The following is a 57,671-nucleotide window of genomic DNA, read 5'->3' on the forward strand; positions in this document are numbered from 1 at the left end:
CACACTGGTGTGGAGGCTCGGGTAGAGGTAAAGGCACCTACAGCTCTTGGTGCTGTAAGGCCCTTACGCATTGTAAGAATCAATGGCAATAATCGTCTCTTTGTCTTGGTTGAAGCCATTGATTTCAGTAGCCAAGTGCTACATGTTACAACTTCGGTGCTTCGCTTTGGGGCCAATGGAAGTCTAGAAGCCATCTTCCCGCTACCGACAGATAAGGTGGAATCTGTGCCTTCGGAATTCGTTGCTGTCGACTTCCAAGGAGATGTATATTTTATGGGTACCAATCCCAGTGAGAGCATTATTTGGCAAGTAGGACACTACATGGTAGACACGACGGGCAATCCTACTTTGCTGAATCCTTCTCAAGGAATGGACATTAGCCAGATGGAGAAATCTAAGGAAGAAAATGGGTCGAACACGTTGCGCGAGGTGGCTAAACAACAAACGAAACCGGCATTGTCTCCTCTTCGCCGAGGTATAATTCTTCAAACTGCGGAAAAATACGAAAATATGAAATGGACTTTACAGCAAGGAAATTTAAGCTTTAAAGGACGATCAAACACTCGCAGTCAATGCGTTAACAAAGGAGGCAAGGCTCATCAAGCATATGCCCATTTTTTAAACCCTGCAATGATAGGCAAAGAAGTTAGTGGAACACCTTACGCATGGGGGCAAAACATTGACGTGGAAAAATCAAAGAGTCGATTAAACGATAAGAAAAATCCGGCAGCTGCAGGAAATGTGTGTACCTGTCGCAATTGCAATATTAGCGGACCGGTGGGAGTCGATTGTTCTGGTTTTATTAGCCTGGTTTGGGATATTGGGCACAAACGATCAACTTTGGATTTGGATCCTCTTCTTCTCGAAGGGTCAAACCATCCCAAAGGGCAGGTTGCCTCGCGCGTGACTTGGGCCGATTTACTTCCAGGTGATATTCTCAACTATCGAAAAGGAAGCTCTGGCCATGTGAGACTCTTTGTCCGATTTGTCGGTGACCGAGTCGAAGTAAGCGAGGCCTCGACTGGGGAACAATGCAAAGGTAGTGTTTGTCGTTCTTCATATAGCCTTACAGAAATGAAGGATGCCTATGTACCATTACGTCGATTGAACATACAAGAATAAGCCGCTTCCGCAGATTTAAAAACAACATATGCGGTTGGGGCGTGTTACTTGAACACAAAAAATAGATGAAATGCTGCTTATTACTTACATGCTACTGAGATTCCGCAAGATCAACAATAACCAATAAAGGATAAAACTTATGCATAGAGTAAAATCCCTAAAAATCATTTTTTTTTATATTAATATTGACAATGTCAGGTTGCATGTCAATTAAGGATACCGCAGGAATAAAATTATACCTCGAAGACCAAGGCAAGGCTGAAATACGAGCACTTAATCTAAAATCAAGCATTACTGATAAAGATTCGACTAGTTATAAAATTGCCAAGGATCTATTCGATGAGGCCGCAGGTACTGGAAATGGTTGGGCGAATGGAATAGTTTTCGATGCCAAAACAAAACGGGAAGTAAATGTGTCAGTGGATGACTATGAAAAGAGCAGGGTCAGTAAGGCTATCAAGAGCTTTCTTAACTTCGATCCTGGAATTAGCTCTAAATCGGAACGTGAAGTTTTTGACCCTGTTTCTGCGATAGCAGTAGTAACATTTGCAGTGAACACGGTTAAAACAATTGAGGATTTGCATAATGGGTATGTAGAGCGATCAATCAAAACACTAGAGCAGGAATTAAACAAAGCCCGTTGGACAAGTTTTGAAAGTATTACACCCCAATCGATTGCTGAGAAGTACAATAAATGAACCTGATTACCCATAAGCCTCAGCCAATTTGAGCAAACGCGCTGGCATGGGGGGTGTATTGGCCGCCGCGACGAGAAACCTGGGCATCATGGCTTGCAGATCGAACCGGCGGTTGAAGCGATAACAAAACTCAGCCAGATAACGTGGCAAGTGTTTGGGATTGATGGCATGGTACGTACCGTTAATCGAGCGCTTCACATTGCCGATCAGGGTGTTGACCCAAGCGAACTCTTCTTTGGTCACGCTGTCCGGTCCGCCGCCGGTCACAATGCTGTAGTGGTGGCAACCCCGATCAAGCACGGCGGAAAAACAGGCCAGACCGTCGGAGTAAACCAGGCTACCCGGCTCAAGATGTTTACCGGCCCAGCGTTTGATTTCGCTGGAACGAAAGCCTTTGACGACGTTCAAGTTCATGGCGATGGGATGATGTGCTTCGTTCAGTGCTACCGCCGCCACAAACGGCGTCTTGTTTTCCGAGCCTCGCCCGCGCTTTCCGCCGCGATGTTCACCACCCCAATAGACGTCATCCAGTTGAATGATGCCGGTCAGCGGTTTGCGGTCATCCCGTTCTTTCATGGCTTGCATGATCTTGTGCTTGATGCTCCAAGCGGTGTTGTAGCTCACGCCGATTTGGCGCATCAAGGCCAAGGCCGACACGGCGGTTTTGGCTTGTGTCAGCAAGTGGATCGCCAGAAACCACACCGTCAGCGGCAGTTTGGTGTGTTCGAACAGTGTCCCGCTGGTCAGCGATGTTTGATGATGACAGGTCGTACATTGATAGAGATGACGGGTCTTGACCACGCTATAACGACGGCCAGCGCAACTTGGGCATTGAAAACCGGATGGCCATCGCGCCTGAAATAGGGCTTCGGCGCATTGGGCTTCGGTACCGTAGCGCTTCATGAGCGCCATCAAACTGAAGCCTTTTTGAAATTGGATCGGATTCTTTTTCATGGCACGATCTCCAGTCAGGTTAGGGCTTTCATCGAAACAACTGCCGCGCAACAGCAATATATCTGACCTTTTGATAGTTCCGCGCTCCAGGCAAGCCTGGTAATCCAAACCTATAGCGCGGGATGCGGCCTCAAACGCCGTCGGGTAATTTCGACTCCATCATTTGCCGCCGGTCCAGTTTGACGCCATCGGCAACGAAGGTGCCGTCGCCTATGGCGTGCAGGGTGCGGCGTTCTTCGCGTTCGTCGTCGAGGTAGGCTGCCAGCCCTTGCAGCACGACAATGTTGTGCTGCTCGACGATGTCCACCACCCGGCATTCGATGTTTGCCAGGCATTCCCGGATCAGCGGCGCCGCGACCTGTTTCCCGCGGATTGCGGTCAATCCGAACTTGGCGAATTTGTCGGTAACGGCGCCGGAGCAGGTGCCTATGCCAACCGTCTGGTCGATCAAGTCCAGCGCCGGGATCGCTATCACGCATTCGTTGAATTCGCACAGCGCTTGGTAGGAGTGGTTCCACGGCCCGGTCGTGATCGCAAAACGGGGCGTGAAATCCATCACCATAGTCCAGGAGAGGGTCATGATGTTGTCGCGTTGGCCGTCGTTGGTCGTCACCAGTACCACCGGTCCGGGTTCGATCAGCGTAAAGGCTTGGTTAAGTGGCATGGGCTTCATATCTGTGCGCTCCGAATGTTAATGCCGATTGCACCACCTTGAAGGGCTGCGATGGTTCGAGTCAGGCTGTCGGGCAAGATGGCGCCGCGCTAACGCAACACTACCAGATACCGGGTCAACGGCACGATCTTTAGGCCCGGCACCGCAGAACCGAGGCCGGCGACCGCCTGGTCGAGGGCATCGAGCCGAAACAGGCCGCTGATCCGTTTATCCGCCCAAGCCGAGTTTAGCAGCACTACCTTACCGGGGCGGTAGGCGTTGATGCGTTCGACGGCCTCGGCCAGCGGCACGCCGTCGAGTTGCAGATAGCCGTCGCGCCACACGACCATGTTTTCCGGCCGGCCGGGCCGGACCAAAATCCGGCCGCCCGCAATTGCTGCGGTCTGCCCGGCGGCCAGCGAATTATTCAACTCCCCGACGCGAATTTCGACCCGGCCTTCGACCAGTTCGACCTGGGTCTGCGCACCGGCGCGGCGCACGCCGAAGGCGGTGCCGATCGCCCTTACTTCGCCGGCCTCGGTGGCGGCCAAGAGCGGCCGCTGTGCATCCTTTGCCACTTCGAAAAAGGCTTCGCCGCGCAACAACTCGACCCGACGCTGAAGGTTATCGAAACGAATCGCCAGCGCGCTGTCGGCGTTCAAAATAACCCGCGAACCGTCGGCCAGCACGACCCGGCGCTGCTCGGCTTTACCGGTCAGGTAGTCGGCCTGCCATAACAGCGGCGGATAAAACGCAGCCAAAGTCAACGCCAACAACGCACAAGCGGCAACCGCCAATCCAAACCGTTGCCTGCCAGCCCGGTTTGGACGCGGCGACACCGATCGAGCGATAGCGCCCGCCCCAGCACCGGCCGGCTGCCGGCCGCGCTCCTGCAACAAGGGTTCGGCGCCGGGAATCGGCCGGCCGCGCAATGACTCCAGCCCTTGCCAAACCGCCTGCGCCCGTTGCCAGGCCTGGTAGTGGGCCGGATTAGCGTCGCGCCAAGCGGCCAAATCATGGCGGTCCACGGCGGAAAATTCACCGAACTGCAGTTTCGCCAACCAAGCGCAAGCCTGCTCCAGCAAACGCGGGTCGTCTTCCGGCAGCGGTGCGGTGGTCATGGCGTATTCCTGAGTCGCCGGTGGAGGCGATATATCATAGACGAGGCGCTTAGCCCGAACCAGATCGCGGCTAGGATTGGCCCAGCGTTTTGGCGCAATGCAGTAACGCGCGCTTGACGTTGTCCTCCACGGTGCGCACCGAGACATCGAGTTGCTCGGCAATCTCGCGCTGTTTCAGACCTTCGAAGCGGTTCAAGTAAAAAATGCGCCGGCACAACGGCGACAACTCGGCCAGAGCGCCGATCAGGCTGTCCAGGGCTTGTTCGCCCAAGGCCACGGTTTCGACGCAACGCAAATCGGGCGCATCGGGCAAGGTCGGTTCTGGCCAGTCGGCGATGGCGGCGTTACGCACGCTCTGGCTGCGGTAGTGGTCGAACAGCAAATTCTGCGCGGTACGAAACAGGTAGGCCTGCAGGTTGCCGACCTGGCTCAGGTCTTCGCTGCGGCACAAGCGGACGAAAGCTTCCTGACTCAGATCGGCCGCGGTTTCCCGGCAACGCAATCGGGCGAATAGCAGCGCTTCCAGCTCGCTGCGGCAGTCGAGATAGAGCTCTTGCAAGGATTGGCTGGTTGGAAATGGCATGGCTTGCTGGCTGGTCGGCTTCGGCTGCTGAATGGTGTCAGACACATTGGACAGCAAAATTAACGCCGCCCACCGGAAACCGGTTGTAATCAGCAAGCTAAGCCGGCATCTACCGTTGGCGGCCGTAGCGAAAGCGAACGAGCGATGTTAAATGGCGCAAGCGAAACGGGCGATATCGCCCAACTGCGGCAGACTGACTCAGCCGGCCGGGGCGTGCTTGGCGGCCGCTTCCGCCAATAATTCGTCGATGAAGTAGCGGCAATAATTCGGCACGTAGAGTTGTTTCAGATAGGCAATCTTGGTGGTGGAACTGGGTATCAGTCCGGCCAAATCTCTGGCGAGCAGGTCGCTGTCCTTGCCGGGTTCGTAGGAAGTGCCGGCGATGATGCCAACGCCCATGCCCAGCCGCACGTAAGTCTTGATCACGTCGGAATCGGCCGCGGCCAACGTGATATCGAGCGGCAAATGCGCATTCTGAAAGGCTTTTTCGATCGCGCTGCGGCCGGTAAAACCGGACGAATAGGTCAAAATCGGTTCGGCAGACAAACGCTGCAAGTTGATTTCGCCGTCGGCCAGCCGGTGTCCGGCCGGCATGATGGCGACGTGGTGCCATTCATAACACGGCTTGACCACCAGTTTATCGTCGTCGGCCAGCTTTTCGGTACAAATGGCGATATCGGCCTGGTGCCGGTGCAACAAATTGACCAGATTATCCGGCGAGGACTGCACCATATAAATTTTGATGCCGGGATATTTGCGCCGGAATCGGGCGATCGGCCCTGGCAGCAAGTACTTGGCCTGGGTGTGCGTGGTGGCGATACGGAAGGTACCATGGCTGTTGTCGAGAAAGTCGTCGGCAATCAGTTGAATGTTTTTCTTCGCCTGATTGATCAAATCGACCTCTTCCATGATTTTTTCGCCGAGCGGCGTCAGGCCGGTCAGTTTTTTACCCTGGCGGATAAACAGCGGCGAACCCAATTCGGCCTCGAACAATTGCAGTTGCCGGCTCACCGCCGACTGCACCACATGCATTTTTTCCGCGGCCTTACTCAGGTTGTAATCGGTTTCCTGCAGGTTACGCAGGAGTTCGAGCTGGTTTAAATTCATCCGCTACCTCAAAAAATCGCCGCCGTCCTGGCATGTTTCGATTACTAACCTATACTGTTAGTCGACGCTGCCAAGAAATCTAATCACAAGATATACGCATCTAATTATATCGTTTTATTGTAGAGGATTAGCTCGCTAGCATAACAACCGGCTAGTCAGACGACAGCGGTTGTTATTTGTGGCTAACCTCCTCCTAGCTACAGGGAAGTTGTTTATGGCGGGCTTAATGGCCCGCCATTTTTTTGTCCAGTGCCTGCTGCCGCAAATCCACGCCGCCCGGACCGGCCGGCAGGCCCGGTCAAACGCCCCGTTTCTCGGCCAATTCCTGCAAGATTTGCTCGAGCAAGCCGGCGAGTTCCGTTGCCAGTACCGCCGCGCCGGCATTGCCGTCTTTGGCCGCCGATTCGGTTTGCTGCGCCAGTTGCAACAAGCCCTGTGCCTGGAAAATACCGGCAAAGGCCTTCAGGTTATGGGCGGCAAACTTGATCGCCGCCAGATCGTCCTGAGCCGCGGCCAGCCGCAATTTTTCCAGCATCTGCTGCTGGCTGCCGTCCAAAGCGTTGACGATGATCTTGTCGACAAACGCCTGGCGGCCGTCGAAACGTTCCAGCATCGCTTGCCAATCGATCAGGCTGGAACTCGGCGGCGACTTGTCGCCGGTTTGTATAGGCGGCAGCGCCGGTACGGCCGCCGCCGGTACCGCAGCGGGTGGCGCAACCCGGATCGGTACTGCCTTCAGAATAGCTTTGACCAAGGCATTTTCGTCGACCGGTTTGGTCACCCGGTCTTTCATGCCAGCCTCCAGGCAGCGTTTGCGTTCGTCTTCCATGGCATGGGCCGTCAGCCCGATCACCGGCAAATCCGGCGCGATTTCCGCCAACCGGCGCGCAGCCTGGTAACCGTCCATGACCGGCATCTGAATATCCATCAACACTAGATCGAAGGCTGCAACGCCCTGTTGCTGCAGCAAGTCCAGCGCCTGTTGACCGTTCTCGGCGAAAACCACTTCGGCGCCTTCGCTGTTCAAAATGTCGGCCAGCACCAAACGGTTCAATTCCACGTCTTCGGCAGCCAGAATCCGCATGCCGTGCAAGCGCAGGCCGCTCGCCGCCATTACCGCGTTGTCGCCGGCGTCGGGCTCGGCAGCCGGTAACGGCAGCGTCAATACGAAGGTGCTGCCGGCACCGTAGGCGCTCTGGACGTCGATGTCGCCGCCCATCAAGCGCGCCAGATTGCGGCTGATCGCCAAGCCCAGGCCGCTGCCGCCGAATTTGCGCGTGGTCGAGGTGTCGGCTTGTTCGAACGCGGTAAACAGACGCTGTACCTGTTCCTCGGTCATGCCGATACCGCTATCCATCACGGCAAAGCGCACATCGTCGCCGCGGCGGCCGATCTTGACTGCGACGTAACCGCGCTCGGTGAATTTGACGGCATTGGACAATAAATTCAGCAATATCTGTCGTAGGCGCAAGCCATCGCCAAGCACCCACTCCGGCAGTTCGCCTTCGAACTGCACCACCAGCGTCAACTGTTTTTCCCGCACCCGCAACTCCAGTAAATCGCGGACTTCACCGATCAAATCCGCCAGCTTGAACGGATGCGGGTCCAACTGCATCTTGCCGGATTCGATTTTGGAAAAATCCAGAATATCGTTCACCACGTTAAGCAAATGCTGGCCGGCCTCAAAGATTTTTGCCATGTTGGAGTTTTCGCTGCCGGCTTCGCGCAGGTTGATCTTGGCCAGACCGAGGATTGCATTCAACGGCGTCCGAATTTCGTGGCTCATATTGGCCAGAAAATCGCTCTTGACCTGAGCCAAATGCTCGGCTTGCAAGCGCGCCTGCTCTTGAGCGGCCTGCACCGCCTTCTGCTCGCTGATGTCGCGGATCACGCCGATAAAGGTGCTGCCCTGGTCATCGATCAGCTCGCTGACCGTCAATTCCAGCGGAAAGGTGCTGCCGTCGATTCTGGCCCCTTCGAACTCGACGCACCGGTTCAATATCGTGTGGGTGCGATTAGCCATGTAATTGGCCAGATAACCGTCGTGGCGCGAGTGGTAGGGTTCCGGCATCAACCGTCTGACGTTGTTTCCTAACAACTCGTGCTCCTCGTAACCGAACAATTCGCAAACCGCATCGTTGACCAGCAGAATGCTACCGACACTGTCGATCAACACCACGCCGTCGGCCATGGTGCGCAATATCGCCCGGTTGCGGGCCTCGCTCGCCACCAGTTCCAGTTTGGCCCGTTTGCGCTCGCTGATGTCGCGCACGGTAGCCTGCACCAAATTTTCGCGGCCGGCGGCAATGCAGCTTAATTGCACTTCGGCAAAAAACAGTTCGCCGCCTACCCGCTGGTGCTGCCACTCGAAATGATGGGCGCCGTCGCGCAACGCCGCCTCGATATGGCGGGCCGCCGCCTCGGCCGACGATTCGCCGTTCGGCTGGTACTCCGGCGACAGCAAAACCGGCGACAAACTCAGCAAGTGCGCGAGGTCGCGGCAGCCGAACAATTTGACCGCGGCCGGATTGGCCGATAAAAAGCCGCGTTCCGGGCTCAGGGTCATGATGGCGTCCAACGAAAATTCAAACAAGGCGCGGAAGCGTTGCTCGCTGTCCCGCAACGTGGCGGCGGACTGTTTCTCCAGCGAAATATCGCGGATGAAGGCATTGAACTCGGTGGTATCCGCCAATTTAATCGGGGTGATCGCCAATTCCACCGGAAATTCTTCGCCGCTACGGCGCACGGCGGCGACTTCGATACGGCGGTTCAACGCCTTGCCCTCACCGCTTTCCAGAAAGATTTGCAAGCCTTGCAAGTGGGCGCCGCGCAACCGCTGCGGGATAATCGTTTCGTGCAGCATGCGGCCCAACACCTCGTCGGCCCGCCAACCAAATATGGCCTCGGCCTGGCGGTTCCAGCCACTGATTTCGCCGCGGCCGTTCATTTGCACGACGGCATCCAGCGCGGTATTGACGATGCTGCGCAAACGGATTTCATCCTGTTTGCGTCCGGCCAGCAGCGCGGCAAAGCCGTCGGCCATGCGGTTGAAATAGGCTGCCACCCGGCCGATTTCGTCGCCGGAATCCTGCGCCAGCCGCTGCTGCAAATCGCCCTCGGCAAAGGCCTTGGCCGCTTTCGCCAAACCGGCGATGCTGGCGCTGAGCGACAAATGGGCGCCAATCGAGAAATAGGCGATCAACACCAACAGAAAGCCCGGAATGCCGACGCTGACACCCAGCGTAGTCCGCATCTCGCCAATCCGGTTGCGGATCAAACGCTCGGCTTCGGGCAAAAACCCGGTGTAAATCCGCTCGAACACGCTATCCATCGCCAACGTCGTAGCGGAAAAAAAATATTCGGGATCGACCGTAAACCGTTCCTGCAGCAGGTCGTCTATCACCTGACCGGTCAGCAGATCGGCAGCGTCGCGTATGTGCGCCAGTGCCGCCGCCATCAACGGGTGGGAGTCCGGGTTGTAGCGTAAAAAGTCTTTCGCGATATGATCCAGCTTGACGATATCATCTGTGATCCGGCTTTTCAGCACCGCCAATTCCAGCTTCTGCGCGGGGTCTATGCGTTTTGCTGCCAATATGCCGACGCCCATGCCGCGTAAGCGGCCGACGTCCTCCAGGACTTTGGGGAGTTGCTCCACCACCACCACGTTTAAATGGTAGGAATCCAGGTTCGATTCGGTGACCAAGCGACTTTCGTCGCTGATAACACCCGCCAGATCCAACAAGCCTGCCGTTAACCCGCTGTGCAATTCGTAGGTGCGTTGCCAGCCAAGCTCGGTCTGTTGCTGCAACAACTGCGACCAGTCGGCTTGCAGGCTGTGGACGATAGACGCGGGCAGCGAGCCGGCAGACATAGCGGTCGCCAATTCGCCGATCGCGACCGTTACCTGTGCCCTTACCGAGTCGCGGCGCGCCCGCAACGCTTCCGAGCCGCCGACCAATCCGGCCGACAGGCCGCGATGCTGCTGGACCAACTGGAATACCCTTGTCACCCGGGCAATCTGGCCAAGACCGACCAGTTCCCGTTGCGAATTGGTCAGCGAACGGTTCAGCTCTTGGTACAGATTAAAAAATACCGCCAGTACCGCCAACAGCGACAATATTCCGATCACGGCGAATTTCTTGCTGAAACTCAAGCGGTTCATCAGCGCCACGGCCGGCATAAACAAGGCTTTCATCGCGCGCTCCCAGACATTGCCGGTGCCGCGGTCATGTCGGTCCGGCATCTTCGCCGCCGGCCAACAGCGCATGCTGCTTTTCCAGAATCTGGTGCAGACGTAGCGCCAACTGGTTGTCCTTGTCGAACAACTGATCCAACTGCGTGGTCAACTCGTCGACGTAACCATGGAGTAAAAACTCTTGGCTGTCGGTCAAGCCCAAATGCACGAACGCATTCTCCATATTGCTGCGGTGCTGTTCGGACAAGTTGACCAATTGCACGTGATTGGCCTGCTGGTTGCGTTCGATTTCGCTCAATAAGGCATTCAGTTCGCGAATACTCTCCAGCCTGACCTTGGTCTGCAATTGGCGCTGCTGCTCGCTGACCATCGCTTCCATCCGGGCGCTGGCGCCTTCCACCAGAATCGCCAGATGGTCGCGCAAACGGCCTATCGCATCCGGGTCGTTGACATCCAGGCCGGTCACCAACAACGTGACATGCGGAAAATTCAAAACCAAGCGGTCTCCGGCCTGGTAAATCCGGCCCAGTTTCGTCACGTAGGTCAGAATCGACCGCTCCAACGCAGAACAAACCGGCTCCGGGCCGAAGTCGTGTTCGCCGAAAGCGTCGGCCAATTTGACCAGGCCGCTAGCGCCGTATTGCGGCAGCGTGTCAATGATCAAACTGCCCAATTGTTCCGGCGTCCGACACTGAAACGACGTGCGCAGAAAATGCAGGATCGCACCGGTCTCGCCCAAGCTGGACATGGCCGTGAACGCCGTTTGCCGGGCGTAATCGAGCTGGCTGCGCAAATTACGTTTTTGTTGTTCGGTCTCGATCGCCAATTCGACCTTGCGCAGCAAGACTTCCTTTTTGGCGTTTTTCGGAATGAAATCGTTGCCGCCGGCGTCGAATGCGGTCAACAGTATTTCCAGGTCATCGTGGGCCGACACGAACATGACCTGGACCTCGTCGTTGCCCGCGGCGCGAATCTGCCGGCAAACTTCGATACCGCTCTGCCCCGGCATTTCGATATCCAACAGGATCAGATTCGGTTGTAAATCCAATGCGGCCAGACAGTCGGCGCCGTTGGCAAACTCGTGAATCTGGTAATTATGGCCCTGCAACTGATCGACGATAACCAGCCGCAACAAGGCATCGTCATCCACTACAAAAATACAGAAGGGTTTTTCGGACATGCTAATTCCTTGGCTAGCGTAGAAAAGTGGCGTATTTGCCAACAAGCTTAGCGAATTTCGGCAAACTCACTAGGCCCCCGGCCGGCCGGCGAGCCGGGCGCGGCGCGCGACTATAACCGCTAGGGGCAGGCGCCACCTGCCAGGATTCGGAAAATGTGATCGTGCCGGCCGACAACGGCCTAAATTTGCCGCCACCGCCGCAGACCCGTCGGTTGTGCCCCGTTCCGCTTTACGCCTGAACCAGTGCACGGCCGAGATCGGAATCGAATCGGACGAAGGCAAATTCGGCCCCGAACCAATGCCGCCAATAAATCCGAACGCACGCTCGCCAGCTCCGGCCTTTTCTGCTTCAATAACCGTTTTTCCTAATATGCTGAATTCATGGACTACCCATCCGCTCTGGCCGCCATCGTCGGCGGCAGCCTGATCGGCGCTTCCGCCGCACTACTGCTATTCAGTTACAAACACACCGCCGGCATTTCCGGAATCGCCGCCGGCCTGTTGCCGCCTTGGCCGGCAGGCAACGCCTGGCGCGTCTGGTTTCTGGCGGGACTGATCGCCAGCGCCCCGCTAGCGAAGCTGGCCGGCGCCGATCCGGTACCTGAACTACAGGCTTCGCCGGCGCTACTGGCACTGGCCGGTTTGCTGGTCGGCTACGGTTCCCGCCTCGGCGGCGGATGCACCAGCGGCCACGGCGTTTGCGGAATCGCCCGGCTGTCGCCGCGCTCTCTCGTCGCCACACTGACTTTCATGCTCAGCGCCGGCATCACGGTATTTCTGATCCGCCATTGGCTTTGATCGAGAGGACAAACATCATGAAACACGGATTGATTATCTTCTGCTACGGCCTGCTGTTCGGCCTCGGCCTGGTGATTGCCGGTATGAGTAACCCGGCCAAAGTGGTGGCCTTTCTGGACGTGGCCGGCGCCTGGGACCCGAGCCTGGCTCTGGTCATGGCCAGCGCACTGGCGACCTTGGGCGGCGCCCGGCATTGGCTGCACCGCAATACCGATGCCGCCGACCGCGAACAAGATAGCTGCCCGACGCCAGCTAATATCGACGCCCGGCTGATTGGCGGCGCGGCGATCTTCGGCGTCGGCTGGGGAATCTCCGGCTTTTGCCCGGGCCCGGCGCTGGTGGGTTTGAGCGCCGGGCTGGCCGGAAATTATGCGTTTGTCGGCGCGATGCTTGCCGGCTTCTACCTGTTCAAACGCCTACACCGCAATCTTTGACCCCAACCTACCGGCCGGTGCAAAAGGCTCCGGTCCAGCCAAGTTTTTTGTTGGCTTTGCCACAAAATCCAAGGCCCATCCGCGTAGTGCTTTTTTAGGGAAAACCGCCACCACTGTTACCCAGCCTGGTTATTCCGGGCTGGCATAGAATCTTCCCGTATTTATCCGGTAATTGCCACTTCCTGGAACCAAACTTGCTAGTTGCTTAGTTAACCCCCTTTTTCCGGGAGAGCTTGGCTGAGCCATCCCGCTATTCTCCGGAGAAGGATGCGCTTCGATTTTTACGACAAGTTCCAGGAGAAATGAGATGAGTATATTGATTGCCTCGATGACGCCGGATCGGGCATTGGAGGACAGTGCGATCAGCCGCGCTATTACCAAAACAGCAATCGCATTGGCCGGCTATCGGCAACTGCCGGTGCAACAACGCCTGCCGTTAGTCGATATCGTGTTCATGCTGCCCGGCAGCCAGGAACGGGCGCAGTTTACCGGTTTGCGTATCCGCGGCTTCGATCCGACGGCGCAAAGCCTGCAGTTCGAAGCGGCGGTGCCGGACAAGATGATAGGCTCGGCCCATGCCGAGCGTTACCTGATTGCTGTGATGCAGGACGCGATCGATGCCGGAGCGGAATTCTTCCGCGATCGGCAAATCTTGTTCGATCATGCAGAACATATGGCCTTGAGCGAAGCGCTGGCCGAAAAGCCGCGTTACGCCGTCAACTGAAAACTAGGTCCGGCAGTCCGACGGCGGTGCAGGACGCAACGGATCGGGGACGGCCATAGCCGCCCCCGCCGAATACAAAGGCCTTACCAGGAAAAGCTGCCGCTAACCGAGCCGCTGCCATCGTAGAGATAGCCGGTTTTGAAGGCGCTGCTGACGCTGAAAGCGCAGCTACCCTTGGCTGTGCTGGCAAACAGCGGACTGGTGATGGTCGCCAGGCCGGTGGTGCCGGTAAAGCCGATTGCCGAAGTAGCAAGCTGGGTTTTGCTGGCGCCAGCCGTCAAATCGCCGCTCCAATAGCCGTAGATCGCGGCACCGGATACCGTCGCCTTCAGATACTTCAACGTCACGCTCGCCACGCACTGGGCCTTGCCGCCGGCCAACGTCCGCCGCTGAATCCGGGTGGAAGCCACTTTCATGCTGGTGGTCACCGGGCTCTGTTGAGCCTGTAGATTGACGCTGGCGCTATTTTTCAAACCGCTGTTATCGGTCACGGTCAACGTCGCCGTGTAACTTCCCGGCGTGTTGTAACTGTGGCTGGCCGTTGCCGACCTGCTGACACCGCTACCGTCGCCAAAATTCCATTCGTAACCGACAATAGATCCGTCACGGTCGCTGGAACCGGAGCCGTTCAATTCCACGTTCAACGGTGCGTAGCCTTGGGTCGGCAACGCACTGACCACGGCGGTCGGCGCTTGCGCCTCGACGGCTTTCGGATAACTGCCGCTAATCTGGTAACGGCCCAGGCTGCCGTAATCGCTGTAACCGCTGGCCAAATCGCCGAATCCGACGCCTTCGATCTGCAGGTAGTATTGGCCGGGATTCAACACCGCGCTGACGCTGGCCGCCAGGCTATCGGCCGGGCTGGCTTGCTGCACCGTCGCCCCTTTGCCGTCCAACAGTTTCAGTTGAATATCAAGATTTTGCGAGACCGGGTCCGGTGCGGCATTGAATTGCACCCCGCCACCGCCGGTATTGAAGGCGAACACGTCGACATCGCTGCTACGCTCGATGATGCCGCTCTGATTAACGGCACTGGAGTCGCCGGCAATCGGCCCGGCGCCGGCCGTGTTATTGGCGTAATCGTCGACCCTCAATGGCGTGCCGGCGGCATGAATGACCGAGATGTCGTCCTGCAGATTGTTGGCTCCGGGGTATTCGCCCTTGCTCCATTGTGTGACCGGTTTGTAATAGCCGACGCCCATGATCGGTCCCCAACCCGTAATTCCGCTGCCGTGCCCCGAGTAGTAGGAGGTCGAGGCATTGCCGTCGTGGTTAAGGTTCAAATTATGTCCCACTTCATGCGATATCGCTTCCGCGACGTATTTCGGAAAGCCGTTACCCAATTTATCCAGAAATACCCAGGCCGGCTGGTAACGATCCGGCTTACTGGCCGAATAGTAGGAATAAACGTTGACGTAAGCCACACCGCCGCAGGACTGGTTACACAGTTGCGGCATCGACCGGGTAATCACGGCCCGCGTACCGTAAAGTGCATCGTCGGCAGCAGTTCGGAACAACCGGTCCGAACTGGGTTCTTCAGTAGTCACGTCGACGTCGAACGGCGCGTAGTCTTCCGCCACCCGTTGCCAAATCAATTTTATGTTATTCAACTCGGTGCTGCTGAAGGCGGCCGGATTGCCGTCGATATCGTAGGCCGGCGCCGTCAAAGTCCCCGAGTTCCAGGCCGTAGCGCTCGCCACATGGCCGTTGAAATCCAGATAGATCACGCGATTGGCGCCGGCTTTGCTGTGCAACGCAAACGCGTCGGTACTGGATGCGACGCTCATGCCGCCGCTGGCGGCATCGGCCGGCGCGGTGGCGGTGGCCTCCTGGCCGCCGGTGTCGCCTTGCGGTAACGAATCGATGTAGAGCAAACGGCCGCTCTCGTCGATCCAGGCGGTCGAATCGGTGGCTAAAATCTCGGCCAAGCGTTCGGCCGACATGTCGTAGGCTCGCGCAACCGCTTCCAGCTTGTCGCCCAGCGCGTCGATCGCCGCTCTACCGTTTTTCTTTTCGGAAAGGCTGATTTGCGGAAACGGGCTCTCATCGCCCTCGCCGGCTGCCGCCGAATCAGGCGTTGCCGCCAAGGCGGATTGCGCCAGCGTAATTGGGTTATCGGCGCCGGAATCGATCAAACCGGAGACGTAAGCCTGCACCCGGCCATCCGGTAAAGCCTTCAGCACGTAGTTGTATCCGCCCAAGGCTTTTTCGGCGTCCTCCCTGGACGGGAAATACAGCGGCTCGCCAGCCATGCCTGCCGCCGGACTGGGCATGGCCGTACTAAGATCGTCGCCGACGGCGAGTTTAGGTTCGGGTTCCGTCGCGCATCCGGCCAGCAAAGCCGTCAGCGCAAACGAGGTGAGGAATGGTTGCTTGTTCATATGCCGCTCCCGAGTTTGGATGAGTAGACCCCGACATTATAACTCCGTCAACCGAGCTCTAGCGTTGGAATCGATAAATTCTGACGAATTGTAGGTGAATAAAACCGGATCGGAAGCGCAGCAGCCGAGAACAGGGGACGCAGAACCTTAGCCGGAAGGCCTTGACGGAAACCAAGTCGAGCGCCTGATGCGCTGTGTGCGGGCCTCCTGCGCCGCATAGCCGGCGGCAAACCTGATTGCGGTGGCGTTTTCGCCGGTATTTTCCGGATCAGGCTCCGGTCGATTTTCTGTGCGGGAAACGGGAATTGCCGCAAGCACGCCGGCCAGGAACGGCCGACCCCGACCTGACTTATAGCCAGCGCCCCTCCCCCGACCGCTCTTATTAACCGGGTCCTTATGATGATCCTTGCTATACCGTTCGGGCTCAGCCCTTGGACTAGTTCGGCGTCCAAAGCGCTTTAAGGCGAACGGCTTGTCAAACACCGAATTAATAGCAATCGGTCCGAACTGCGAACGAAACCAGACGCGGCTGCACAACCCCCATCAATAGCCGAAGGCGTCGATAAAGCGCGCCAGATGCGGCATCACTTCGACGAAGTATTCTTGGTAAGGCCGCCAGCGCGCCAACGCCGAGTTATACAAGGGTTGCGACACCGCGGCGAAGCTGGGCGTCGCCACGTAGCGGCCGGCCGCGCGCTCGTGAAAGCGAGCGACTTCGGGCCGCCAATTGACGCCAAGCAAGTCGAATACGCGGCGGAAACTGGCTTCGAAATCGTTGACCACGTCTTCGTAGCGCAGCTCCAACCAGGCCGGCGCGATCCTGTCGCGCAGGCTCAGCCACAAATCCATCACCGCCGCATACTGTTCGGCCACGCCTTGCCAGGACAACAGATTGACCGTGGCCGGCGACGCGGCGAAGGATTGCATCGCGCAACTCAGGCAAACGTCGCGCGGGTCGCGCAACGCAAACAGAATCTTAGCGTCCGGAAACAGGCAACTGATCAAGCCGGTTTCGATACTGTTCAACGCCACCTTGTTGACGAAGCATTTGCGCAAGGCCTCCGGCCCGAACTCCTCGGCCACCCGCTGCCAATAGTAAGCGCGTAGTTGCCTGGCTTGTGCTATGCCGATCCGCGCCAGCGCCGCCGGCGTGTCGTCGCTGATGCCGGCAATGGCCGCCAGTTCGGCGGACAGTTCTTCGAGCAGATGGTTTTCGTCGGAGGTCAACACCTGCGGATGGGCGGCAAGCACCTGTTCGGTCAACGTGGTGCCGGAGCGTAGAAAACCGATCAGGAATACCGGCGCCGGCAAGCCGTCGGCCAGTTGTTCCGGCGTCCAGCGTTTCAGCAAAGCGTCGCTGTAGCCCTGTTTGAACAAGGCGATTTTTTTAAAAATGTAACCGGCATCGAGCGCAAGGTTCTCCGGCAATTGCCGCTGCAACTCTCCGGCCCTGGCAAACATCGCAAACGCTTCGGCGTAGCGCTTCTGCTTATCGTAAACCTTGGACAGTTCCAGGCAGGCCCGCGCCAATTGCTTAGGCTCGGTTTCGGCGGCAACCACCCGCTCCAGCCGCTGGCTTGCCGCATCGTACTGTTTGTTGTCGAACTCCAATATCGCCAGCAGAATATGAGAACCGGAATCGTGCGGCACCAGTTTCAACACCCTCTCCAGCGCGGCGATCGCCGCGTCGGTCCGCTGCAAACGCTGCAGGCAAACCGCCACCCCGTAATGGGCCGAAGCATTGTCCGGCATGGCTTTGGCCGCCGCCCGCGCCAGTTGCAACGCCAATTCCATGTCGCCCCAGATTTGCATTTGCTCGGCGAAGCCCAGCAACGCCCGGCCGTCGGTTTTATCGGCCTGCCGCAGCAAGGCTTTCGCCGCCCGAGCCAGATAGCGTTTGCCTTCCGCCAAGCGTTGGCGCCAGCACAAGCCCTGGCCGACGCCGGCCAAGGCCTCGGCATGGTTGGGCTTGAGCGCCAGCACTTCGCGGTAGCATTGTTCGGCGGCGGCGAAATCGCGGCGTTGGTAGGCGTGGTAGCGCGCCGTTTCCAGCAGTTGCTGCAAGCCGGCTTCTCCGGCCGGTGCCGCCGCCGGCTCCGCGCAGCAGTGTTTATATTTACGGCCGCTGCCGCACGGGCAGGCTTCGTTACGGCCCGGTTTGGCCAAAGGCTTCGAATTCATGGGTCGGTATTAGGGTTTAACAGCCCGCATCATAACGGGAAAACGCAAGAACGCGAGCACCGCAGCCGGTTCCCCCGCTCGGTCGATCATGGTAGGGCCGGTTCAGGCGGTCGCGGCTTTACGCCGCGCGCTCAGGCTCCAACCGGCGACAACGCTGCCGAACAACCAGACCGTGCCGGGTAGCGGTACTTGCGATACGGTAATGGTATTCCCGCTAAGGGCGAAATTCAGCGTATCGGAACTGAAGGTGATCCGGTAATCGGCGTAGTCCAAAATCGGATTGGCGTAACCGCCCGGTGCCGAGAAGCTGTCGCCGCTGTTGATGCCTGCGGCGGCTTCGGCGTCGGTCAGCCGGTAGTCGGCGATCACGTACCGGTAAGCGCCGGCAGCCAAAGCGATGTCGAAGGCCGGATCGCGGCGAAAATGGATGGAGCCGTCGGCCGCGCCCTGCTCTTGGCTCCGGGTCGTCAGACTGATCGTGCCGGTGCTGACCGTCGCGCAGTTATTGGCGATGTCGTCGCAGCGGGCCAAGTGGTTGGCTGCGCTCAAGCCCGCAGAACCGTCGTCCTGATACCAGTGGGTGTCCGGGTCCAACCAGGTCAGTTCGCCGTCGCCGTTCAAATCGGCCGTCGCGTAGCCGGCGGTCGCGACATTGTTTTGCGAGGCCTCGTAAGCAACCAGATCCACGCTAAAACTGCCGGCGGTTTGCATAGCGATGTTCCAAACGTCGAACGTGGTTCCGGCCGCTTGGCGGAACAGAGTACCGTCGACCACCAGGGTATTGGCTTGCGCCGGCGCGGGCGCCGACAAAACCGCCGCCAATGCGGCGGAAAAAGCGTATTTCATCATTTCAGTCTCCGAATGGCCTTTAAGTTGCGCCCGAATCGACACCGGCGGCGCCGGTGTTCAGGCCTAAGGCCGGGCATACAGAATCGGGTGGGAGTTTGTGGCCTGGCCGCCAACCCCGGCGTCCTTGCCGGGGCCGGACCGTCCTGGTCCGAAGCCGAGTTTCCCTGGGCGGTCTGACCGTTAACGTTAATGGACTGCAGGATTACGCCGATAGAGCTTGGCGCCGTTTAAGGCCCAACATGCCGAGCAATGCGCTGCCGAACAGCCAAACCGCGCCCGGAACCGGAACCGCATTGATTTGCACGTTATAGGACCCGGCCAGCCAGCCGCCGGAACCGTTGGAGGTACCGCAATTGGTCTGGGTATAGCAACTGCCGCCGACAGCCATGATGTAGTAGCCCGGCGCCAAATTCGCCAGTTCCAAGGCCGCCCAGTCCAAACCGCCGCTGGTACCGCGGCTGGAGCCGGCGCTGCCGCTGCCGACCGCATAACCGGCGCCGTTGCTAAAGCTGCTGTCAGCCGGATTGCTGTTGCCGTTCGAATAGCCGACGAAACCGGTGACGTGGGTCGAAGTAGCCGGCGGCGTGCCGGCACCCAGACCGTTCATCCATTGGTTTTTATGGGCGCCGCCGCTCGCTTCCGGGCCGCTGACCTGACTGTAACGGTGAGCGCCGCTGGAATGGTCGACCGGGCCGTTGACCGACCAGATCGAAAAACCGGGGTGCAACAAGGCATTGGCGTTATTGGCGCTGACGACGATTCTGACGTCGGTCGCGCTGGTAACCTGAAATTGGTACCAGTCGGAGGTATGGCCCCAACCGGAACCGGCCGGACCGCCGCCGTCGGCCCAGGCTTTAGCGGCCACAGTATCGTTATGGCTGTAAGCAGATCCGGGAGTCACGGTGGCGACTTGGCCGTTGGTCGTCATCGCCGTCAAGCTGAACGCGCTGGCGTGGCTGGCGGTTAACGCCAAGGCCGCACCGGTCAGTAGTTTGGCAACCGATTTTTTTGCGAATTTCATTTGATTCCTCGTAGTTTTTGTAATGGCGGCGCGCGAACTCCCCGGTTTCGCGAAACCGCGCTTTTGCATCTTCCGATAGGTTCGACATAGGCGGCGGTCGCCGCATCCCTGAACGGCGCCCAAGCTGCCCATGCCTTAACCGGCTCAACAACGAGCCGACAAGCGTGATGCAAATCACAGACCAAAATTAAAACTTGAAGATTTACCGAGGGCTACATGCAAGTTGGCCGGACAAAAACCGGGCAACTAATGGGTGATATGACTTGAGTACTATGGCATTTGCCGCAGTTTTCGTCTTCAGGCCAAGCGCCGGTTCGGCCAGACTGATGTGCGCTCGCCGCCGGTTGGCGGCGACATTCGATCTAAACCCGGCTGGCGCCGTTTAAGCGGCCGCCGCGGCGCGATAGCGCAAATCCAAACAACGCGCCGGAAAACAAGAACACCGAAGCCGGCAGGGGCACCGGCGCCGCGGCCAGCGGCTCCATCCGCCAGGCCAACGCATAATCCCAGACGAAATCGCCGGCCGTGGCCGCAACCACCCGCAGCTCGTAAGCGTGGCCGGCGCTCAAGGCCAGCCACAGGTTTTCGCTGTTGTCGGACCGGCTGTCGGATAAAGCGACCGTACGCTGCAGCGTGGTGTCGAACAACTCCAGATCCAGATCGTACAAGACCGTGGCCAAGCTGCTGTCGTCGGCGACGCCGATATTCCAGACCAAAGCCGCCGACAATTGCAGGTCCTTTAACGCGGTGATTTTGTAATTGGCGGCCCTATTCGAGTTCAACCCGCCGAATGCGTCGTCGAAATCGAACCCGGCCGGCCTCAGCTCGGCATTGCCGCCGTCCTCAATGCTGTCTTGTTCGCCGCCGGCGATGATCCGGTAACTATTGAACACATCGAGCTGGCCGGCACCGAAGCGGTCGTCCAAACCGTTGGCGGTCTGGTGGCCGGCACTGCGGTAATCGGCGATATTGGCGGCGGTCGAGGTATTGTCGGTCGCCCGTTCGGCCCCGGCCATCAGCACCGCCTTAACCGTCTCGGCGCGTTCGGCGTTATAAACCCGGCCGATGCCGTGAATCGTTTGCGCCGCGTTGGACAAATTGCCTGCGCCGCTATGGCCGGTTTCGACCAGCAAGGCCGCGGCGGCGGCGACCATAGGCGTCGCGCCGCTGGTGGTGGCGCGCGGCGCGACCAAATCGGGCCGGGTGCGGCCGGCGCCGTAAACGCTGTCGACCGGGTCCGAACCCCGGTCGTGACCGCCGTCGCTGCGGCCGACCGCAATCGTGTTGTAAGCGCTGCCGAGCAACGGCGAGTCGCTCGACCCATTGTCCATGCCGACCACCTGAATGAATTCGTAGCGCTGCACGATGCGGTCCGCCAAACGCAGGTAGGCGCCAATGTCGGTTTCGCCGTCGGCCCTGCCGATCCAACTATGGTTGGCGATCCGGGCGCCGGCAAGCGGAGCTTCGGCGCTAGCGGCGACCAATCCGCTCAACCAGTCGTCGGCGTTGTACACAGCAATATTGGCGATGCCGGAGGCGATGGAGTCGTTACCGAAAAACATGGCGGCAACGCCGGTGGCATGGTCGGAGACGCCGGTACTGGCCAGCGGCCCCGGATAACTGAAGGTTTTGCCGGCAAACCGGATTTGCCCTGTGTCGGGGGCAAACACCGGATAGCGCAGCTTGTCGGACTGTGGAACCGTGGAGGCTTCGGCAAGAACGACATTGACGCCGGCGCCGGTCGGCACGGCACTGCCCAGCAATTGCTGCAATTGCCGATAGCCTATATCGTCCCGGTAATCGGCTTGCGCCAATCCGCACCACAGGCTTGCCAGCCCCAAACCCAGCCGTTTCGTCGCACGCATCGCTAACTCCCGTTCCAAGTGACCGCAGCCGGCGGGCGGCGCTTGCCTCGGTTCGGCGACTCTAACGCACCAACCGCATCCGCTTGCCGGTCAGGCTACTATAGTCCAGAAACGGCGCGACGCCAGCCGCGGCCGGCGAACCGGGCTACAACCAACCGGAGCGCTTGAGGCGCCAGTACAAACCCAGGCTGCCCACCGCCACGCCGGCCAATACCAGCGGATAACTGAAGGCCCACTCCAGTTCCGGCATGTGGCGGAAATTCATGCCGTACCAACTGAACACCATGGTCGGAATCGCCAGAATCGCGCCCCAGCCTGCCAGACGCTTGACCACTTCGTTTTGCCGCACCGTTTCGAAGGTCAGATGCACTTGCATCGCCGCCAGCAGCATTTCGCGCATGCCCTGAATCGCCCGGTCCACGCGCTTGATATGGTCGGCGACATCGCGAAAATAAAAGCGTACGTCTTTGTGGATCATGCCGCCGTGAAACCGCATCAATTCGTTGCAGATGTCGATCACCGGATTGATCGCGCCTTCCAGCAACAGCAACTCGCGCTTCAATTCGTACAAGCCCTCCATGGTCTGCCGGCTGGGCCGGTTCTGAAAGATGGCCGATTCCAACACATCGAAGCGTTCCTGCAAGCCGTTGATGACCGGCATGTAGTTGTCGACGATGAAATCCATCACCGAATACAACGCAAACCCGGAACCTTTGGCCAGCAATTGCGGCATGGCCTGACAGCGTTCCCGCACCCGGGCCAGGCTGTGCGAAGCGCCGTGGCGCACCGTCACCAAAAAGCGCGGCCCGACGAACAAGTGGGTCTCGCCGAAGGCGACGCTGTCGTCGACCAACTGCGCGGTCTGCAATACGATGAACAGCGAATCGCCGTATTCCTCGATTTTCGGCCGCTGATGCGCGGAACAGGCATCCTCGATCGCCAAATCGTGCAAGCCGAACTCGATTTGGATCGCCCGCAAAATCCCGCTATCGGCCTCGCGCAGCCCCAGCCAGACGAAGGTATCCTCCTTCAGCAGCACTTCGCTGATATCCTCGATGGTAACATCGCCGATACCGACCCCTTTCTGGTAGGCCACGCAACGCATGACTTTGGAATTATCGATGGCCTGGTTCAAGAGTTTCTCCGCTTATTTGGCAATGGTGATGGCCGGAGCGCCTTGCTGGTTCAAATTGGCGACCGTCATCTGAAAGATCTGGCACAGCAAGCGGAAACCCTCGCGGTTCCACTGGTAGCCGGTTTCCGGCGGCAGTCCATAATTCCGGCCGCCGAATTCGACGCTGAGGTCGCCGCCGTCCGCGCCGACCTGCAAGGCCAAAGTCTGCACCGGATTCTCGCGCACCGCCGGCGTCGCCGGGTGTTTGTCCACCGCAAACTCCGGTTCGTCGCCGAGGCCTTGGCCGATGAAATTCAACACATTATGAAAGCTGCGCAAGCGGAACACGCCGTGCAACGGCCATTCGCCGCCCGGATAACCGGCGCGGATATCGACGCCAACATCGTTATCGGCGCCCTGCCCGGCCTCTTCATGCAGCCGCCGCCGCTCGTCGTTGCTCAGTAGCGCCGGATCGTAATTGGTCAGCACGATGCGCCCCACCACCCGTTTCTTCAGCCGCACTTGTCCCGATTGCGGCAGAAATTCGACGGCGTAGTCTTTTTCCAGCTCGGCTAGATGTTCCGCCGCCACGGCGCCGGCCGGCAACAGCCACTCGCGCTCGAACATCAGCGGTTCGGCAAACAGTTGGTGCCGGTCCTGAACCGACGACAGATGCAGCACCGCCTGGCGAAACACGCGGTAGCCTTCGGCATCCGCCGGCCGATTCGAATAGATGCCGTTTTGCGCGCCGCCGGCCAGACGCAGTTCGCCTGCCAGCAAACGCAGCAATAAATCCACGTCGACGCCCTGGCGCAACAGCATCGTCAGTTTGCTCTCCGGAAACGGCGTAAGCATGCGCTTGGTGAATTCCTCGCCTTCGATCGGCACGATGCTGATGGTCGGATTTTCCGATACGGTGCCGCCGAATACCGGCGTCAATAACGACCCGTTTTCGCCGGTGACCGCCGGCGTCGCCCCGGCATTCAATTGAAAATTAAAGGTCGCGGCGATATTGGACACTCCGGTGAAATGCAGCGGCTGATGCTGGTGGGCGCGGGCAATGTTCAGCAACAACTGCCGCGACAGCGTATCGGCCGTGGCTTTGTCGTATTCAACCACCGCGCGGTCCAACGCCAGCGGCGACAGGCAGGCGGACAAAAGCAGCGGAGCGACCAGACCGAAAATGGCCGGCAAACTCGGCAGCGGCAGTTGGTAATGAAACAGAGTGGACATCGTGGCAAATACGCAAAAAAACCGGTTAAGTTTGCACGCGCAGCTATCGAAAACACAATCGCATTTTTTCGCCGCCGTATTCTCCGCGTCCGCCGGCCTGCGCCGCGGCCGGAGAAATTTGGGTTTACACTGTCGCCATCCGCCACTTCGCTAGCGTGCCGAACCATGAAAATCCACCACTTGACCGCTGCGGAAGCTCTGGAAAGCTTGGGCTCCAGCCTGAACGGCCTGGACGATGCCGTAATCGAAGGCCGGCTGCGCGAATTCGGCTTCAATCGCCTCGAAGAAACTCGAAAAACCTCGGCGCTATTGCTGTTCGCCCGGGAATTTCTGCATTTTTTTGCGCTGATCTTGTGGCTGGCGGCCGGTCTGGCGTTCTTCGCCGAAGCGCAGCAACCCGGCGAAGGCATGCAGACTCTGGGTTATGCCATTCTCGGCGTGATCGCGATCAACGGCTGTTTTTCGTTCTGGCAACGGCATCAGGCGGAACAAGCCATCGCCGCGCTGCAAAAACTGCTGCCGCACCAGGTCAAAGTGATTCGCGACGGCGAATTGAGCCTGGTCTACGCCGACGAGCTGGCGCCCGGCGACCTGCTGGTATTGCAGGAAGGCGATAACGTGCCGGCCGATTGCCGTTTGGTGGAAGCGTTGGCGTTGCGGGTCAACAACGCCACCATCACCGGCGAATCGTTACCGAAAGGCCGCGACGCGCAGCCGTCCGACGCCGAGGATATCGGCCAGAGCCGCAACATCCTGCTGGCGGGCACCTCGGTGGTGGCAGGTGAAGGCAAGGCCGTGGTCTTCGCCACCGGCATGCACACCGAGTTCGGCAAGATCGCAAACACCCTGAAAACCACGGTAAAAGCTCAATCGCCGCTACAAAAACAAATCGCCCGTCTGAGCCACTTTGTTGCGCTGCTGGCGCTGGCGCTGGGCGTCGCGTTCTTTTTCATCGGCCAAGCCATCGGCCTCACCTTCTGGGAAAACTTCATCTTCGCCATCGGCCTGATCGTCGCCAACGTGCCGGAAGGGCTGTTGCCGACAGTCACCTTGTCGCTGGCGATGGCGACGCAACGCATGGCCAAGCGCAACGCGCTGATCCGCAATTTGCCGTCGGTGGAGACCCTGGGCTCGACCACGGTAATCTGCACCGACAAGACCGGCACGTTGACCGAGAACCGAATGGCGGTCAAACAGTTATTTCTGGACGGCCACTATTGCAACCCCGACCAACTGGGCCGCCACAGCCTGCAACAGCACGCCGCGTTTCTCGGCTGTGCCGCGCTATGCCACAACCTGAAGCGTATCGAAGGCAACGCACCGCTCGGCGATCCGATGGAAATCGCGCTGGCGGACATGGCTCATGCCCGAGGCATGCGCATCGACTATCCGAAGATCGGCGAAGTGCCGTTCGATACCGACCGCAAGCGCATGTCGACGCTGCACGACACGCCGGCCGGCACGATGTTGTTCTGCAAGGGGGCGCTGGAAATGGTGCTGCCGCTGTGCCGGCAGATCGCCGCCGGCAACCGCATCGAAACGCTCGACGACGGCCACCGCCAACAATTGGCGAAAGCGCTGCAAACCATGGCCGACCAGGGGCTGCGGGTATTGGCGCTGGCCTATCGGCCATTACCTGAGGAAATACCGGACAATCCCGAACAAAGCCTGATCCTCGCCGGCCTGGTCGGTCTGGAAGACCCGCCGCGACCGGAAGTCGCCGCCGCCATCGGCCAATGCCATCGGGCCGGCATCAAAGTCATCATGGTGACCGGCGACCACCCGCACACCGCCGTCGCCATCGCCCGCCAAATCGGCTTGGTGCGCAGCGAGCATCCCAAGGTCATCGTCGGCGACAAATTGAAGAAACTGACGCCCAGCCAGTTGCAGGTGGCGCTGGATGCGGACGAGATCGTTTTCGCCCGGGTCGGTGCCGACCAGAAAATGCAGATCGTCGAAGCCCTGCAGCGCAAGCAGCATATCGTCGCGGTCACCGGCGACGGCGTCAACGACGCGCCGGCGCTGAAAAAGGCCGACATCGGCATCGCGATGGGCAAGGCCGGCACCGACGTTGCAAAAGAGGCCGCCGACATGATTTTGCTGGACGACAACTTCGCCAGCATCGTCGCCGCGATCGAGGAAGGCCGCGCCGTATTTGACAACATCCGCAAATTTCTGACCTACATCCTGACCTCGAACATTCCGGAAGTGGTGCCCTACCTGGCTTTCGTGTTGTTCAAGATTCCGCTGCCGTTGACCATCATTCAGATCTTGGCCGTCGATCTGGGCACCGACATGCTGCCGGCGCTGGGCCTGGGCGCGGAGAAGCCCGATGCGGCGGTGATGGAACAAATGCCGCGCTCGCAAAAGGAAACCCTGATCGACTGGCGGCTGTTGGCCCGCGCCTACGGCTTCCTCGGCCTATTGGAGGCCGTCGCGGCGATGGCGGCGTTCTTTTTCGTGCTGGATCGCGGCGGCTGGGAATACGGCCAAATCCTGCACGGCCGCCAGCCCTTGTATTTGCAGGCGACCACGGCCTGCCTCAGCGCGATCATCATGATGCAGATCGCCAACGTCTTCATCTGCAAACAACGCCAGCGCGGCCTGCTCGGCACGGCGTTGCTGGATAACAAACTGATCCTGTCCGGCATTTTGTTGGAAATTGCGCTGATCCTGGCCATCGTCTACACGCCGTGGGGCAACGCCCTGTTCGGCGCCGCACCGATCGGCGGCGAAGTCTGGCTGTTCACATTGCCCTTCGTCGCCGGCATGCTGGCTTTGGAAGAATTGCGCAAATGGCTGGTGCGGCGCTTCAAACTGTTTCCGCTACGGGCCGAACCGGCCCGGCTGCGCAAATCCGGCCGGACTCGAACCGGCCGTTAAGGATCGCTAGCCGCGGTCCCGGCCGCAACCGCAGCGAACGCTAGCGGCGGCCGAAAATCGAAAAGGCGGCTTTGAAAGGTTATTGAAAGCTTGAACCGGTAGCATGCCGCGATAAATATCGATTGGCATGTTCCCGATTCAAATGCGCGTTATTGACCTGATTTACCCGATTGCACTGTCGCTTGCTCTGGCGTTGGGCTGCGACCGGCATGAAGCCGAGCTGAAAATCCCGGCGCCGCCGGCCGGCTCCGACGGCAAGCGGCCGGTTTCGTTACGCCCGGAAGCGCTGCCCTATATCACGATCCGCGAAATCCGGCCGGAAACCCACGCCGGCACGATTTCGGCACCGGCGCGGGTCGAATTTCGGGCCCAGGCCGTCTCCACCGTCGGCACCGTCGTCGCCGGCCGGATCGGCAAAATCCTGGTACAGATCGGCGACCGGGTCAAGGCCGGCACGCCGCTGGCGGTATTGGCCAGCGGCGAAGCGGCGCAGATGCGTTCCGACTACTCCCGCGCCGCCGCCGAATTGGCCAGGGCGCAAGACCAGTTGCGCCGCCAACTGGAAATGCAACGCACCGGCGTCGGTCTGGAAATCGAACGCGTCGCAGCGGAAACCCAAGCCAAACAGGCGCAAACCGAACTGGAACGCAGCCGCGATTTCGTCAAGCTGCTCGGCGACGGCAACGCGGCAGAAGTTGTAGTGCGGGCGCCGATGGACAGCGTGGTCCTGAAAACCCACGTTGCGACCGGCGCCGCGGTCGGCTCGGGTTCGCCGCTGTTCGATTTGGGCGAACCCTCGGCGGCGTGGGTGGTAGCCGACGTATTCGAGAAAGACTTGCTGCTGGTCGAAAAAGGCGCCAAAGCCATCATCGAACTGGCCTCGTCGCCGGAGCCCATCGTCGGCCACGTCGTCGGCGAAAGTGCGGCGCTCGAGACCGAACTGCGCCGCGCCTCGGTATTCATCGAGCCCGACAACCGCCAGATTGCGCTACGGCCCGGCATGTTCGCCCGCGTCGTGATCGAAGCCTCGGCGCCGGAGCAAATCGTGGTGCCGACCGCGGCGGTTCTGATCAAGGACGGCCGCGAAACCGTAGTCTACGTCGAAACCGCGGCCAACCGTTTCGAAGCGCGGCCGGTCCAGGTCGGCCAGTCCCGCGAAGGCATGGTGCCGATTCTGAAAGGCTTGTCGGCCGGCGAGCGAGTCGTGGTCGGCGGCGCGCTGCTGCTGGACGGCGAAGCGGCTTTATTGTTGTAACGGCCGCAGCATGCTGAAGTTATTGATCGAATATTGCGTCCACCGCCGCATCGCCGCGCTGGTATTGACCTGCATCGTGGCGCTGTTCGGCATCCGCGCCTACCTGGAAACGCCGATAGAAGCCTACCCCGACGTCACCAACACCCAGGTCAGCGTAATCAGCCTGATGCCGGGCTACGCACCGGAAGAAGTCGAACGCCAGGTCACGGTACCTTTGGAGCGGGCGCTGAACGGCATTCCCGGTATGCTGAAACTGCGCAGCCAGAGCCTGTTCGGCCTTTCGCTGGTGACGATCACCTTCGCCGACGGCGTCGACAGCTTCCATTCCCGCACCCTGGTCAGCGAACGCCTGACCGGCGCCGAACTGCCGGACGCGGTGAAACCGGTATTGGCGCCGGATTACACACCGCTCGGCGAAATCTATAAATTCGTCGTCGCCAGCGACCGCCATTCGCTGTACGAGCTGCGCTCGGAGATGGAATGGAACGTGTCGCGGGTGTTGCGCCAGGTGCCAGGCGTGGCCGACGTTCTGACCTTCGGCGGGTACTATAAGGAATACCACGTCGAAATCGACCCGGTGCGTCTGGATTCGTTCGGCTTGACATTGGATGAAGTCAACCAGGCCATCGCCGGCGCCAACCGCAACGTCGGCGCCGGCTTCTTGCGCCACGGCGACCAGCAAATGGTCGTGCGTAGCGTCGGCTATCTCGGTTCGGCGGAAGACGTCAAAAAAATCGTGCTGAAAAGCCAGGGCGGCACTCCGGTTACGGTCGGCGACATCGCCCGGCTGGTGCAGGCCTACACGCCGCGCCAAGGCGCGGTAGGCCTGGACCGCGAGCGCGAGGCCGTGGAAGGTATCGTGCTGCTGCGCCGCGGCCAGAACCCGTCGCGGGTGCTGGCCTGCGTGCACGCCAAAGTCGAGGAACTCAACAACCGCATATTGCCTGTCGGTATGAAATTGGTGCCGTTCCTGGATCGCACCGAATTGGTCGACAAGACGCTGCATACGGTTTACGGCAACCTGCTGCACGGTTTTTTGCTGGTAGCCGGCGTGGTCTGGCTGTTCCTGCGCAGCATCCGCGGCTCGCTGATCGTGGCCTGCGTGATTCCGGTCTCGCTGCTGGTAGCCTTCATCGGCCTGTACCAGCTCGGCCTGCCGGCCAATCTGATATCGATGGGCGCGATCGATTTCGGCATCATCCTCGACGGCGCCGTGGTGCTGGTGGAAAACGTCATCCACCAAGCCAATCACCGGCAGCCGGCTACCCGTCGCGACATGCTGCATTTGATCGTCGGCGCCGCCTTCGACGTGGCCAAGCCGACGTTCTACGCCATGCTGATCATCATTGCCGCGCTGCTACCGGTATTTACGTTGGAGCAGGTGGAAGGCCGCATTTTTCGGCCGCTGGCGCTGACTTACAGTTTCGCCTTGGTCGGCGGGCTGGTATTTGCGTTGACCTTGGTTCCGGCGCTGTGCGCGATGCTGATTCGCCCCAAACACGCGATGATCGCCGAACCGAGGTTTTTGGCGAGCCTGCGCGGCGTCTACCGCCGCACTCTGGCTTGGGCGTTGCGGCGCCGGCCGTTGGCGCTGGCCGCTGCGGCCGGCTTGCTGCTGGCCGGCGCCGTGGCCGGGCAAGGCTTGGGCACCGAGTTTTTGCCGGAATTGGACGAAGGCGACGTGCACGTGTTCGTGGAAATGCCGGCCAGCATTGCGCTGGCCAAAGGCCAGGAGGTGCTGCTGGACATGCGGCAACGGCTGCTGGCGTTCCCGGAAGTCAAGAACATACTCAGCCAGCAAGGCCGCTCCGAAGACGGCACCGACAACGAAGGCGTCAACATGAGCGAAACCTTCGTCCACCTCAAACCGCGCGAACTATGGCGACCCGGCCTGGAGAAGGAGGCCCTGGTCGATGCGATGCGCGCGGCGTTGGCGGCCATCCCCGGCGTGCGTTTCAATTTCTCCCAGCCGATCAAGGACAATGTCGAAGAAGCGGTCAGCGGCGTGCGCGGCAAAGTGGTATTGAAGATTTACGGCAACGACCTGGAAGCCATGCGTAGCGCGCTGGAACAAGCCAAGACCCGCTTGAAAGCCGTGCCCGGCGTCATCGATCTGGATCTGTACCGAGAATCCATCGTGCCGCAACTGCAAATCAAACTGGACCGCTCCGCGCTGGCGCGGCAAGGCATCAGCGTCGACGCGGCGCAGGACGCCATAGAAACCGGGCTGGCCGGAAAAGTGGTCACCGAACTGTGGCAGGACGAACGGCCGATTCCGCTCAGAACCATACTGCCCGGCGCCGAACGCAGCGACAGCGAGCAAATCGGCAATCTGCTGCTGCCGACGCCGAACGGCGCGCGGATTCCGTTGCGCGAAGTGGCATCGCTGTCGACCGAACGCGGCCGTACCTCGATCGAACGCGAAGCCAACCGCCGTTTCCTGGCGCTGAAATTCAACGTGGAAAACCGCGACTTGGGTTCGGTCGTGCACGATGCGATAGCGGCCGTGGAAGGCAATATCGATCTGCCGGAGGCTGCGTTTCTGGTCTGGGGCGGCGAATTCGAAAACCAGCAGCGGGCCATGGCCAAGCTCGGCGTCGTGGTGCCGATTGCGGTGCTGATCGTGTTCGGCTTACTGTACGGCGCGCTGCAATCGGCGCGCAGCGCCTTGGTAATTCTGGCCTGCGCGCCGTTCGCAATGACCGGCGGCGCCTTCGTGTTGCTGGCCGCCGGCATCCCGCTGTCGGTCAGCGCCGCAATCGGTTTTATCGCCCTACTCGGCCAGATGTCGTTGCTGGGTTTGCTGGTGCTGAGCGCCACCGAGCAACGCCGCCGTAACGGTCTGGCGCTAACCGACGCCATTGTCGACGGGGCCTCAGATCGCTTACGCCCGGTGTTGATGGCGTCGCTGCTGGCGTTGCTGGGCTTGTTGCCGATGGCCGTTTCCACCGGCATCGGCAGCGAAACCCAACGCCCGTTCGCACTGGTCATCGTCGGCGGCATGTTGACTACGTTTTTTGTGGCGATGCTGGCGCTGCCGGTCGTGTATTCGTATATCACGCCGCAGCGGCTGGTCACCCCGGAAGAAGCCGACGAACTGGCGGAGGAAGCCGAATGAAACCACTCTACCAACCCCAGCTGCCCATCGCGATGATCCTGCTGCTCGGCCTGCTTTGCCTGCTCTGCGCCGCACTGCATTCGAAGCCGGCGCAGGCCGAACCCGCGGCAGCGCTGCCCGAGCGGGTAACGATGGCGCAACTGCTCGCCATCAGCCGCGAACAAAGCCCGCGCTTCGCCGCGCTGGCGCAACGCCTCGAAGCCGCCGCGGCCGAAGTCGTGGCCGCCGAAGTATTGCCGAACCCGAAACTGAGTTACGGCCGCAACGATTTGCTGAGCCGGCAAAATACCATGTACGACGGCCGGGTCCAGCAACAAGTGCTGCTGGAAGTACCGGTGTTGATCGCCGGCCAGCGCGGCGCCCGCGTCGAAGCGGCCGCCAAGAGCGAACTCGCCGCCGCCGCGACAATCGAGGCCGAAGTCGCCGAATTGCTGCGCGAGGAATGGGGCTTGTTCGTCAAACAATTGGCCGACCGCCGCCGTAGCGCCGTGTTGCAGGAAACTTCGGATTATCTCGGCCATTTGGCGGAAATCGTCTCCGGCCGCAACCGGGCCGGCAACGCCAGCCGCTACGATTTGCTGCGGGTGGAATTGGAACATAAAGCGCTGCAAACCCGGCTGGAAACCGTCGACAACGATCTGGCCGCCGACGCCGGCCGGATCGGGGTTTTGCTGGGTTTGCCGGGGTGGAAACCGCAAGCCGCGGGCAAACTGGATTACCTGAACGTCGCAACCGACCTGGAGCGGCTGTGGGCGGAAGCAACCAAATTGAATCCGGCTCTGGCAGCGGCCCGTTTGAACGAATCCGCCGCGGAAGCCGGTGTGGAACGGGCCGAACGCGAACGCTGGCCGGTGCCGACCTTGCAACTCGGTTCGGTATTTACCGACCAACCCTACGGCAACGCCAGCTACGCCGGCGTATCGGTCGAATTGCCGATTTTCGACCGCGGCCAGGGCGGCATGGCCCGCGCCAACGCCGAAAAGCGCGCGGCGGCGCTGGCGCGGGAATTGTCGGGAGCCAGCACGCGTAGCGAGTTGGAGCGTGCCGTCGATCAACTCGGCAAACGCCGAGCCACCCGAATCAAATTCGAAAGCGAGGTAGTCGGCAAACTGCAAGGCCTCAAGGCGATGGGCGAAGCCAGCTACCGCCTGGGTAAAGGCAGTTTGCTGGAATTGCTCGACGCCTCCCGTTCCCGCACCGATACTCAGCTCGCCCATCTGGATTTGATCCAGGCCGAAATCGAAGCCGAATTGGACGTGTTAAAAGTCGCCGGTTTGCTGGCCGCAGCCGCAGCCGACCGTTAAGCAAGGCGGATCGATTCGAGACGGAGTCCGCATATCGGAACCAGCGGAGACCGCCGTCGACGCCGAATCCGGCCAATGTTGGCAATTGAAAAAACGCCGAAGTTATCCCGGCCGGCAACCGCCACCCAGTGCCCGACGGGTCCGCTATCGCCGGTTGGCGAATCCTAGCGATTACCCTGGAAAGAGCAGTTGGCGTGTGTTGTGGGCCGTTCGTGCCGAGCCAAAGCATGAACCATGTCGAAGCATGAGTGGCTCAAAACTTACTCGCCCGTCGCGTGAATGAAAAATCCCGCCCATCCTTCGACAAGCTCAGGACAAACGGGATTCTTTTCGGCTCAACTGCTTTTTCTGGGATTTCCGTTGCGGTCGAATTTCGGCAAGCCTCAGCGCAACTTATTGCGAGGCTTCGCCCCTCAAGGCTTTGCACGCCACTGCCGGTACCAATCCAACATTTCCTCGGCCGGCATGGGCCGGGCAATACCGTAGCCTTGCGCCAATTCGCAGCCGAGTTGCAGCAGCACTTCCCCGTGTTTCGCGGTTTCGACGCCTTCGGCAATGACTTGCTTGCCGAAAGCGGCGGCCAGACTAATGACGCCGTTGAGAATGGACAAATCGTCCGGATCGTCGAGCATATCGCAGACGAAACTCCGGTCTATTTTCAACATGACCACCGGCAAGCGTTTCAGGTAGGTCAAAGAGGAATAACCGGTACCGAAATCATCCAGCGCAAATGCGACTCCAAGCTCCTTACACGCATAAATAACGTCGGAAACATGGCTGATGTCTTCGATCGCACTGGTTTCAAGCACCTCGAGCTCCAGGCAATCGGCGCCAAGCGAAGGATGGCCGGCAAGCAACTGCCGCAGGCGTTCGACAAAATTCTTTTGTTGCAATTGGCGGGCGCCGACGTTGACGCTTACCGGAATGTTCAGACCGGCTTCGCGCCAGATTTGGATTTGGTTCAGGGCGTTGTCGATCACCCATTCGCCTATTTCGACAGCGAGCGGATGATCCTCGATTACCGGCAGGAATTCGCCGGGCTGCAACAGGCCTTGCTCCGGATGGTGCCAACGGATTAAAGCCTCCGCACCGACCACTTCCCCCGTGAGCAGATTCACCTTGGGTTGGTAATGCAGCACAAATTCGCGCCCAAGCATCGCCTGGCCGATACGACTCAATGATTCGTGGCGATTGCGGAGGTAACTGTCTTGGTCGGCATCAAATTGGCACACGCAGTTTTTGCCGGCTAACTTGGCTTGATACATGGCCTGATCGGCCTGGCGCAACAGTTGGTCGGCATCCACTTCTTCCGCTTGAGGATAAAAGGTGACTCCCAGGCTGGCGGAAACGTTGAATATCAGCTCGCCGCAAGCCACCGGCTCGGATGCGGCCTTCAGCAATCGGTTCAGCATAGGCATACTCGATTCGGCATCGGCCAGCTCCGGCATTATCGCGACGAATTCGTCGCCGCCGATCCTGGCCAAGGTATCGCCTTCGCGCAGGGCTTGTCTCATTCTGGCGGACACCGCTATCAACAAGCGGTCGCCGGCTTCGTGCCCATAACTATCGTTGATGGCTTTAAAACCATCCAGATCCAAATAGACGATTGCCAGCAGTTCCCCGTTACGTTGCGCCTGGACGATAGCCTGGCGCATCCGATCCGCCAGCAGAATCCGATTGGGCAAGTTGGTGAGTGCGTCAAAGTGCGCAATATGTTCGAGTTGCTTTTCATGCTCTTTGAGCGTTGTGATGTCGGAAAATAAAGACACATATTGGCTGATATTGCCTTGCGCATCGCGTATCGCACTGATCGATTCCATTTGGGCGTAGATCTCGCCGGTCTTGCGCCGATTCCAGATTTCCCCGTACCAATGGCCTTTCTCCAACAATTGCTGCCACAAATTGGCATAAAAACTTTGGTCGTGGCATCCGGATTTGAACAAGCGCGGAGTGCGGCCGACGGCTTCTTCGCGGCTGTAGCCGGTTATCAAGCTGAAAGCGTCATTGACGTCAATGATGATTCCATCGGTTCCGGCTATCATGATGCCTTCGCGAGCATGGGTGAAGACGCTGGCGGCAAGCTGCAGTTTTTGCTCGACCTGCTTGCGCTCGGTGATATCGGTATGCGTTCCGATCATCCTTAACGGGTTGCCGTCGAAGCTCCGGCTCACCACCATGCCGCGGGCAAGAATGTGTTTATAGCTGCCGTCCTTGCACCTCATCCTGAACTCCACCGAATAAAGCGGAGTCTTGCCCGTCAGATAATCCCGAAGCGTCGCCGAGACCCTGGCGCGATCGTCGGAATGTAGCCGATCTTCCCATTCTTGTTTACCGGCGAGCAGGTCGTCGTCGCCGTAACCCAACATCTCCTTGTAACGCCTGGAAAAACTCACTTCATTCGTCGCGATATTCCAGTCCCAAACCCCGTCACCTGCGCCTTCAATGGCGAATTTCCAGCGGAACTCGCTTTCGGCCAGTTGGGCCTCAGTTTGCTTACGTTCGGTTATGTCGCGTGCCGTGGCATAGGACACACCGCCGTCTGCGTCGAAATAAGCCGTCCAAGACAAATGCACCAGCCTGCCGTCCTTGCAAACGTAGCGGTTTTCGAAGACAACCGACTCATGGCCCAAGACCTGGCGCGCCATTTCCTCCGCGGTTTTTTGCCTGTCCTCGAGGAAAACGAACTCCACGAAAGGCTTGGACAACAACTCGGATTCGTCGAAGCCGGTCAATGACACGAAGGCCGGATTGACGTGCTTGAAACGACCCAACGGATCGGCAATACACATCGGCTCCATGGTGAGCCGGAAAAATCGGAAATACTGCTCTCTTTCTTGCGCCAGGCGCTCCCGTTCCAAGACTTCCGCCCGGAGCCGACCGGTAAAATTCTGCAGCCGGGTCGTCATGTCGTTGATCGCGGCGGCGAGTTCGCTAAATTCATCGGTACCGTCGCAGATAATCCGGTAATCCAGATTGCCTTCCGCAATCCGCTTCGCCCCCTGATGCAAAGGTAATAAGCGCGTATTGATCAGCCGGCCGAGCCGCATCGAATTCAGAATCGTGGCCAACACCAACAGAAGTGCGAACAGACTGACAATACTGACCACATATTGGTAACTTTTTTCCACGCGCTGGGTGCGCGCATCCAGTAAAGTCCTGACCAGGTTAAGGCTCTCGGAGGCTGTCAGCAAAAGTTGGCTGACCAGTCTTTTGTCCAATTCCGTATACACGTCTTGCCGGTCGGATGCCCGGTTCAGGAACGGGTTGTTTTCGACGATGCGTTGAAAAATAGTTGCGGATTTGTCGACACTCCGGCGCAACTTGTGCAAAACCTGGGCATCGTCTGCGGAGGCATGTTTTGCTATGGCCCGGCCTACCAATCGATCGACGATTTCGCGTTGGCGCTCCCAATCGGTCCGCGCCCGCTCTTCCCGATACAGCAAGTATTGGTCCCTGAATGCGGTTAACTTGGATAAACCGCGCACGAGCTCGTCGACCAGCAGATAGCCTTTTTTTTCTTGCTGGTAATACAGGGTTGTCCAAAACAGGATCGGCAAGATTACCACCACAGCGACGATCGTCGACGCAGATAGGATTTTTAAGCGTTTGATGATCCGCATTGCCGGCTTAGTGATAAATCGATACCGCGGCCGGCTTTACGGCTGCCAGACTATCGGTATGGATGTGTAGCCGGTAGTCGGGCATCACCTCTCGATCGGCGAGTCGATTTTTCATGGCCCAGCGGGTTTCGTCTTCCAAGGTAATCAGCAGCGTTTGATCGAGTGCCAACTCGTAGTTGAAATCGGCCCAAACATCCTTGACCAGACTCAATTCCAAACGGGTAGCCCTTGCCATAATGGTTTGCGCCGCCTCCGGTTTGTCCGCGACGAAGGCTTCGGCCTTGAGCAACGCGCGCAAAACGCGCTCGGCCGTATCGGCGTTATTTTCGATAAATGCTTTTTGTGCAGCGACATTAAACGTCTCGGTATAAATGTCCCGGTCGTAAAAAACCGCCACATCGGCGCCGAGTTGCCGTCGAATTTGTATCAGCGGGTAGTTCCAGGTGCAGACGGCATCGACCCGCTTGCGTTCAAGGCTCTGTTGCATGTCTTCGGGATCGATGGCAACCGGCTCGATTTCCGGCCTGGTCAAGCCGGACGCCGTAAGAATGGAATCCAGAAAAAATTCGGATGTCGTGCCGGGGGTAAAGCCGACGCGCTTCCCCTTCAAATCTGCAAGTTTGGCAATGCCGGTGTCTCGTCTGGCCACGATGGCATGATTGCTGGAACTGGTCACGATATTGGCGATTGCCGTAACCGGTTCCCCGCGCAATATGCTGAACATCAGCGGCGTTTCGGCGACGGTAGCGAAATCGGCTTTCCCGTCAACCACCGCCTGCAAGGCCGTCTTGCCGAAGCTATACATTTGAGGTTGCACCTCCAATCCCTCCGCGGTAAAAAAGTCCTGCGCCATTGCGACATGCATCAGGACCGATTCCGGTTGATAGGTGAAGGCTACCGTGATCTTTCTAAAAGGCTCTGGATTTTGCGGCGTCGACTTCTGGCAAGCCGCCAGCACCGCGAAGAAAATCGATAAGAGGACAACATTTACATATTCGGATTTGCGCTGCGTAACATTAACCACTAATTCTGTACTCTAAAAACGACCACATCGGGTCGAAAGGCAAAGCAGCATCTGCGGGCCGACAGCGGCCAACGGCGGTGCCGACGGACTGTTATACAACGACCGGCTCGGTTAACCAAATATTTTCCGCACAAATAACATGGGCTATGTTATTGATTAACTTAGGCGTTAGAGAGTTTTTGCCATTGGCGGACGGCCGAAACGCTCCCTGGCGGTTTCGTTACGCAGCGGCTGCAAATGGAGAACTACTGAAACAATTGGCGAGACGCCGGCATGAGGTAACCCAGAGCCGGATTCCAATCGATTGTCGATTTTCCCGCGTCTTGCGCTGTTTCATGAAAGGGTACCTCTAAAAATTGCACTTCGATTAACTCAGTGCGAACGGCAGCCTTTATAAATCAGAGCATTTCCGTTCGTGCTGAGTTGGTCGAAGCTCGAACGGATAATTTTTAGAGGTTCCCGAAAACGAAAACCGCTTCGTTTGGCGGTATTGTCCCTGCCGCAAGCCTGACCGTGGCATGATATGGCAAACACCTGAAAATAGCGGGAGGAAACATGGCACAAGTCGAATATTGGTACTCCGACGACAGCTTCATCCACTGCGAGTCGGCGCTGCGCCGGGCGATTGGCCAGTACGCGTCGAGAAACCGCTGGATTTACATCGGCCTGACCCAACAGCGCCCGGAGGACAGATTCAGTCAGCACCAACGTAAATGGGCCGAGGGCCACAAATGGGACCGGATGATCGTGATCTACCGGGCGCGCAGCTTCAGCTTGATGCAGACCGTCGAAGACCGGCTGATCAAATACGCGCAGATGCAAATCGACTTAGGACACTACGCTTGCACGCTGATCAACGATAAGGATTCGCAACCGCCCATGGCCGCAGTGGCACCCAACGGATTCTGGGTCTACTGCCTGGTCCAGCAGTAAATACGGCTACCGGCGCGGTGGGCCGGCACGGTAAATGCCGGTATGATAGGGACTGCCGCCGATTCCGGCTTTACGAAGGGAGTTCACCATGCTAGCCACCAAGCGATACGAATACCTGCCTATCGAGCAAATCGAGTTTCACCATACCCTGACCAACCACCGCGATCTGGACCGGGCCAAGGTCGCCCATCTGGAAAAGGATATTCTCAGCAACGGCCTGTTCGAGCCGCTGGTAGTCTGGGAGCGCAACAGCCGCGAATATTACCTGGTCGGCGGCTTTCACCGGATGGAAGCGATACAGGGCATCCGCCGCGCCAATCCCGGCTATTTCGACCGGGTCGACGTCCGCGTCGTCACCGGCGACCCGGACGAGATCAAGGCGCTTAACCTGAAACTGAACTCGGACCGGGTCGATACCCGCATCACCGACTATTTCCAAACCGTGATTTACCTGAACAACGCCAACTGGTCCAAGGAGCGCATCGCCGAGTTTTTCGACAAAAGCGTAAGCTGGATAGAAGACATCGTCCGCTTCGCGCCGCTGACCACCGAAGCGATGCGGGACAAGCTGGCCAGCGGCGAGCTGTCCTGGAACCGGGCGCGGGAAATCCTGCGCAAGGCGCTGAATGCGCCGCCCGGCAACGAAAAGCAAATTATCGAACAAGAACTGGCCCGGCCGGCAGCGCCGGCCGCGGCCAAGCCGCTGCCGTTCCAGGCTACATTGAAACGGCTGTCGGCATCGATCGAGACCGCACCGAAACAAACCTTCAAAGTCACCGGCCAGGATTTGTACGCCTTGCTGGTCACGTTGCGCGGCAAAAACGTCAGCCCGGAGGACCTGGAACGGGTGCGCAAGGCATTCCCGGTGTTGTGGGACCGGGATTAGCCTGCCGGCGCCGTTTAGAAAGTCTCCTTGAACGGGCGCAGGTCGATCTCGTGGCTCCAGGCGCTGGGATGCTGGCAATGCAAATGCCAGTAAGTTTCGGCGATCGCTTCCGGTAACAGCATGCCGTCGTCGCCTTTCGCGGCGACGAACTGCGGGAATTGGCCGCGGGCGCGTTCGCCGTCGATGACGCCGTCGATCACGGCATGCACGACGTGGATGCCCTGCGGTCCGAATTCGCGTGCCATGCCTTGCGCCAAGGCCCTTACCGCGGCTTTGGCGGCGGAAAACGCGGTAAACGGCGGCCGCGCCCGCAACGACGCGGTGGCGCCGGTAAAGATCAAGGTCCCCTTGCGGTTGGGCAGCATCTGCCTGACCGCCTCCCGGCCGAACAGAAACGCGCCCAGGCTGTTTTGCCGCCACAGCGCGGTAAACATGTCCAGATCGGTTTCCAGCAACGGCGCCCGCAGATTGCTGTCGACGTTGTACGCCGCAACCGCCAGCGGCCGGCCGCTTTCGCCGATTTTCTCGAACAGGCGCCGCACGTCGGCTTCGACGGTGGCGTCGGCGACGACCGGAATCGCGGTGCCGCCGCTATCGGCGATGTCGGCCGCCACCGAAGCCAACTTGGCCGGACTGCGCCCGGCCACGAATACCGCCAGACCCTCGGCGGCGAAACGCCGAGCCAAGGCCGCACCCAAGCCCTGCTTGGGCCCGACGCCCAACACCAAAGCCGCCGCCGTCATTGCCCACCTCCGGACCCGGCAACAGCGGCCCGCCGGAACCGCGCCGGCCCAGGCCGATGCCCCCGTTCCGCCAAAGCCAAAATTCGTAAAATCATTCGATTGCTATACACGCTAAGCTCCCGGCCCAAGGCCTTGGTTAGACTCTATCTGATCCGGCCGTTAAAGGTTTAACCTCGCAAGCGCAGATGGCCTGTGTTGCGGGCCGTTCGTGCTGAGCCATGTCGAAGCATGAGTGGCTTAAAACATACTCGCCCGCCGGGTGAACGAAAAATCCCGTCCATGCGTCGACACCGTTCGGCACGAACGGCCTGCTACCAGCTCTCCCGCAGGACTCTGTTGCGCAAGCTCGCAGAGCTGAAGCGCAACGGCATATTTCCAGGCCAAATACTCTTTTCGGTTTAAGCGTCCGCGCTTCGCCTGAACTTGACGCCCGCTCGCCTGGTCCCGGCCGGACCGCTTTTTGGTTGTTGGATTCGACAGTGGGGCGCGCAGCATCGGTCAGTTTGTGCCGAACACCGCGCCCGCCTCCGCCAGCTTATACCCGGCCGAATACCAACGAGAAATTGTTGGCCGGCATGTCGATGATTTCCTTCAACTTCATCCCGTGGTTGGCCGCGGCTTTCTTCAGGTCCGCCACGTCCTTCAAACCCCATTCCGCGACCTGGTAGGACGCCAAGGTTTCGTGAAACTCCTGATTGGAATCGGTGGTAAAGCGGCCTTCGACCTTGAACGGCCCGTAAATCAGCAAAATGCCGTCGTCGTTCAACAAATGCGAGGCGCATTCCATCATACCGTCGGCAATCGAGATCGGCGCGACCTGGAAGATGTTGATACAAAAAATCGCATCGAACGAGCGTTTGTCGCCGGCGTTGAACCAAGTCTCCGGATCGGTCAAATCCAGATGGGACGGATCGGCGATATTGTCGTTGCCGCGGTCGGCGGTCAATTGCTTGATGTTGTCGAACACCTCGGCATCTTTGTCGGTCGGATGAAAGTGCAAATGTTCGAAATGCGGCGCAAAGAAATTGATATGCATGCCGCTGCCGCTGGCCATTTCCAATACCCGGCCGGGTTGTTTCGGCAGTTTTTCCTTCAACACGCCGAGTATCGGCTCCCGGTTGCGGTTGCCGGCCCAAGCCACGTATTCGCTGAGCGGATGCGGGTTTAAAGGCGGTCTGTCGTTAGTCATGTCGATCTCCTCAAGATAGATTTATTGTTGTCCGGCAGCCGCCGGGCGCGATTCAGGCGCAGAACCGAACAAGCAAGACCGGGGCCAGCCTGTCAAAGCCTTAAAACGCTTTTAAAATCAAAGGCCATCCGCAACCGCCTTGGCTAAATCAAGAAGCCGTGTTTCAATGAGTGAAACCCAATTTCACAAACCAGCAGCCATGAGCGAACACGATTTTTCCCAAATTTCGCCAGTGTTTTTCCTGCAGACCTTCATTCTGGAGCTGATGCACGCCTGCGAACAAAAAGGCGGCGATTACTGCGAATCGTTGATCGAACACATCGCCAAAAGCGCCGGCCTCTACTTCGAACAAACCTACCGCGCCGAATACGGCAAGCGCGACGAGCTGGACCGGGAAAGCTACATCGACCTGATATTGGCGCTGAAAAACCATATCGGCGGCAATTTTTCGCTGGCCTCGGTCGACGCCGGCACCGTCACCGTCGTCAACAGCCGCTGCCCGTTCGGCGAGCGCGTGACCAATTTCCCGGAACTGTGCCGGATGACCTCCAGCGTGTTCGGCGGCATCGCCGCCCGCAATTTCGGCTACGCCAAAGTCGAAATCAAACGCAGCATCGCCCGCCAGCACGGCGGCTGCGAAGTCTGCATTCACACCGACCGCTCCAGCGCCGCCGGCAAGCCCGGCCTGGAATACCGGCGCCAGGACCAACCCGACGAAAGCCGCGAGATGGCCGAGCTGCATTCCAGAATCGAAGAGCGCATGCGCAACGTCTGGTGGAGCAAGCCCAAGCACCAATCGATCAAACCGCCGCCGGCCATCGTCGCCAAATCGCCGGCGATGCAAAAAGTGTTGCAACAGGTCGAGATCGTCGCCCCGACCCGCGCCACGGTGCTGGTCAACGGCGAAACCGGCGTCGGCAAGGAATTGATCGCCCGGGCGATACACGCGATGAGCGAGCGCGGCCACCGGCCCTTCGTCGCGATCAACTGCGGCGCGATCCCGGAAAGCCTGATCGAAAGCGCATTGTTCGGCCACGAGAAAGGCGCCTTCACCGGCGCATTGGAAGTGCATCAGGGTTTTTTCGAACGGGCCGAGGGCGGCACGCTGTTTCTGGACGAAGTTGACACGCTGTCGCAGGCCGCACAAACCCGGCTGCTACGGGTATTGCAGGAAGGCGAGATGGAACGGGTCGGCGGCAAACACACGCTCAGCGTCGACGTCCGCATCGTCTCGGCCTGCAACCGGCCGCTGCAGCAAGCCGTCGAACAGGGCTTGTTCCGCCAGGACCTGTTTTACCGCCTGAACGTCGTCAAGTTGTGGATTCCGCCGCTGGCGCAGCGCCCGGAAGACCTGCCGCATCTGGTGCAATTGATCCTGCAACGCCTCAGTGAAAAATACGCCCGGCCGCGGCACACGGTCAGCCGCGAAGTGATGAACCAAATTCGCGCCTACCGCTGGCCCGGCAACGTCCGCGAACTGGAAAATACGCTGGAACGCAGTTTTCTGTTCAGCCCCGGCAACGAATTGACGCATCTGGAACTGGACCAACCGGCAACGGCGGCGGTAGCGCAAGACTGGAACAGCCACCGCCAGCAAATTCTCGACGCCGCCGAACAGACTTTTCTGAAGCAGGCGTTGCAACACCACCGCGGCGACGTTAAACAAGTCGCCGCCGACATGAACCTGACCCCGCGCGCCGTCTACGGCAAACTGAAAAAATACGGCATCAGCGCCGGGCAGTTTAAGTGAAATGGGAGCGGCGGGCTCGGGAGCTGGTTGTGTCGTAGTGGACGGATTGCGAGGCACCGATTCTTGATCGGATTTTTCTAAGCCGCCTGTGCGGCGGCGGACTCCGCGGGCTGATTATTCACTCGCTACACCAATTTCTAAGCCGCCTGTGCGGCGGCGGACTGGGATCGCCTGTAAAAGTTGGAGACGCTAACTTTCCAAGCCGCCTGTGCGGCGGCGGACAGGACAAGCCGGCCAAGGAAAATAGTAGCCAATTTCTAAGCCGCCTGTGCGGCGGCGGACATACCGAAAGCTCTAAATTGCGATACTTGGCATTTCTAAGCCGCCTGTGCGGCGGCGGACGTTAATTGAGCGGATAGACCGGCCCGGCAGCGTTTCTAAGCCGCCTGTGCGGCGGCGGACACCTCAATGTTCAGGACTATATCGACCGCTTATTTCTAAGCCGCCTGTGCGGCGGCGGACAATAGACAATCCCTGCCGGCGTGGAACCAACCATTTCTAAGCCGCCTGTGCGGCGGCGGACCAGCCGGCAGCCACGCTGGGCGCTCTTCAGCATTTCTAAGCCGCCTGTGCGGCGGCGGACCGACCGCCGTTTGTTGGTCAATTTCGTTCTCTTTTCTAAGCCGCCTGTGCGGCGGCGGACGTTTTTCACGTCTTTTTTTGCGTGCTCTAACTTTTCTAAGCCGCCTGTGCGGCGGCGGACTGCTGGATCGGTACGATAGTGCGACATTTAAATTTCTAAGCCGCCTGTGCGGCGGCGGACTTTTTGCCTCGATCCATGTGCGCCAATCGCCATTTCTAAGCCGCCTGTGCGGCGGCGGACAACCAACGCGGTTATGCCGGAATCGAAATGAATTTCTAAGCCGCCTGTGCGGCGGCGGACCCGTTAACCAAGACTTTGCCTGAACAAAACAATTTCTAAGCCGCCTGTGCGGCGGCGGACGCTGGTATCAAAGCTTGGGTGAGCCGGATCAATTTCTAAGCCGCCTGTGCGGCGGCGGACAGCCGGAGAAAGTAGGGATAAAGCCGGTTATGTTTCTAAGCCGCCTGTGCGGCGGCGGACCCAATAGCCTTTGCAATGGTTAAAGCTCCCCATTTCTAAGCCGCCTGTGCGGCGGCGGACCTTGCTTACGCTAGCCATATGCTGCTGATTCATTTCTAAGCCGCCTGTGCGGCGGCGGACGTATCGATAGACGACTATTTCGATCTGTACAATTTCTAAGCCGCCTGTGCGGCGGCGGACGATACCTGATTGTTTCTTGACTTTTTATGTCCTTTCTAAGCCGCCTGTGCGGCGGCGGACCCGTATGGCCGCTATTTGCTCGATTCGCTCTTTTTCTAAGCCGCCTGTGCGGCGGCGGACGACCGCATTAGTTACCGACCATTGCATTATTTTTTCTAAGCCGCCTGTGCGGCGGCGGACTCATGCCGGTTGAAAAGCTCCGAGAATTACACTTTCTAAGCCGCCTGTGCGGCGGCGGACTACAAAAAACCGCTTGCGCGACAATGCGTCTAATTTCTAAGCCGCCTGTGCGGCGGCGGACGCCGGCCCGTTTTAATGCTGCTTCGAACTGCTTTTCTAAGCCGTCTGTGCGGCGGCGGACAGACAGGCGGCGACGCAATGAAAGAGCGCATATTTCTAAGCCGCCTGTGCGGCGGCGGACTGTTTTCGCGAAAGGTTATCCCTCGGGGTTTATTTCTAAGCCGCCTGTGCGGCGGCGGACGCTTATGGCTGCTCAGCTTGCCATGACGAAGTTTTCTAAGCCGCCTGTGCGGCGGCGGACCATGCAGAAGAGCCAGAGCAACAGCCAAATACTTTCTAAGCCGCCTGTGCGGCGGCGGACTGATTCTAAATAAACGGGAAGCCGGATGCGACAAGGGCTGCGGCTTGTTAGACTTTTATTTACCTTCCGCAAAAGCCTTGGCCGTAACCGGCTGATTTAGTTCATATTGTTAAAGAGCGAAAATTTTTTGGTCGAATTCGGCTACGGCGAGATGCTAGTCACGAAGCCCAAAGTAACTCAACCTGATTTCGGGATAAAACGCACGGCGTTTTCCAAATAGACTCATTCCTTGGCAAATTTGCTAAACCCTATACAACGCCTGAATGTAACGTATGCGCAGTTGGCGCTTCGGAAAATGGTGCAATCAATAGTGGCCGTTTGCCGTTAACTTTGTGGATACAATGCCCTGTTTTCACGGGAGGCGCCCTATGACAACGAGTATTGACAACCGAATTTTGATTGCAACTTGTCCGAATTGCTGCGAACAGACAGATGTAGACGAGTGCGGCCATCGCAGTATCTTTACCGAGCAAGCCTGGCAGATGTTTTTTGCGTTGCAGGATAGCCCGCCGGAACCAACCGAGCGCATGAAAAAAGCCCTACAGATCTACAATGAAATTATCCAAAATCAAACGTGAGCGGCGACACCGAATGCGGAAATTATCGAGCACTCGATACGGGCACGACGGTTCGCTAACCAGCGAAGACATCGAAACTCGCGCGTAACAGTTTCTCAATCGCCAATTCATAGACCGATAACGTCGTTGCCAGTGGCATGGACGAATGCCACTGCTGACCATTATTCAGCCTGTAGCACCCGGTATCTTAAAATCCCAACCAGCTGCTTAAAACTCGGGAACGGTAGCCATGCTACTGAGTCCGTAAGCGCTGAAGCTTCCACTCACCGGCGCGACCGCTTCGGTTTTACTAATCCACAAACAAAAGGTCTGCCCGCCGCTCAGGCTTTGCAAGCGAATGAACGGCAAAGCCACGGAAGGCTTGAGCATGTCGCAATAGCGGAACGACAGCGGGTAAGCCGGGTTCTCGCCCGCCGCCCTCAGTTCCACCGTCATGTTCAACGCGGTCGCCAAATCGACGCCGTGGCGTTTGGCGTAGCGCCGGGCCAGCCGCTCGGGATTGGTTTTGGGTTGCACCCGCCGGTAAACCGCATACCCGAGCAGTTTGTCCGGCACCGGACGGATGCCGGTGCAATGCACGTAGTCGCTGAGACGCGCCAAACGCTGCGGCGCGGCGAAACGTTCCAGGGTGGCTTCATCCTCCGCGAACAAACGGCATTTGCTGCCTAATACGCCATATTTATTTCCCATCTTGTATTCCGGTAACGATAAGCCGATGGGGACGTGCTTTTGATCATCCTGGTTTTCCACAAAGCCAAGATGGAGTTGTTCGAATACTCGGGACCAAAGTTTGAATAGACTGAAGTCCGGGCCGGGCAATAAGGTAATTTCAATGTAGTAGTTCATGTTGTCTTCCGTTCAGCGAATAACATCGACATAAGCCAAACCCTTTTTTCCCAAATAGAAACTGGAAACACCAGCCGCTTCGATCATTTCCTTGAGTTGTTGGGCTTTGGCTTCTGGAATATCGAGGTTAATATCCAGTGTGCCGTTGGCTTTAGCTAGTGAAGAGACAACGTCGCCCTCACCTTTTCTTTTTTCTGCTAACAAATATGGATTTCCCCAGCTTGTTTTTTTGCCGCCGGTTGAATACTGGCCCATAAAATCTTTGGCTGTAAATATGCGTTTTGAAATTCCACTAATAGCACCACTTTTCGTCAAATGCTTGCTTATATCAGATATGTTGCTAAGCCGCTTTATCTGTAAATATAGCGCACCACAATATATTTCACCAGGTTTTACTTTGTCATTAGCTTTACGATATTCAACACCAGAAAAATGTTCACTTAAAATTAACAACGCCTTTTCAATATCTTCATTTACTTCAACACTTTTAAGTGTATTTAGTTCTTTGAATAAATCCGATATGATAAAAGGATCAAATCGCTGTTTGCTTTCTACCTTATAATCCTCGGCGCATATAAATTTACATAGTTCGTAAAAGTTGAGATTTAATATTCCCCATAGCTCACTAGAATATTCAGAAATAAAAACAGGGTCATTAACCTTGATAGCTCCCACAAATGAAGTTGGGTCATCACTTTTTCCAACATTTCTAAGATAAACGACCTCATTATTTATAGGCTTCAAATCATCTTGCTGGTCTTCAAATGTAATGAACTGCTCAAGGTTATCAAAAAAATAATTTTTTGATTGTCTAGCTTGATAAAGCTTTCTTTGGTCACCAATTAGTCTATTTAAAATACCCATTACGGTATCTATTGTTATCTCCCGCTTAATAAAGTTCTTTGGATTATCCTTGAGGGTTTTTATTGTTGCGATGAAATTTCTACCAGACTTTGGAATTGGCTCATTATTAGAACCGTCCAAAAACGAGTTTCGCCAAGACGCTTCGTATTTAATAGTAATACGCATGGCACATCCTTATTTAGCGTAAAAATATACCGCATAGGGTGACTTTGGTTCTTCGTTAATTCCGGCCGGATTGCGTTTTATGCGCATCATTTTATTGCTGTCGTTGTAGTCGGCGAGCAGCTTATCGACATACACATAGCCTTTGGCTTGACGGATACTCAGCTCTTCGACCATGCGCAAGGTTTCCTTGACCAGAATATCGACGGCTTCGTTATCCAATAAAATCCCATGTTCACCTTCTTCGAAGATCGTGCCACCGCGCACGTAGTTTGGATGAAATACTGCTTTTGGATTCCGATTAGGGTCGATGGACTTAATAAAATCTTGTACTGCTTGCGCTATATTTTCACCTTCGCCATCTCTCACTGGCATAGCCGCGCGGTCAAATTTTCTATCTAATGAGATAAATTGAAGTTGTTCGATGCCAATAGAACCGTAAGCCAAATATTCAGTATCTCCAAACGTGGTTTTAGAGAAAATTGAGTTTTCACCCCGCTTGTAGTCTTTTGTACCATCTGAATTATCAATTTCTTCAACGGAATATGACGAGAATTGCTCAAAATTTGCGTTTCCCTTCTGTTCGACGAAATCCTCAAGCAATAGTGGACTGGTACGTTTATATTGACTTGCCGGAACAACATAACCTCGAATCAACCCAGTAATTGAATTAAGCACTCTTAACAAGTTATTGCTATTTGCATAATGAAGATCATAGGCATGATCTTTAAATAAATGATGCCGAACACAGTTTTGGCTAATATACATTGGCGTGCCGGTCGCGACACTAAAATCAATGTCTCTTGGATCTTTCTTAAAAGAAAATCCATTTGGTGATTTGTCGCCAGTTAGATTTGAATAGCCACGAAGTTTAGGCATTGAATGATTTTTAGTATCCTCTCTATCACCTTCACTTCTGATTATTGTCGGGCCATTCCAATTGACCACTCCATAGCCGTAAGCAACTACTTTAAAATCCACGCTTTTAATGCCGGTAATTTTTTCCATATTTAATCCTCGTTTGTTGTTAATTGCTTGATTGAAATAGCACCGATGGGCTGCTTATCGCACTCGGCGTAGTAAACGGCGTAACTATGCCGCGCAGACTCACCGCCAACCCGATCCAGACCTTCCGGGGTATAGCTCAGGTAAACGGGAAATTCAGGGTCTCTTGCTTCGTTGAGCAAAATGAAATCCTTGAAAGCTCTTGGGGCAGTAAAAATATTGTGGTGTTTGCTTTTCATATAAGCCAACAGGTTTTTATCGCTATCGCCGTAGCCCTGGATTTCATCCAACGACGCGGTCAAGTTGTCGAATTCTTCATGCTCGCTGATTGGCGGCTGGTAGGCATATTTGTTTTGAAATTCTATCTCCGGCCACTGAGTAACATCGCAAACCGCCATTTGTACAAACCGGTTTTCGCCGCGTAACGAATGCTTGCTGATTTTTGCGCGGCCTTTTTCGGTGGCTTTCTTCGGCGGGATGGTAATCGGGTCGACAACCTTGTTTTGAATCATCTGTACGCCTTGTTTAAAACAAGCCAATAAATCGGCTTCCATTGCCTGCTTGGCTTGCGGCATTTCGTGAAAGTTTCGGTACAGCGTGTAGAGCTTGGGCAATTGTAGGGTTTGGTTGTCAATTTCTTCAGCTTGCAAGAATTGATACCAAGCCTTGGTAGCGGCGAAAGCATATTGTCTGGCTAAGAATCGCGCCGCCGCGCCGGTGCCTTTGCCTTGATTAATCAAATCCGGTACGGCAACGCTGTAGATATTGGCTGACGAATTAGCGCCGAATCGATCCAATCGGCCCAGGCGCTGTAGAAAATTTTCCGCGGTGGTCAGTTCGGACACCATGTAATCGCTGGTGATATTTAACGAAGCCTGCACAATCGGTCCGGCACGCAAAATCTCAAATTTACGGGTGCCGTCTTTCTTGAACGATTCGTAAACTTCGTCGAACAGTCTGTGTTTGTCGCTTTTCTTAAACTTGGAATGCAGCAATACCGCGTTTTCGGCACTTTGGTTGCGGATAAAGCTTTTTTGTGCGACCTGAGCGGTATTGCTGATTACGATGGTATTGCCGCTTTGGCGCTGATACAGGGGATTACTCTCGTCTTGTCGCGTTTCATCGAATACTCTGAATTCAATGCGGTACTCGCTGGGGTTAAAACTGGGCATTTCGACGATGTCTTCCGGCTGTATCTCCATGACGGTATTCAGGAAAAAATAATGCGGTGTCGCGGAAACCAGCAGGGTGTTGGCGAGATTGCCCTGCGCCTTTTTGCATTCGACCAGTTCGGCAAACAACAGGTTAAACGCCGGCATGGCGACATATTCGTGGAATTCGTCGAACACGACATGAGCGTTAAGCACGTTGATCAAGGTATTGACTTTAGTGTGGCTGATGATGGCGCCGAATACTTGGTCGATGGTGGTGATGACGATGTCGCCGGAAAAATAATTGTCCTCCGCCGTCGCTTTCCCCCATTCCTTGGTGAATTTGAATTCGCCGGTGTTTATCTCGATCTTGGCATCGGGCAGATATTGCTCGGAAATCAGTTCCAAAAATAAACCCTGGCACACTTGCACGCGCGGACAAATCCAGATGATTTGCTGGGCGTTTTTTAACTGCGCCCACTCCAACGCAATCTTGGTTTTGCCGCATCCCGCAGGCCCGGCCAAAACGGCGACATCGTTCAACTTGCTAAGCTGAACTGCGATTTCATGCTGCTTGTTGCTTCTGTCACCGGCAGGAAATTGTTGTAGGCAGGTTTGGATTTGAGAACCTAAGTTACTCTCCAACAACAAGGTTTCGTCTACTAATCGGTGTAAGGTTTGTTGCCTGATATGGTCGTGTAGTTCGTCGGCTGATAAACCGGAAATCAAACGGTCGGCGGAAATGACGCTGGCTCGCATCCGGTTATTCAAGGCATTGGTGCGGATGTGCTGTCGATACTTGTCGATTCGCTCTTCGGAGTCGTATGACTTGTAGACGGGTAAAGGCAGCTTTTTAAAGGTTTCGCTATCCACTGCGCCTAAATCTACCGCTTCGCAGTAGATTTTAGTTACCAGCGACGATTCTATCGAACGATATTTGCAATCAATTTCACCAACCTGTTGCAGCAAGCGCTGTGCTTTTTCAGTGAATTCTAAAAATGAAAGGGAAGACAAACTGTTGCCAAATTTTTTGTAAATTCCACCGAATGTCGAAAATTCAGGGTCTTTCTCCTTGCGATAAGGTTTGGCGTGATGCCAATAGACGGTATGTTTAATCGCATCCTTGTGAGCGGTGTTGATGACTTTAATCGAATTTGAATCCAGCAATTGATAAAGAAGAACGGAAATCTCGTTGTGGCGTGGATACTTCTCGAAACTGAATTTGCTGTCGTCTATGTGCTGGCCGTCTTCCGCTTGAAAGTCTTTTTTCTTCGGGTTTCTCGCCCAATCCTGAAAGGCAGGGTCGATTTTGCCGAGATCGTGCAAACAACCGGCGATGAAAGTGGCTTCTGCTTCATTTTTAGTTTCTGGCTCATTTGGCATTAAGCGCGCAAGCAGTTGCTCTGCAACGCAACCGACCGCAAACAAATGTTCCGCGAGTCCTTGCAGATGGGTATTGGCATAAAGGAAATTTGGGTTGGGCGCTTGCTTGGGTAGATCCATTATCAGTTCCTTGGTGGTGGTATTGACTGGCACGATGCCTTGCGAATTGAATTGATCCCGGTTCCCCACAATCCAAATCAACTCGCTCCTACTCCGCGACCTGAGCCAATGGCAGGCGACGGCGGTGTTTTTGGTGGCGGTCTTGCGCAGCAAAGTTTTGACCGCGATCAGGCCTTCTTCGGTGATGACGGTTTGCCAGGTGTTGTCGCCGATGCGGTTGGCGAAGGCGTCGAGGACGCGACGGGTGCGGGCCAGGGCTTTTTTCTGGCATTGGCTGACGAAGGTGACCATCATAGGCAATCGTCCAATTTGCGGTTGCGATTCGGCGCGCTCATCGCGAACGGCCTTTGAGCTCGGCATTTACGCCCTGAGATACGAACGGCGCTGTAATTTTCATTCATGCCGGTTATTCGTTTTCCCGTAACGCCTGCCGCTTGACCTGCTCGAACATGAAATCCAGTGCCTTATGGTCGGTGAATTTTTGCAGGATTTGTTGGCGGAACTCCTGCTCGCTCATTTTTTCCTTGGCGCAGACGAAGGCCCAGGGCAGGACGATGGCGTCTTTGACCAGGTCGGCGACGTCGAACACCAGCGCGCCGCGCCGGGTTTTGCCGTGCATCACCGCGAAGCCGTGCGGGATGCCCAGTACCCACAATGTCGAGGCCGCCAAACCGTAGGCCAGGTAGTTGCCGTGGTTTAAAAAGCCGTTGGCCAGGTCGCTGGCGTCGTGGTCACGGCTGAAGTCGTTGTGTTGAGTAGCCTTGGCGGCATAGCGGTAGAGTTGTTTGGTCAACAGGGCTTCGCGTTGCAACAGGTCTCCGGTTTTGCCGGCTTGCTCGATTTGCGTGGCGTAACCGTCCAGCGCGGCGACTATGGCGCTATCGTCGGCGAAGATGTTTTCGGCTTGCAGGTCGCGGTCCTTGCTCCAGACCTTGCGGATATAGTCGATGCGAGCTTGCTGAAAGGTTTTGGCGACCGCCAAGCGTTGCGCGTCGTCGAACCAGAATTGCAGCCAGCCCTGCACGTATTCGGTGGGGCGGTATTCGCTTTGCGGCGTCAACCATTCGATTTCGCAGCCGCTAAACAAGGGCGTGCCTCCGCCGCCGCAAAAGCCGACCAACACGCCGGCGCTGGCCAACATGCGCATCGCCGCTTGGGTGATCGAGGTGCCGGTGCCGAGCAGGATCACGGTGGTATTGGCGATCGGGATGTTCCAATACAGGTTCTCGTCTTTGGCCTCGGTCAGGTATAACACGCGGCCGTCTTTCTGCATCACCCGGCATTTTTCCAGATAGTAGATGTTGGCGCGTTTGGAGTGGAGGATGGCTTTCAGGTCGGTGAGTTGTTCCATGCCGTGTTTATCCTTTTGCGGGAGCCCGGATTATTGCTGACCCTTTCCGTTAGCGTCAATCCGCGCTAAATCCGAACCGAGCCGGTAATATTTGGCTAGACTATCGCCAAACCAATCAGAACGGCGCGCGCATGCGGGAAGAAAGCAAAACCGAAGACAGAAAACTGGACATTCAACAAGTCATCAAGTGGTTGCAGGAGGACAGGATTCTGTCGGCGCAGGATTTGCAGAAATGCCGGCAATACGCGGCGGCCAAGATCAATCTGCACAAGCATCCGCTCAAGGTGTTGGCCGAGTGCGAATTGTCCGACCAAACCCAGCTCGGCAAGGCGCTGTCGCAGGAGGACTTGACCCAGTGGCTGGCGAAGAAGCTGGCCCTGCCCTACTACTATTTCGATCCGTTGAAAATCGACGTACCGACCGTGACGGCCTTGTTCAGCAAGGCCTACGCCGGCAATTACAACATCCTGCCGATCAAGATCAGCGATGACGAAATCGTGGTCGCCACCGCCGAGCCCTTCGTCCGGGCCTGGCAGAACGATCTGGCGAAAATGCACCACGGCAAGATTCGTTGCGTATTCTCCAATCCCGACGAAATCAAACGCTACCTGGACGAGTTTTATAACTTTTCCAAATCGCTGAAAGGCGCGCAAAGCCATAACGACGGCCGCGCCGCCGAGGGCCAGAATTTCGAGCAACTGGTCGAGCTGAGCAAGATCGCCGATCTGGACGCCAACAACCAGCACGTGGTCAACCTGGTGAACTGGCTGCTGCAATACGCTTTCGACCAGCGCGCCAGCGACATCCACATCGAGCCGCGCCGCCTGCAGGGCAACGTCCGGTTTCGGATCGACGGCATCCTGCACAACGTCTACCAGTTGCCGATGCCGATCATGAACGCGGTATTGAGCCGGCTGAAGATTCTGGGGCGGATGAACATCGCCGAAAAGCGGCTGCCGCAGGACGGCCGGATCAAAACCCAGAACAGCAACGGCAAGGAAATCGAGCTGCGCTTATCGACGATGCCGACCGCGTTCGGTGAGAAGCTGGTGATGCGGATTTTCGATCCGGAAGTGTTGCTGCGCGATTACGAACAACTCGGTTTCACTAAGCAGGAACTGACGCTGTGGAACCGGCTGGTCGGCCACACCCACGGCATTATTCTGGTCACCGGTCCGACCGGTTCCGGCAAGACCACGACGTTGTATTCGACCTTGAAGCGGCTGGCGACGCCGGAAATCAATTTATGCACGGTGGAAGACCCGATCGAGCAAATCGAACCGGCTTTCAATCAGATGCAGGTGCAGGCCAATATCGGGCTGGATTTCGCCAGCGGCATCCGCACCTTGCTGCGGCAGGACCCGGACATCATCATGGTCGGCGAGATTCGCGATCTGGAAACCGCGGAAATGGCGGTCCAGGCCTCGCTGACCGGGCATTTGGTCATTTCGACGCTACACACCAACAACGCGCCGGCCGCCGTAACCCGTTTACTGGATATCGGCGTGCCGGGCTACCTGATCCAGCAGACCGTGCTCGGCATCATGGCCCAGCGTCTGATCCGGGTGCTGTGCAAGCACTGCAAAACCGCGGTACCGACCGACGAAAACCAATGGCGGGCGCTGGTGGCGCCGTTCAAGGTGGCGCCGCCCAGGCAGTTGTTCAAAGCCGTCGGCTGTAAGGAATGCCGCAATACCGGTTTTGCCGGCCGGGTCGGGATTTACGAGATTTTCGAGAACAGCCCGGCGCTGGAAAAGCTGATCGTGGAAGGCTGCGACACCGCGCTGCTGCAAAAGCAGGCGATCAAGGAAGGCATGCGGCCATTGCGGCTCAGCGGCGCCGAAAAAGTCGCGGCCGGCATCACCACCATCGACGAGATACTGCGGGTCGCGCCGGAACGGATCGAGTTCTAGCCGGGCCGGCCCTTAGTTGTTTGAACCTAGAAAAAGCAGTTGAACCGAAAAAAAATCCCGTTCGTCCTGAGCTTGTCGAAGGATGGGCGGGATTTTTGATTCACCCGATGGGCGATTGTGTTGTGAGCCAGTCATGCTTCGACCTTGCTCAGCATTTATGCCCTAGAGGGTACGAACGGCCCACAACACACATCAACTGCTCTTTCTAGGTTGAACCGTTCGTACCCTCTGGGGCATAAAGGCGAACGGATATTAAAACTTCACCAGACCGGATCGATAGCACGGCACGCCCGGCCCGACGCCGTCACATTGCCAAAAAGGTACTCAGGTAGACCGCGCCCAACAGCGTGGACAATAAGCCGAGCTTGTTCTGCAAGGTCAGCGATTGCCAATACAACTCGCATTCGGTTTTCCGCCGCACCCAGGCGTTCATGACTGCCTGCTGCAGCCGGCGCCGTATCCGCGGCAAGGCTTTCCACAGCGCGTAAAGCGCCGCACTGCCCAGCGCCAACAAGATATAAAAAGTCACGATCTGGCTGCCGTGGCGCGTAGTGTGAAAGGTATGCTCCACGGCGTGTTCGATGCCGAGTTCGAACCATTCGAATGCCAGATGCAGCATTTCGAATAGGAAATGGCCGACACTGAAAACCAGGTCTAACGTTACGTCGTACATTGCCACGCCGGCTCCGACGCCGGCCACGGCGATTAAATCCAGATGTTGTCTAATCATGCCCGTACCTCTTCAACCAACGAAATCGCATCGTTTCAAGCACCGGCCGCTCCGAGAGCGACGGCCGCAGATTGCTCGGCCGTGATGGCGTGCGTAAAGCCCGCCATCAGCGGAAAATCCGCCGGCATTCCCTTGGGGGGTGAAGTGTCTCGACGGATTCGGCATGATTGTAGTTAAATATCGATTCGATACCAAATGATTTTTTGCATCGCCTCCGTTTCGCGGAGCGAGCCGGCTGCCTGCATGCCCTCGCTTTACTTTTTCAGCAGCGCACACCGCCGCTGCCGGATCAGCAATGCCGTTGCTACGATCGCGATTTCCAATGCAAACGCGCGGTGAAATAGAAAGTTCAACCACCACGGTTGGTAGACTCGCTCCACGATAGTCAACGAAAACGGCTGCAACACAAACGGCGCCAGCCAGTAAATATTGCTGGCGACATAATCCAGCAGCATGTGCAGGAAGCCGTTGCCGGCAAATACCAAAGCCAGCATCGGCAGGCGCCGGTCCGCGCTGCGCCGGTAGTAAACCGCGGCCGCCGCCACCAGCAACAGCCAGGTCAGCGGAAAATGGCTGAAATAACTGTGGTGCGGGTGCATGCCGCCGTCCACCAGATAAAAGTAAATCATGTCGAAATCCGGCGCCACCGCACCCAACATACCGCAACGCAGATAGGTTTTACATTCCACTTGCAGCCTGGCGGTCATTGGATAAGTCAATACCGAGACGATATAGCCGGCCGGTAAATGGGCGATCAGCATGATTCCCTCCCACTGGCGGCGGCCGCGGCGGTGCCGGTGTCGGCCAACGCGTACCAATCCAGCTTGCGCGTCGCCAGCATCGCGATGCTCAACACCGCAAACAACAGCAACGAACCCAGCATCAACGCGTTATCTTCCGATTCCAGCAAGCCGTACAGGCTGGCGAACAAGGCCGCCAACAACACGCCGGCCGCGGTGCCGCGAGCCGCGCTGAGCAACACCGCGCTCAGATAGACCGCAATCAGCAGCACGCAAGCTCCGCTCGCCAGGCAATACGCCGCAGCGAACGGCAAATGCTCCGACAGGCTGAGCAACAACAAAAAGAACATCGCCAACGCCAAACCGACCAAGGCGTATTGGGCCGGATGGATCGCCAGTTTTTTCAGGAGTTCGAACAGAAAAATCGCAGCGAAGGTCAGGCAGACGAACAAGAAGCCGTACTTGGCGGCGCGATCGGACAAGGAATAGACGTTGATCGGTTCGATCAGGCGCACGCCGAAACTGTCGTAGCTGGCGATATGGCGCACCCCGCTCAGATTGCGGCCGACATTCGAAGCCAAGGCATCCACGCTCCAGGCCGCGCGAAAACCGTCGGTACCGGTCTGCTGGCTGCTCGGGTCAGGCAAAAACCGGCCGAAAAAGCTCGGGTGCTGCCAGGCTGAGGCCAGCTCGACTTGGGTATGCTTGCCGGCCGGGACGAATTCCAGCGCTTCGATGCCGCGCAGCTTCAAATCGAAGCCGAACGGAATCGAGATCGGACCGAATTCGACCGGCATCGGCTCCAGATTGGCGTGCATGCCGCTGGCATCCTCCAGCGGCAAATTCGAACCTTGTTCGAAGGCATAGGTTTTGCCGGCCCATGCCACGCCCGGCGCCGCCAACACGCCGCGCATATCCGACAAGGCAATGCCGATATAAGGCGTGCCGAATTGGATGCGGCCGCCGTGCAACGACGGCGGATTGCCGTAGCCGCCGGGCAGTTTGATCTCGCCTTTGCCGGACAGATTCACCACGTAAGAACGGACCTCGAACAGGCCGCGGCGTTTGGTCTCGGTTGCCAGCTCGCCGGTCAGGCGCAATTGCTCGGGTAAAAAGTGTAAATAGCGCAGCTCGCTGCGTTGCTGCACCTCGCGCACCGCGGTGCGGTCGCGGATGGTTTCGGAGACTTCGCTCCAAATTTCGTGATAAGGCACCACCAGTACCGGACCGAACAGCTTTTGCGGGCCGGCCGAGCTGGCGGCGATATCGTTTACCGCCTGCAACTGCCGGTTCTCGCGTTCGTTCGCCAGGTCCTTGACCATGCCGATCGGGATCAATAACAGCAGCGTCAACACCGCCATTGCCGCCGCTTTTTGCCAGAGTTTGTTTCGCATCGTAGTCCTCCACAGGTTTGAATACGCTGCCTAGCATGCGCCCAAGCCGTGAAACCATGATGTCGGGATCGTGAAGCGGAGGTGAAGTTGGCCGGAGTGGGGAATTCGGCCGGGTAGCATCGTCCCTGGCCGGGCCGGCCGCATCCTTGCCGTCGGCCCGGCATCGGCTTTTGGCTGCGTCCGCTCGATGGCGCAGCCGAAAGCCGTTCCTTGTTCTTGCTGAGATCGATTGATAGTCCGTGGTAACTCGCACTAAGGAATCTCTAACAATTGCGCTTCGACCAACTCAGCGCGAACGGCAGCCCTTATAAATCAGAGCATTATCCGTTCGTGCTGAGTTGGTCGAAGCACGAACGGATAATTGTTAGAGGTTCCCCCCAAATCATACCGCCTGCGATACCGCCTCGCGCCGGCCGCGCTGGGCAAGGGCCTGCAAATCGATCACCCGGTCCACCGAGGCGATGGTTTCCGGGCGGTGGGCGATGATGATGCGGGTCAGCTTCAATTGCTGAATCGCGCCGTTGACCAGACGCTCCCGCGCCACGTCCAGATGGCTGGTGGCCTCATCCAAAACCAGAATCTTCGGCCGTTTGTACAAGGCCCGCGCCAACAGTACCCGTTGCTTTTGACCGCCGGACAATACGGTGCCCATGTCGCCGATCAACGTGTTGTA

At 57.6% G+C, this 57,671-nt stretch carries 41 protein-coding genes and 1 CRISPR repeat array (1 of these 42 running past the window's edge); of the genes, 14 read left to right on the forward strand and 27 right to left on the reverse strand.

The window, feature by feature from the left end; all coding sequences use genetic code 11:
• Both NP603_RS08005 and NP603_RS08010 read left to right on the forward strand, forming a co-directional pair.
• A partial coding sequence (locus tag NP603_RS08005; RefSeq protein WP_256610338.1) for an NlpC/P60 family protein occupies nt 1–1,122 on the forward strand: 1,122 nt, incomplete at its 5' end.
• A gap of 203 nt (nt 1,123–1,325) precedes the next feature.
• Nucleotides 1,326–1,820: a hypothetical protein gene (locus NP603_RS08010; RefSeq protein ID WP_256610339.1), complete on the forward strand. Its 495-nt coding sequence runs from the start codon at nt 1,326–1,328 to the stop codon at nt 1,818–1,820.
• Between the two features lie 6 nt (nt 1,821–1,826).
• On the opposite strand, the gene NP603_RS08015 is transcribed toward NP603_RS08010, so the two are convergent.
• The 7 genes from NP603_RS08015 to NP603_RS08045 form a co-directional block, all read right to left on the reverse strand.
• On the reverse strand, nt 1,827–2,774 hold the full coding sequence (locus tag NP603_RS08015) for an IS1595 family transposase (RefSeq protein ID WP_256610512.1): 948 nt from the start codon (nt 2,772–2,774) through the stop codon (nt 1,827–1,829).
• Nucleotides 2,775–2,904: 130 nt separating this feature from the next.
• Nucleotides 2,905–3,447: a flavin reductase family protein gene (locus NP603_RS08020; protein ID WP_256610340.1), complete on the reverse strand. Its 543-nt coding sequence runs from the start codon at nt 3,445–3,447 to the stop codon at nt 2,905–2,907.
• Nucleotides 3,448–3,536: 89 nt separating this feature from the next.
• Nucleotides 3,537–4,547 carry a FecR family protein gene (locus NP603_RS08025; RefSeq protein WP_256610341.1) on the reverse strand — a complete coding sequence of 337 codons (1,011 nt, stop codon included), beginning with the start codon at nt 4,545–4,547 and terminating at the stop codon, nt 3,537–3,539.
• A 70-nt stretch (nt 4,548–4,617) separates the two neighbouring features.
• On the reverse strand, nt 4,618–5,175 hold the full coding sequence (locus NP603_RS08030; protein ID WP_256610342.1) for an RNA polymerase sigma factor: 558 nt from the start codon (nt 5,173–5,175) through the stop codon (nt 4,618–4,620).
• A gap of 153 nt (nt 5,176–5,328) precedes the next feature.
• A complete protein-coding gene (locus NP603_RS08035) occupies nt 5,329–6,237 on the reverse strand; it encodes a LysR substrate-binding domain-containing protein (protein ID WP_256610343.1) in 909 nt (302 codons plus the stop codon).
• A gap of 298 nt (nt 6,238–6,535) precedes the next feature.
• Nucleotides 6,536–10,480: a PAS domain S-box protein gene (locus NP603_RS08040; RefSeq protein WP_256610344.1), complete on the reverse strand. Its 3,945-nt coding sequence runs from the start codon at nt 10,478–10,480 to the stop codon at nt 6,536–6,538.
• Nucleotides 10,464–11,612, reverse strand: coding sequence for a response regulator (locus NP603_RS08045; RefSeq protein ID WP_256610345.1), 1,149 nt, complete (start codon nt 11,610–11,612; stop codon nt 10,464–10,466). The genes NP603_RS08040 and NP603_RS08045 overlap by 17 nt, the downstream gene beginning before the upstream one ends.
• 381 nt (nt 11,613–11,993) lie before the next feature.
• On the opposite strand from NP603_RS08045, the gene NP603_RS08050 reads away from it, so the two are divergent.
• The 3 genes from NP603_RS08050 (at nt 11,994) to NP603_RS08060 (ending at nt 13,568) form a co-directional block, all read left to right on the forward strand.
• Entirely contained in the window at nt 11,994–12,410 is a 417-nt protein-coding gene (locus NP603_RS08050) for a YeeE/YedE family protein (RefSeq protein ID WP_256610346.1), read from the forward strand.
• A gap of 17 nt (nt 12,411–12,427) precedes the next feature.
• Nucleotides 12,428–12,844: a DUF6691 family protein gene (locus NP603_RS08055; RefSeq protein WP_256610347.1), complete on the forward strand. Its 417-nt coding sequence runs from the start codon at nt 12,428–12,430 to the stop codon at nt 12,842–12,844.
• A gap of 307 nt (nt 12,845–13,151) precedes the next feature.
• A complete protein-coding gene (locus NP603_RS08060) occupies nt 13,152–13,568 on the forward strand; it encodes a hypothetical protein (protein ID WP_256610348.1) in 417 nt (138 codons plus the stop codon).
• An 83-nt stretch (nt 13,569–13,651) separates the two neighbouring features.
• Here NP603_RS08060 and NP603_RS08065 read toward each other — a convergent pair whose 3' ends face one another.
• The 7 genes from NP603_RS08065 to NP603_RS08095 all read right to left on the reverse strand — a co-directional run bounded on the left by NP603_RS08065 (nt 13,652) and on the right by NP603_RS08095 (nt 24,212).
• A complete protein-coding gene (locus NP603_RS08065; protein ID WP_256610349.1) occupies nt 13,652–15,949 on the reverse strand; it encodes a PKD domain-containing protein in 2,298 nt (765 codons plus the stop codon).
• Nucleotides 15,950–16,492: 543 nt separating this feature from the next.
• A complete protein-coding gene (locus NP603_RS08070; protein WP_256610350.1) occupies nt 16,493–18,130 on the reverse strand; it encodes a sulfotransferase in 1,638 nt (545 codons plus the stop codon).
• A 102-nt stretch (nt 18,131–18,232) separates the two neighbouring features.
• Nucleotides 18,233–18,979: a PEP-CTERM sorting domain-containing protein gene (locus NP603_RS08075; protein ID WP_256610351.1), complete on the reverse strand. Its 747-nt coding sequence runs from the start codon at nt 18,977–18,979 to the stop codon at nt 18,233–18,235.
• A 202-nt stretch (nt 18,980–19,181) separates the two neighbouring features.
• Nucleotides 19,182–20,000 carry a PEP-CTERM sorting domain-containing protein gene (locus tag NP603_RS08080; protein ID WP_256610352.1) on the reverse strand — a complete coding sequence of 273 codons (819 nt, stop codon included), beginning with the start codon at nt 19,998–20,000 and terminating at the stop codon, nt 19,182–19,184.
• A 362-nt stretch (nt 20,001–20,362) separates the two neighbouring features.
• A complete protein-coding gene (locus NP603_RS08085; RefSeq protein WP_256610353.1) occupies nt 20,363–21,865 on the reverse strand; it encodes a hypothetical protein in 1,503 nt (500 codons plus the stop codon).
• A gap of 145 nt (nt 21,866–22,010) precedes the next feature.
• A complete protein-coding gene (locus NP603_RS08090) occupies nt 22,011–22,970 on the reverse strand; it encodes a magnesium and cobalt transport protein CorA (protein WP_371928800.1) in 960 nt (319 codons plus the stop codon).
• Nucleotides 22,971–23,012: 42 nt separating this feature from the next.
• Complete coding sequence (locus tag NP603_RS08095) at nt 23,013–24,212, reverse strand: hypothetical protein (RefSeq protein ID WP_256610355.1); 1,200 nt, start codon at nt 24,210–24,212, stop codon at nt 23,013–23,015.
• Between the two features lie 165 nt (nt 24,213–24,377).
• On the opposite strand from NP603_RS08095, the gene NP603_RS08100 reads away from it, so the two are divergent.
• The 4 genes from NP603_RS08100 (at nt 24,378) to NP603_RS08115 (ending at nt 32,772) form a co-directional block, all read left to right on the forward strand.
• Nucleotides 24,378–27,095, forward strand: coding sequence for a cation-translocating P-type ATPase (locus NP603_RS08100; RefSeq protein ID WP_256610356.1), 2,718 nt, complete (start codon nt 24,378–24,380; stop codon nt 27,093–27,095).
• A gap of 142 nt (nt 27,096–27,237) precedes the next feature.
• Nucleotides 27,238–28,350 carry an efflux RND transporter periplasmic adaptor subunit gene (locus NP603_RS08105; RefSeq protein WP_256610357.1) on the forward strand — a complete coding sequence of 371 codons (1,113 nt, stop codon included), beginning with the start codon at nt 27,238–27,240 and terminating at the stop codon, nt 28,348–28,350.
• A 10-nt stretch (nt 28,351–28,360) separates the two neighbouring features.
• A complete protein-coding gene (locus tag NP603_RS08110) occupies nt 28,361–31,468 on the forward strand; it encodes an efflux RND transporter permease subunit (protein ID WP_256610358.1) in 3,108 nt (1,035 codons plus the stop codon).
• Complete coding sequence (locus NP603_RS08115; RefSeq protein WP_256610359.1) at nt 31,465–32,772, forward strand: TolC family protein; 1,308 nt, start codon at nt 31,465–31,467, stop codon at nt 32,770–32,772. The genes NP603_RS08110 and NP603_RS08115 overlap by 4 nt, the downstream gene beginning before the upstream one ends.
• A gap of 413 nt (nt 32,773–33,185) precedes the next feature.
• Here NP603_RS08115 and NP603_RS08120 read toward each other — a convergent pair whose 3' ends face one another.
• Together NP603_RS08120 and NP603_RS08125 are read right to left on the reverse strand one after the other, a co-directional pair.
• A complete protein-coding gene (locus NP603_RS08120) occupies nt 33,186–36,392 on the reverse strand; it encodes an EAL domain-containing protein (RefSeq protein WP_256610360.1) in 3,207 nt (1,068 codons plus the stop codon).
• Nucleotides 36,393–36,399: 7 nt separating this feature from the next.
• Complete coding sequence (locus tag NP603_RS08125; protein ID WP_371928789.1) at nt 36,400–37,416, reverse strand: ABC transporter substrate-binding protein; 1,017 nt, start codon at nt 37,414–37,416, stop codon at nt 36,400–36,402.
• 555 nt (nt 37,417–37,971) lie between these two features.
• Between NP603_RS08125 and NP603_RS08130 the strand changes: the two genes are divergently transcribed.
• The gene (locus NP603_RS08130) at nt 37,972–38,349 is read left to right on the forward strand and encodes a GIY-YIG nuclease family protein (RefSeq protein WP_256610361.1); all 378 of its coding nucleotides are present in this window, start codon (nt 37,972–37,974) and stop codon (nt 38,347–38,349) included.
• Between the two features lie 88 nt (nt 38,350–38,437).
• Nucleotides 38,438–39,235 carry a ParB/RepB/Spo0J family partition protein gene (locus tag NP603_RS08135; RefSeq protein WP_256610362.1) on the forward strand — a complete coding sequence of 266 codons (798 nt, stop codon included), beginning with the start codon at nt 38,438–38,440 and terminating at the stop codon, nt 39,233–39,235.
• Nucleotides 39,236–39,249: 14 nt separating this feature from the next.
• Here the strand turns inward: NP603_RS08135 and NP603_RS08140 are convergent, their stop codons facing one another.
• Nucleotides 39,250–39,978: an SDR family NAD(P)-dependent oxidoreductase gene (locus tag NP603_RS08140; protein ID WP_256610363.1), complete on the reverse strand. Its 729-nt coding sequence runs from the start codon at nt 39,976–39,978 to the stop codon at nt 39,250–39,252.
• A gap of 535 nt (nt 39,979–40,513) precedes the next feature.
• On the reverse strand, nt 40,514–41,167 hold the full coding sequence (locus NP603_RS08145; RefSeq protein ID WP_256610364.1) for a DUF938 domain-containing protein: 654 nt from the start codon (nt 41,165–41,167) through the stop codon (nt 40,514–40,516).
• 166 nt (nt 41,168–41,333) lie between these two features.
• Here NP603_RS08145 and NP603_RS08150 point away from each other — a divergent pair, with 166 nt between their 5' ends.
• Both NP603_RS08150 and NP603_RS21985 read left to right on the forward strand, forming a co-directional pair.
• Nucleotides 41,334–42,917 (forward strand): sigma 54-interacting transcriptional regulator, encoded by a 1,584-nt coding sequence (locus NP603_RS08150; RefSeq protein WP_504137764.1) that lies wholly within the window; start codon nt 41,334–41,336, stop codon nt 42,915–42,917.
• 74 nt (nt 42,918–42,991) lie between these two features.
• Nucleotides 42,992–44,761: direct repeats of the CRISPR family, unit length 28 nt; unit sequence TTTCTAAGCCGCCTGTGCGGCGGCGGAC.
• A gap of 368 nt (nt 44,762–45,129) precedes the next feature.
• Entirely contained in the window at nt 45,130–45,339 is a 210-nt protein-coding gene (locus NP603_RS21985) for a type II toxin -antitoxin system TacA 1-like antitoxin (RefSeq protein WP_371928790.1), read from the forward strand.
• 207 nt (nt 45,340–45,546) lie between these two features.
• Here NP603_RS21985 and cas6f read toward each other — a convergent pair whose 3' ends face one another.
• The 5 genes from cas6f to cas1f form a co-directional block, all read right to left on the reverse strand.
• The gene (gene cas6f / locus NP603_RS08155) at nt 45,547–46,185 is read right to left on the reverse strand and encodes a type I-F CRISPR-associated endoribonuclease Cas6/Csy4 (protein WP_256610365.1); all 639 of its coding nucleotides are present in this window, start codon (nt 46,183–46,185) and stop codon (nt 45,547–45,549) included.
• Nucleotides 46,186–46,197: 12 nt separating this feature from the next.
• Nucleotides 46,198–47,214 carry a type I-Fv CRISPR-associated protein Cas5fv gene (gene cas5fv, locus NP603_RS08160; protein ID WP_256610366.1) on the reverse strand — a complete coding sequence of 339 codons (1,017 nt, stop codon included), beginning with the start codon at nt 47,212–47,214 and terminating at the stop codon, nt 46,198–46,200.
• A gap of 9 nt (nt 47,215–47,223) precedes the next feature.
• Nucleotides 47,224–48,219 carry a type I-Fv CRISPR-associated protein Cas7fv gene (gene cas7fv, locus NP603_RS08165; protein ID WP_256610367.1) on the reverse strand — a complete coding sequence of 332 codons (996 nt, stop codon included), beginning with the start codon at nt 48,217–48,219 and terminating at the stop codon, nt 47,224–47,226.
• Nucleotides 48,220–48,221: 2 nt separating this feature from the next.
• Complete coding sequence (gene cas3 / locus NP603_RS08170) at nt 48,222–51,164, reverse strand: CRISPR-associated helicase Cas3' (RefSeq protein WP_256610368.1); 2,943 nt, start codon at nt 51,162–51,164, stop codon at nt 48,222–48,224.
• 112 nt (nt 51,165–51,276) lie between these two features.
• A complete protein-coding gene (gene cas1f, locus NP603_RS08175) occupies nt 51,277–52,221 on the reverse strand; it encodes a type I-F CRISPR-associated endonuclease Cas1f (RefSeq protein ID WP_256610369.1) in 945 nt (314 codons plus the stop codon).
• Between the two features lie 131 nt (nt 52,222–52,352).
• Here cas1f and tfpB point away from each other — a divergent pair, with 131 nt between their 5' ends.
• Nucleotides 52,353–54,134, forward strand: coding sequence for a type IV pilus assembly ATPase TfpB (gene tfpB, locus NP603_RS08180; protein WP_256610370.1), 1,782 nt, complete (start codon nt 52,353–52,355; stop codon nt 54,132–54,134).
• A gap of 304 nt (nt 54,135–54,438) precedes the next feature.
• On the opposite strand, the gene NP603_RS08185 is transcribed toward tfpB, so the two are convergent.
• The 4 genes from NP603_RS08185 to NP603_RS08200 all read right to left on the reverse strand — a co-directional run.
• A complete protein-coding gene (locus NP603_RS08185; protein ID WP_256610371.1) occupies nt 54,439–54,864 on the reverse strand; it encodes a hypothetical protein in 426 nt (141 codons plus the stop codon).
• 254 nt (nt 54,865–55,118) lie between these two features.
• Nucleotides 55,119–55,625, reverse strand: coding sequence for a metal-dependent hydrolase (locus tag NP603_RS08190; protein ID WP_256610372.1), 507 nt, complete (start codon nt 55,623–55,625; stop codon nt 55,119–55,121).
• Entirely contained in the window at nt 55,619–56,998 is a 1,380-nt protein-coding gene (gene creD, locus NP603_RS08195; RefSeq protein ID WP_256610373.1) for a cell envelope integrity protein CreD, read from the reverse strand. The genes NP603_RS08190 and creD overlap by 7 nt, the downstream gene beginning before the upstream one ends.
• A 382-nt stretch (nt 56,999–57,380) precedes the next feature.
• A protein-coding gene (locus NP603_RS08200; protein ID WP_256610374.1) for a peptidase domain-containing ABC transporter crosses the window boundary here: on the reverse strand, nt 57,381–57,671 show its 3' portion. 1,830 nt of this gene lie beyond the right edge of the window; the window shows 291 of its 2,121 coding nt (coding positions 1,831–2,121); the start codon falls outside the window, past its right edge — the gene reads right to left on this strand; the stop codon is at nt 57,381–57,383.

This window comes from Methylomonas aurea, from assembly GCF_024505045.1.
GTDB lineage: Bacteria > Pseudomonadota > Gammaproteobacteria > Methylococcales > Methylomonadaceae > Methylomonas > Methylomonas aurea.

Excerpts from the sequence above, each read along its gene's own strand:
- NP603_RS08110 (WP_256610358.1), top strand. The coding sequence starts at position 28,361 with ATGCTGAAGTTATTGATCGAATATTGCGTCCACCGCCGCATCGCCGCG.
- NP603_RS08025 (WP_256610341.1), bottom strand. The coding sequence starts at position 4,547 with ATGACCACCGCACCGCTGCCGGAAGACGACCCGCGTTTGCTGGAGCAG.
- NP603_RS08050 (WP_256610346.1), top strand. The coding sequence starts at position 11,994 with ATGGACTACCCATCCGCTCTGGCCGCCATCGTCGGCGGCAGCCTGATC.
- NP603_RS08060 (WP_256610348.1), top strand. The coding sequence starts at position 13,152 with ATGAGTATATTGATTGCCTCGATGACGCCGGATCGGGCATTGGAGGAC.
- cas6f (WP_256610365.1), bottom strand. The coding sequence starts at position 46,185 with ATGAACTACTACATTGAAATTACCTTATTGCCCGGCCCGGACTTCAGT.
- NP603_RS08065 (WP_256610349.1), bottom strand. The coding sequence starts at position 15,949 with ATGAACAAGCAACCATTCCTCACCTCGTTTGCGCTGACGGCTTTGCTG.
- NP603_RS08105 (WP_256610357.1), top strand. The coding sequence starts at position 27,238 with ATGCGCGTTATTGACCTGATTTACCCGATTGCACTGTCGCTTGCTCTG.
- NP603_RS08020 (WP_256610340.1), bottom strand. The coding sequence starts at position 3,447 with ATGAAGCCCATGCCACTTAACCAAGCCTTTACGCTGATCGAACCCGGA.
- NP603_RS08070 (WP_256610350.1), bottom strand. The coding sequence starts at position 18,130 with ATGAATTCGAAGCCTTTGGCCAAACCGGGCCGTAACGAAGCCTGCCCG.
- NP603_RS08090 (WP_371928800.1), bottom strand. The coding sequence starts at position 22,970 with ATGCGTTGCGTGGCCTACCAGAAAGGGGTCGGTATCGGCGATGTTACC.
- creD (WP_256610373.1), bottom strand. The coding sequence starts at position 56,998 with ATGCGAAACAAACTCTGGCAAAAAGCGGCGGCAATGGCGGTGTTGACG.
- cas5fv (WP_256610366.1), bottom strand. The coding sequence starts at position 47,214 with ATGCGTATTACTATTAAATACGAAGCGTCTTGGCGAAACTCGTTTTTG.
- NP603_RS08040 (WP_256610344.1), bottom strand. The coding sequence starts at position 10,480 with ATGCCGGACCGACATGACCGCGGCACCGGCAATGTCTGGGAGCGCGCG.
- NP603_RS08135 (WP_256610362.1), top strand. The coding sequence starts at position 38,438 with ATGCTAGCCACCAAGCGATACGAATACCTGCCTATCGAGCAAATCGAG.
- NP603_RS08055 (WP_256610347.1), top strand. The coding sequence starts at position 12,428 with ATGAAACACGGATTGATTATCTTCTGCTACGGCCTGCTGTTCGGCCTC.
- NP603_RS08080 (WP_256610352.1), bottom strand. The coding sequence starts at position 20,000 with ATGAAATTCGCAAAAAAATCGGTTGCCAAACTACTGACCGGTGCGGCC.
- NP603_RS08140 (WP_256610363.1), bottom strand. The coding sequence starts at position 39,978 with ATGACGGCGGCGGCTTTGGTGTTGGGCGTCGGGCCCAAGCAGGGCTTG.
- NP603_RS08120 (WP_256610360.1), bottom strand. The coding sequence starts at position 36,392 with ATGCGGATCATCAAACGCTTAAAAATCCTATCTGCGTCGACGATCGTC.
- NP603_RS08190 (WP_256610372.1), bottom strand. The coding sequence starts at position 55,625 with ATGCTGATCGCCCATTTACCGGCCGGCTATATCGTCTCGGTATTGACT.
- NP603_RS08015 (WP_256610512.1), bottom strand. The coding sequence starts at position 2,774 with ATGAAAAAGAATCCGATCCAATTTCAAAAAGGCTTCAGTTTGATGGCG.
- NP603_RS08085 (WP_256610353.1), bottom strand. The coding sequence starts at position 21,865 with ATGCGTGCGACGAAACGGCTGGGTTTGGGGCTGGCAAGCCTGTGGTGC.
- NP603_RS08045 (WP_256610345.1), bottom strand. The coding sequence starts at position 11,612 with ATGTCCGAAAAACCCTTCTGTATTTTTGTAGTGGATGACGATGCCTTG.
- NP603_RS08075 (WP_256610351.1), bottom strand. The coding sequence starts at position 18,979 with ATGATGAAATACGCTTTTTCCGCCGCATTGGCGGCGGTTTTGTCGGCG.
- NP603_RS08095 (WP_256610355.1), bottom strand. The coding sequence starts at position 24,212 with ATGTCCACTCTGTTTCATTACCAACTGCCGCTGCCGAGTTTGCCGGCC.
- cas1f (WP_256610369.1), bottom strand. The coding sequence starts at position 52,221 with ATGGAACAACTCACCGACCTGAAAGCCATCCTCCACTCCAAACGCGCC.
- NP603_RS08130 (WP_256610361.1), top strand. The coding sequence starts at position 37,972 with ATGGCACAAGTCGAATATTGGTACTCCGACGACAGCTTCATCCACTGC.
- NP603_RS08150 (WP_504137764.1), top strand. The coding sequence starts at position 41,334 with ATGAGTGAAACCCAATTTCACAAACCAGCAGCCATGAGCGAACACGAT.
- NP603_RS08185 (WP_256610371.1), bottom strand. The coding sequence starts at position 54,864 with ATGATTAGACAACATCTGGATTTAATCGCCGTGGCCGGCGTCGGAGCC.
- NP603_RS21985 (WP_371928790.1), top strand. The coding sequence starts at position 45,130 with ATGACAACGAGTATTGACAACCGAATTTTGATTGCAACTTGTCCGAAT.
- NP603_RS08010 (WP_256610339.1), top strand. The coding sequence starts at position 1,326 with ATGTCAATTAAGGATACCGCAGGAATAAAATTATACCTCGAAGACCAA.
- NP603_RS08035 (WP_256610343.1), bottom strand. The coding sequence starts at position 6,237 with ATGAATTTAAACCAGCTCGAACTCCTGCGTAACCTGCAGGAAACCGAT.
- tfpB (WP_256610370.1), top strand. The coding sequence starts at position 52,353 with ATGCGGGAAGAAAGCAAAACCGAAGACAGAAAACTGGACATTCAACAA.
- NP603_RS08145 (WP_256610364.1), bottom strand. The coding sequence starts at position 41,167 with ATGACTAACGACAGACCGCCTTTAAACCCGCATCCGCTCAGCGAATAC.
- cas7fv (WP_256610367.1), bottom strand. The coding sequence starts at position 48,219 with ATGGAAAAAATTACCGGCATTAAAAGCGTGGATTTTAAAGTAGTTGCT.
- cas3 (WP_256610368.1), bottom strand. The coding sequence starts at position 51,164 with ATGATGGTCACCTTCGTCAGCCAATGCCAGAAAAAAGCCCTGGCCCGC.
- NP603_RS08100 (WP_256610356.1), top strand. The coding sequence starts at position 24,378 with ATGAAAATCCACCACTTGACCGCTGCGGAAGCTCTGGAAAGCTTGGGC.
- NP603_RS08115 (WP_256610359.1), top strand. The coding sequence starts at position 31,465 with ATGAAACCACTCTACCAACCCCAGCTGCCCATCGCGATGATCCTGCTG.